At 44.0% G+C, this 57,671-nt stretch carries 56 protein-coding genes, 1 tRNA gene and 1 other RNA gene (1 of these 58 running past the window's edge); 26 read left to right on the top strand and 32 right to left on the bottom strand.

Going from position 1 to position 57,671, the window contains the following annotated elements:
• The 5 genes from GDA45_01095 to zapB all read right to left on the bottom strand — a co-directional run.
• Positions 1-962, bottom strand: partial view of a transporter gene (locus tag GDA45_01095; GenBank protein MBC6413522.1) — the 5' portion only. 100 nt of this gene lie to the left of the window's left edge; the window shows 962 of its 1,062 coding nt (coding positions 1-962); it begins with the start codon at positions 960-962; its stop codon lies beyond the left edge, outside the window.
• Between the two features lie 156 nt (positions 963-1,118).
• A complete protein-coding gene (locus GDA45_01090; protein ID MBC6413521.1) occupies positions 1,119-1,580 on the bottom strand; it encodes a histone in 462 nt (153 codons plus the stop codon).
• A gap of 104 nt (positions 1,581-1,684) precedes the next feature.
• Positions 1,685-1,868: non-coding RNA, 6S RNA (ssrS, locus tag GDA45_01085), on the bottom strand.
• The gene (locus GDA45_01080) at positions 1,857-2,210 is read right to left on the bottom strand and encodes a cell division protein ZapA (GenBank protein ID MBC6413520.1); all 354 of its coding nucleotides are present in this window, start codon (positions 2,208-2,210) and stop codon (positions 1,857-1,859) included. Before GDA45_01080 ends, ssrS begins: the two co-directional genes overlap by 12 nt.
• Positions 2,203-2,445, bottom strand: a complete 243-nt coding sequence (gene zapB, locus GDA45_01075) for a cell division protein ZapB (GenBank protein ID MBC6413519.1) — start codon at positions 2,443-2,445, stop codon at positions 2,203-2,205. The genes GDA45_01080 and zapB overlap by 8 nt, the downstream gene beginning before the upstream one ends.
• Positions 2,446-2,759: 314 nt before the next feature.
• Here zapB and GDA45_01070 point away from each other — a divergent pair, with 314 nt between their 5' ends.
• The 3 genes from GDA45_01070 to GDA45_01060 are packed head-to-tail and all read left to right on the top strand — an operon-like array spanning position 2,760 to position 6,484.
• Complete coding sequence (locus GDA45_01070) at positions 2,760-4,097, top strand: aminopeptidase P N-terminal domain-containing protein (GenBank protein ID MBC6413518.1); 1,338 nt, start codon at positions 2,760-2,762, stop codon at positions 4,095-4,097.
• Between the two features lie 16 nt (positions 4,098-4,113).
• Positions 4,114-5,337, top strand: coding sequence for an FAD-dependent monooxygenase (locus GDA45_01065; GenBank protein ID MBC6413517.1), 1,224 nt, complete (start codon positions 4,114-4,116; stop codon positions 5,335-5,337).
• Positions 5,324-6,484 (top strand): FAD-dependent monooxygenase, encoded by a 1,161-nt coding sequence (locus tag GDA45_01060; GenBank protein ID MBC6413516.1) that lies wholly within the window; start codon positions 5,324-5,326, stop codon positions 6,482-6,484. Before GDA45_01065 ends, GDA45_01060 begins: the two co-directional genes overlap by 14 nt.
• Positions 6,485-6,691: 207 nt before the next feature.
• Here GDA45_01060 and tpx read toward each other — a convergent pair whose 3' ends face one another.
• The 10 genes from tpx to GDA45_01010 form a co-directional block, all read right to left on the bottom strand.
• Complete coding sequence (gene tpx, locus GDA45_01055) at positions 6,692-7,198, bottom strand: thiol peroxidase (protein ID MBC6413515.1); 507 nt, start codon at positions 7,196-7,198, stop codon at positions 6,692-6,694.
• Positions 7,199-7,230: 32 nt separating this feature from the next.
• Positions 7,231-7,815: a rhombosortase gene (gene rrtA / locus GDA45_01050; protein MBC6413514.1), complete on the bottom strand. Its 585-nt coding sequence runs from the start codon at positions 7,813-7,815 to the stop codon at positions 7,231-7,233.
• 59 nt (positions 7,816-7,874) lie between these two features.
• Entirely contained in the window at positions 7,875-12,308 is a 4,434-nt protein-coding gene (locus tag GDA45_01045; protein ID MBC6413513.1) for a hypothetical protein, read from the bottom strand.
• Positions 12,309-12,336: 28 nt separating this feature from the next.
• On the bottom strand, positions 12,337-13,221 hold the full coding sequence (locus GDA45_01040) for a hypothetical protein (GenBank protein ID MBC6413512.1): 885 nt from the start codon (positions 13,219-13,221) through the stop codon (positions 12,337-12,339).
• 342 nt (positions 13,222-13,563) lie between these two features.
• Complete coding sequence (locus GDA45_01035) at positions 13,564-13,965, bottom strand: rhodanese-like domain-containing protein (GenBank protein MBC6413511.1); 402 nt, start codon at positions 13,963-13,965, stop codon at positions 13,564-13,566.
• Between the two features lie 144 nt (positions 13,966-14,109).
• Positions 14,110-15,111, bottom strand: a complete 1,002-nt coding sequence (locus GDA45_01030) for a hypothetical protein (protein ID MBC6413510.1) — start codon at positions 15,109-15,111, stop codon at positions 14,110-14,112.
• Positions 15,112-15,175: 64 nt separating this feature from the next.
• Positions 15,176-16,036 (bottom strand): hypothetical protein, encoded by an 861-nt coding sequence (locus GDA45_01025; protein ID MBC6413509.1) that lies wholly within the window; start codon positions 16,034-16,036, stop codon positions 15,176-15,178.
• 240 nt (positions 16,037-16,276) lie between these two features.
• Positions 16,277-17,647: a Do family serine endopeptidase gene (locus GDA45_01020; protein ID MBC6413508.1), complete on the bottom strand. Its 1,371-nt coding sequence runs from the start codon at positions 17,645-17,647 to the stop codon at positions 16,277-16,279.
• A 78-nt stretch (positions 17,648-17,725) separates the two neighbouring features.
• The gene (locus GDA45_01015; protein MBC6413507.1) at positions 17,726-18,160 is read right to left on the bottom strand and encodes an Hsp20/alpha crystallin family protein; all 435 of its coding nucleotides are present in this window, start codon (positions 18,158-18,160) and stop codon (positions 17,726-17,728) included.
• An 82-nt stretch (positions 18,161-18,242) separates the two neighbouring features.
• A complete protein-coding gene (locus GDA45_01010) occupies positions 18,243-18,725 on the bottom strand; it encodes an asparaginase (GenBank protein ID MBC6413506.1) in 483 nt (160 codons plus the stop codon).
• 71 nt (positions 18,726-18,796) lie between these two features.
• On the opposite strand from GDA45_01010, the gene GDA45_01005 reads away from it, so the two are divergent.
• Both GDA45_01005 and coq7 read left to right on the top strand, forming a co-directional pair.
• A complete protein-coding gene (locus tag GDA45_01005) occupies positions 18,797-20,011 on the top strand; it encodes a (Fe-S)-binding protein (GenBank protein MBC6413505.1) in 1,215 nt (404 codons plus the stop codon).
• Between the two features lie 5 nt (positions 20,012-20,016).
• A complete protein-coding gene (coq7, locus tag GDA45_01000; protein ID MBC6413504.1) occupies positions 20,017-20,655 on the top strand; it encodes a 2-polyprenyl-3-methyl-6-methoxy-1,4-benzoquinone monooxygenase in 639 nt (212 codons plus the stop codon).
• Between the two features lie 96 nt (positions 20,656-20,751).
• On the opposite strand, the gene GDA45_00995 is transcribed toward coq7, so the two are convergent.
• Complete coding sequence (locus GDA45_00995) at positions 20,752-21,315, bottom strand: dCTP deaminase (GenBank protein MBC6413503.1); 564 nt, start codon at positions 21,313-21,315, stop codon at positions 20,752-20,754.
• A gap of 16 nt (positions 21,316-21,331) precedes the next feature.
• On the bottom strand, positions 21,332-22,429 hold the full coding sequence (apbC, locus tag GDA45_00990; protein ID MBC6413502.1) for an iron-sulfur cluster carrier protein ApbC: 1,098 nt from the start codon (positions 22,427-22,429) through the stop codon (positions 21,332-21,334).
• An 81-nt stretch (positions 22,430-22,510) separates the two neighbouring features.
• On the opposite strand from apbC, the gene metG reads away from it, so the two are divergent.
• Genes metG through GDA45_00945 form a run of 9 tightly spaced genes read left to right on the top strand, consistent with a single transcriptional unit; the run spans position 22,511 to position 30,937 of the window.
• Complete coding sequence (gene metG, locus GDA45_00985) at positions 22,511-24,547, top strand: methionine--tRNA ligase (GenBank protein MBC6413501.1); 2,037 nt, start codon at positions 22,511-22,513, stop codon at positions 24,545-24,547.
• A gap of 5 nt (positions 24,548-24,552) precedes the next feature.
• Positions 24,553-25,134 carry an electron transport complex subunit RsxA gene (gene rsxA / locus GDA45_00980; GenBank protein ID MBC6413500.1) on the top strand — a complete coding sequence of 194 codons (582 nt, stop codon included), beginning with the start codon at positions 24,553-24,555 and terminating at the stop codon, positions 25,132-25,134.
• A 5-nt stretch (positions 25,135-25,139) separates the two neighbouring features.
• On the top strand, positions 25,140-26,030 hold the full coding sequence (gene rsxB, locus GDA45_00975) for an electron transport complex subunit RsxB (GenBank protein ID MBC6413499.1): 891 nt from the start codon (positions 25,140-25,142) through the stop codon (positions 26,028-26,030).
• On the top strand, positions 26,024-26,992 hold the full coding sequence (locus GDA45_00970) for an RnfABCDGE type electron transport complex subunit D (GenBank protein MBC6413498.1): 969 nt from the start codon (positions 26,024-26,026) through the stop codon (positions 26,990-26,992). Before rsxB ends, GDA45_00970 begins: the two co-directional genes overlap by 7 nt.
• Positions 26,982-27,575: an RnfABCDGE type electron transport complex subunit G gene (locus tag GDA45_00965; protein ID MBC6413497.1), complete on the top strand. Its 594-nt coding sequence runs from the start codon at positions 26,982-26,984 to the stop codon at positions 27,573-27,575. The genes GDA45_00970 and GDA45_00965 overlap by 11 nt, the downstream gene beginning before the upstream one ends.
• Positions 27,572-28,192, top strand: coding sequence for an electron transport complex subunit RsxE (rsxE, locus tag GDA45_00960; GenBank protein MBC6413496.1), 621 nt, complete (start codon positions 27,572-27,574; stop codon positions 28,190-28,192). Before GDA45_00965 ends, rsxE begins: the two co-directional genes overlap by 4 nt.
• Positions 28,189-28,824: an endonuclease III gene (gene nth / locus GDA45_00955; GenBank protein MBC6413495.1), complete on the top strand. Its 636-nt coding sequence runs from the start codon at positions 28,189-28,191 to the stop codon at positions 28,822-28,824. Before rsxE ends, nth begins: the two co-directional genes overlap by 4 nt.
• Positions 28,821-29,834: a hypothetical protein gene (locus GDA45_00950; GenBank protein MBC6413494.1), complete on the top strand. Its 1,014-nt coding sequence runs from the start codon at positions 28,821-28,823 to the stop codon at positions 29,832-29,834. Before nth ends, GDA45_00950 begins: the two co-directional genes overlap by 4 nt.
• On the top strand, positions 29,831-30,937 hold the full coding sequence (locus GDA45_00945) for a hypothetical protein (GenBank protein MBC6413493.1): 1,107 nt from the start codon (positions 29,831-29,833) through the stop codon (positions 30,935-30,937). The genes GDA45_00950 and GDA45_00945 overlap by 4 nt, the downstream gene beginning before the upstream one ends.
• Before the next feature lie 78 nt (positions 30,938-31,015).
• Here the strand turns inward: GDA45_00945 and GDA45_00940 are convergent, their stop codons facing one another.
• The 6 genes from GDA45_00940 to GDA45_00915 form a co-directional block, all read right to left on the bottom strand.
• A complete protein-coding gene (locus tag GDA45_00940) occupies positions 31,016-31,993 on the bottom strand; it encodes a D-glycerate dehydrogenase (protein MBC6413492.1) in 978 nt (325 codons plus the stop codon).
• Between the two features lie 9 nt (positions 31,994-32,002).
• Positions 32,003-32,893 carry a succinate--CoA ligase subunit alpha gene (gene sucD, locus GDA45_00935; protein ID MBC6413491.1) on the bottom strand — a complete coding sequence of 297 codons (891 nt, stop codon included), beginning with the start codon at positions 32,891-32,893 and terminating at the stop codon, positions 32,003-32,005.
• Between the two features lie 12 nt (positions 32,894-32,905).
• Positions 32,906-34,072, bottom strand: coding sequence for a malate--CoA ligase subunit beta (locus tag GDA45_00930; protein MBC6413490.1), 1,167 nt, complete (start codon positions 34,070-34,072; stop codon positions 32,906-32,908).
• A 20-nt stretch (positions 34,073-34,092) separates the two neighbouring features.
• On the bottom strand, positions 34,093-35,046 hold the full coding sequence (locus GDA45_00925) for a CoA ester lyase (protein MBC6413489.1): 954 nt from the start codon (positions 35,044-35,046) through the stop codon (positions 34,093-34,095).
• A gap of 12 nt (positions 35,047-35,058) precedes the next feature.
• Positions 35,059-36,315 (bottom strand): aminotransferase class V-fold PLP-dependent enzyme, encoded by a 1,257-nt coding sequence (locus GDA45_00920; protein ID MBC6413488.1) that lies wholly within the window; start codon positions 36,313-36,315, stop codon positions 35,059-35,061.
• 470 nt (positions 36,316-36,785) lie between these two features.
• On the bottom strand, positions 36,786-37,148 hold the full coding sequence (locus tag GDA45_00915; protein MBC6413487.1) for a group 1 truncated hemoglobin: 363 nt from the start codon (positions 37,146-37,148) through the stop codon (positions 36,786-36,788).
• A 419-nt stretch (positions 37,149-37,567) separates the two neighbouring features.
• Here GDA45_00915 and GDA45_00910 point away from each other — a divergent pair, with 419 nt between their 5' ends.
• The 10 genes from GDA45_00910 (at position 37,568) to GDA45_00865 (ending at position 45,102) form a co-directional block, all read left to right on the top strand.
• The gene (locus GDA45_00910) at positions 37,568-38,656 is read left to right on the top strand and encodes a hypothetical protein (protein MBC6413486.1); all 1,089 of its coding nucleotides are present in this window, start codon (positions 37,568-37,570) and stop codon (positions 38,654-38,656) included.
• Positions 38,657-38,939: 283 nt separating this feature from the next.
• Positions 38,940-39,533, top strand: coding sequence for an imidazoleglycerol-phosphate dehydratase HisB (gene hisB / locus GDA45_00905; protein MBC6413485.1), 594 nt, complete (start codon positions 38,940-38,942; stop codon positions 39,531-39,533).
• A gap of 75 nt (positions 39,534-39,608) precedes the next feature.
• Positions 39,609-40,247 carry an imidazole glycerol phosphate synthase subunit HisH gene (gene hisH / locus GDA45_00900; GenBank protein MBC6413484.1) on the top strand — a complete coding sequence of 213 codons (639 nt, stop codon included), beginning with the start codon at positions 39,609-39,611 and terminating at the stop codon, positions 40,245-40,247.
• 42 nt (positions 40,248-40,289) lie between these two features.
• Positions 40,290-41,054 (top strand): 1-(5-phosphoribosyl)-5-[(5-phosphoribosylamino)methylideneamino]imidazole-4-carboxamide isomerase, encoded by a 765-nt coding sequence (gene hisA, locus GDA45_00895; GenBank protein ID MBC6413483.1) that lies wholly within the window; start codon positions 40,290-40,292, stop codon positions 41,052-41,054.
• Positions 41,041-41,811 (top strand): imidazole glycerol phosphate synthase subunit HisF, encoded by a 771-nt coding sequence (hisF, locus tag GDA45_00890; GenBank protein MBC6413482.1) that lies wholly within the window; start codon positions 41,041-41,043, stop codon positions 41,809-41,811. The genes hisA and hisF overlap by 14 nt, the downstream gene beginning before the upstream one ends.
• Positions 41,812-41,827: 16 nt before the next feature.
• Positions 41,828-42,151, top strand: coding sequence for a phosphoribosyl-ATP diphosphatase (locus tag GDA45_00885; protein ID MBC6413481.1), 324 nt, complete (start codon positions 41,828-41,830; stop codon positions 42,149-42,151).
• Positions 42,152-42,216: 65 nt separating this feature from the next.
• On the top strand, positions 42,217-42,414 hold the full coding sequence (gene tatA, locus GDA45_00880; GenBank protein MBC6413480.1) for a twin-arginine translocase TatA/TatE family subunit: 198 nt from the start codon (positions 42,217-42,219) through the stop codon (positions 42,412-42,414).
• A gap of 6 nt (positions 42,415-42,420) precedes the next feature.
• Positions 42,421-42,801: a twin-arginine translocase subunit TatB gene (gene tatB, locus GDA45_00875; protein ID MBC6413479.1), complete on the top strand. Its 381-nt coding sequence runs from the start codon at positions 42,421-42,423 to the stop codon at positions 42,799-42,801.
• 10 nt (positions 42,802-42,811) lie between these two features.
• Positions 42,812-43,564, top strand: a complete 753-nt coding sequence (tatC, locus tag GDA45_00870; protein MBC6413478.1) for a twin-arginine translocase subunit TatC — start codon at positions 42,812-42,814, stop codon at positions 43,562-43,564.
• A gap of 11 nt (positions 43,565-43,575) precedes the next feature.
• Positions 43,576-45,102 carry a 2,3-bisphosphoglycerate-independent phosphoglycerate mutase gene (locus GDA45_00865; GenBank protein MBC6413477.1) on the top strand — a complete coding sequence of 509 codons (1,527 nt, stop codon included), beginning with the start codon at positions 43,576-43,578 and terminating at the stop codon, positions 45,100-45,102.
• Between the two features lie 7 nt (positions 45,103-45,109).
• On the opposite strand, the gene GDA45_00860 is transcribed toward GDA45_00865, so the two are convergent.
• Together GDA45_00860 and GDA45_00855 are read right to left on the bottom strand one after the other, a co-directional pair.
• Positions 45,110-45,799, bottom strand: a complete 690-nt coding sequence (locus GDA45_00860; GenBank protein MBC6413476.1) for a hypothetical protein — start codon at positions 45,797-45,799, stop codon at positions 45,110-45,112.
• 133 nt (positions 45,800-45,932) lie between these two features.
• Positions 45,933-46,022, bottom strand: a tRNA-Ser gene (locus GDA45_00855).
• 499 nt (positions 46,023-46,521) lie between these two features.
• Here GDA45_00855 and rpmB point away from each other — a divergent pair.
• Positions 46,522-46,746: a 50S ribosomal protein L28 gene (rpmB, locus tag GDA45_00850; protein ID MBC6413475.1), complete on the top strand. Its 225-nt coding sequence runs from the start codon at positions 46,522-46,524 to the stop codon at positions 46,744-46,746.
• A gap of 15 nt (positions 46,747-46,761) precedes the next feature.
• The gene (gene rpmG, locus GDA45_00845; protein MBC6413474.1) at positions 46,762-46,920 is read left to right on the top strand and encodes a 50S ribosomal protein L33; all 159 of its coding nucleotides are present in this window, start codon (positions 46,762-46,764) and stop codon (positions 46,918-46,920) included.
• A gap of 43 nt (positions 46,921-46,963) precedes the next feature.
• Here the strand turns inward: rpmG and GDA45_00840 are convergent, their stop codons facing one another.
• From GDA45_00840 to GDA45_00810, 7 genes are all read right to left on the bottom strand, one after another.
• The gene (locus GDA45_00840; protein MBC6413473.1) at positions 46,964-48,178 is read right to left on the bottom strand and encodes a fatty acid desaturase; all 1,215 of its coding nucleotides are present in this window, start codon (positions 48,176-48,178) and stop codon (positions 46,964-46,966) included.
• 44 nt (positions 48,179-48,222) lie between these two features.
• Positions 48,223-49,623: a cobyrinate a,c-diamide synthase gene (locus GDA45_00835; GenBank protein MBC6413472.1), complete on the bottom strand. Its 1,401-nt coding sequence runs from the start codon at positions 49,621-49,623 to the stop codon at positions 48,223-48,225.
• Complete coding sequence (locus tag GDA45_00830) at positions 49,616-51,352, bottom strand: long-chain fatty acid--CoA ligase (protein ID MBC6413471.1); 1,737 nt, start codon at positions 51,350-51,352, stop codon at positions 49,616-49,618. The genes GDA45_00835 and GDA45_00830 overlap by 8 nt, the downstream gene beginning before the upstream one ends.
• Before the next feature lie 80 nt (positions 51,353-51,432).
• Complete coding sequence (locus GDA45_00825) at positions 51,433-51,675, bottom strand: hypothetical protein (GenBank protein MBC6413470.1); 243 nt, start codon at positions 51,673-51,675, stop codon at positions 51,433-51,435.
• A 68-nt stretch (positions 51,676-51,743) separates the two neighbouring features.
• Positions 51,744-52,790 carry a site-specific DNA-methyltransferase gene (locus GDA45_00820; GenBank protein ID MBC6413469.1) on the bottom strand — a complete coding sequence of 349 codons (1,047 nt, stop codon included), beginning with the start codon at positions 52,788-52,790 and terminating at the stop codon, positions 51,744-51,746.
• Positions 52,791-53,056: 266 nt separating this feature from the next.
• The gene (locus tag GDA45_00815; protein MBC6413468.1) at positions 53,057-53,146 is read right to left on the bottom strand and encodes a hypothetical protein; all 90 of its coding nucleotides are present in this window, start codon (positions 53,144-53,146) and stop codon (positions 53,057-53,059) included.
• Positions 53,147-53,211: 65 nt separating this feature from the next.
• On the bottom strand, positions 53,212-57,671 hold a 4,460-nt coding region (locus GDA45_00810), incomplete at its 5' end, for a cadherin-like beta sandwich domain-containing protein (protein MBC6413467.1).

Genomic DNA, 57,671 nt, shown 5'->3' with positions numbered 1-57,671 from the left:
CGATGGTCTTTGAACATACCGTGTTGCTGTATGAAGTTGACACTAATACCTACATCGGCGCGTTCACCACCACGTAGATTAGGATAAGCTGTCGGCACCGATGGTATTCGGTTGTCTCCCATTCTAATAAACTGACTTATATTTCTATCTCGTCCGGATATGTTGTTCCACGACTTGCCGTCAACGCGCATTGCGACACTTAAAGAATCAGAATATTTGTATGCCGCCCAAGTGGTTGCGTAATATTCATCGCCTAGACGATAACCCTCGTTGTTTTTACCTAGTCGCTGGGTTGTACGGAATTGCATTCCCCACGACCATTGTGGGTAAAAGCTAGCATAAGTCAGCCCTATCATCGGGTCGTAGGTACCCGAACCAAGCTGCATAGGATAAGGTAAACGTATATTCCCTAATGGGGTAGTACCTCTTTTGTTGGTATCTCCAGTAGGCAGGCTTAAACCTAGTCCGATACCCAAACGAGAGGACATATCAGCCGACTTTTTGCTGTATAGTTTGCGCATAACCATTAGCTTAGTATCTCCCAGGCCTTGTGCGCGAGTTCTAAACTTTACATCCGCGCGATTGATTAAATCCATAGACTTATCTATATAAGGTAACATAGCCATTAGAGTGAGATTGTTGCCTAAACCATACATAGCGCCGAACATGTGCATTTCCATTGTCATCTCAATGGGTGCTATCAAAAAATTTTGTTGTACTTCAGCGATAGTTTGGTCTCTGGAACCCGAACGATTGCCGTCCATTTCCATACGCATGTAGCGATAAGAAAACATCCATTCGCCCTTCTTGTGTCCGTGATCACCCATTACGCCAATAGGCGCATGCATATCAGGGCGATGCATGCTGTCTGCATAAGCGACTGACGCCACGCTTATCGAAAGTAGACAAAATATTAAATATACCGGCACCATTATCTGTGCCATATTAATTATCAATTTCATATATAACTTAACTTTTATAATTTATTGGAAACACATCAGTGATGCGCTGAAGTGTATTAGATGCTCGCAAGGCGTGGCTACATACCACCACACCCAGCATTTGAAAATATGGGATAAGCCCCGACTTTAACACCAGGGCTTATCACAGAAAAGATATTATCTTTTCTTTCTAGCCGCCTTCTTCTTAGGCGCTGCTCGCTTCTTCGTAGAAGCACTCTTCTTCTTAGGAGCTGCACGCTTCTTAGTAGAAGTACTCTTCTTCTTAGGAGCCGCACGCTTCTTCGTAGAAGTACTCTTCTTCTTAGGAGCCGCACGCTTCTTCGTAGAAGTACTCTTCTTCTTAGGAGCTGCACGCTTCTTCGTAGAAGTGCTCTTCTTCTTAGGAGCCGCACGCTTCTTCGTAGAAGTGCTCTTCTTCTTAGGAGCTGCACGCTTCTTCGTAGAAGTACTCTTCTTCTTAGGAGCTGCACGCTTCTTCGTAGAAGTACTCTTCTTCTTAGGAGCTGCCTTCTTTTTAAGAGCAGCACTCGCCGCTCTGCGTTTGGCTAGCACCGAACGCTTTTTAGTGCTCGGTTTTTTCTTTACTAGCCTTTTTACAGTTCTACGCTTGGTAGCCATAGTCTACCCCCTTTAATGTTGTGTAGCATGTTAACCGGCTCAGCTGCCTTATAGAATATCTCGTGATATCCGATACTGCTGCAGTCGCCGCCCTTAATGTGCGAGATACCCCCGACAATGCCGTTTTCATCGGCAATCCTAGACCCTCAGATATAGGAATGGTGCCACGCCTAATACCTTTAGGCTTCTCATAATGTTGAGCATGCACACCGGTATCATCGCAACACACCTTAAGCGTTAAATACGGTAAAGGATTATATAGATGATTCGCGTGCATCACAGGGACATCTCAAAACTCTTTTGGGTTGTATAGTCTGATTCCAACTCCAGCTGCGCAAAGCTACTTTTGATTTGCTTAACCAGCTTTTCGGCTGCTAGAGATTTACTGGAAACCATAGTATTCATTTTTATCAGTTCATAACTCAAATTAAGGGCAATAACAGCCAGCAAGCTATCACGGTCATAGGTAGTTCCCACCTTGATACCGTGCATTTTCTGCCTGAGTTCCTCTACTTTTTCGTTCAGAAAATCAACCGCTTCGGCTAGCTTTTCTTGTTCTTGCTGTGGGCAGTTGACTAGGTAATACTTTCCGATAATACTTACTTCAACTTTTTGCTTAACATCATTCATCAGCAGTGTCTCCACTCATGCTTTTCAGACGCTCTAGTAAAGATTCTATTTTATCTCTTACCTGCCTGTTTTTTTCCGACAACACAGAGTTCTCAGATACTAAAGTTTGGTTCTGTTGAGAAAGTATTCTGTTCTCTTCTCTTAGCTTGTCGTGACTATCAAGCAACAAGGATACTTGCTCCTCAAGTTCCGACATAGAATCTATATTAGATTTTTCAGAGGTTAATTGATTCATATTAGGTACTGATGATATAGTTTTTTTTTTATTCGTCAAGTTTTATAGTCATCTTATAAACGGATGTTTTTAGCACTTAAGCATGCAAATAGAGTCTACTATTACGCTTGCTCGATAAAATATATCGTGATACTTTTTATTCGCACTGCTTTATAAAAGAATCCAAACACCTGATAGATTAACGAAATAACTCCTGTTTATCAATAAGTTACACAGCATTTGGGCAAACTGACAAAGTGCTTTAGCAACACATAAACGATAAAAACTCATACTAAAGATTATAATAATATACGCTTGTTATGAAGTAGCTTCACATGGTAAACAAAGTTTTGACGCAAAAAAATATTTTTCAAAAAGAGTTAGCTAATCGCCGAAAACATGTTTTGCAGGCAGCTGGAGTGGATTCCATTGTATGCCTGTTTGCTGCCGAACAGAGAAATTATTCCAATGATGTTGATCATCGATATCGCCAAGATAGTAATTTTTATTATCTCAATGGTAATGCCGAAGATAAAATGATTATGGTACTTGCTGCCGGACATTCTTTAGGTGATTATATTTTATTCTGTACACCAAACGATGAACACACTGCCTTGTGGGAAGGTGCTCGTATAGGTGTTGATCGAGCGAAGCGAGCTTTTGGTGCAGATAAAATTTTTCCAATGGATGCATTCTCTGAAGTTTTTACTCAATTGATAGATGGCAGAAAAAACTTATACTGCGATACGCTTGATGGCAATAGGTTCTCACAACTAGTCGATCTGTGTGGACAAGCATACTGGAACCAACGCGGGCATACAATACCTAATCATTATATTGATATACGCACGCTATTAGGGCGGCTGAGGCTTAAGAAATCAAGGCTGGAAATAGAGGGTATACAACAATCCGTGGATATCTCAGTCGGTGCGCATCGCCGGGCAATGCAGATGTGTCGTCCGCAATTATACGAATACCAAATAGATGCGGAGATTATGCGCGTGTTTAATCAACATAATGCTCGTGCAGCATACCCGTCTATAGTTGCCGGTGGTGCGAACGCCTGCGTGCTGCACTATACCAATAATCAAAGTCGCCTGAAAGCAGGCAGTTTGTTACTCATAGATGCAGGTGCTGAATATCAAATGTATGCGAGTGACATAACCCGCACTATTCCGGTCTCTAAGCGTTTTAAGAGTCACCAAAGAGAACTCTACGAAGTTGTATTAGAAGCACAGCTGCAAGCCATTGCTAAGGTTAAAGTCGGTAATAGCTGGTGCGATGTAAACAATGTTGCAGCGCATAGCTTAAGCCGAGGACTCATTGATATAGGCTTATTAAAAGGACCGCTATCTGCTCTGATTAAGCGCGCAGCTTATCGAGATTTTTATATGCACGGCATCGGTCATTGGCTGGGATTAGATGTTCACGATACAACAGATGCCAACAAGGATAAATCGGGCAAACTCCGCCGTTTTGAAGCAGGCATGGTATTGACCATTGAGCCGGGGCTGTACATAGCTAACCGACTCGATATTGCTAAACATTTCCGCAACACTGGCATCCGTATAGAGGACGATGTTCTAGTAACAAATCAAAAACCTAAAGTACTCAGCCAACATCTGGTTAAGGAGGTGGATGATATTGAAGCTGTTATGGCTGCAAGCGGATAATTAGTCGTACAATTTTATGCCATATGATATCGTCATCGTCGGAGCTGGGCTAACAGGAGCGTCGGCAGCAGCGACTCTGTCTCATTACCACAGTTCTATTGCGATCATAGATAGCCACGATATCAGAGTAGATGGCGCAAATAAGATTCCGCTACGCGGCATCGCATTGTCGGATGGTAGTAGGCGTATACTAAAAAATATCGGTGTTTGGAGTGACATTGAGGATAAGGTATGCCCAGTGCGAGAGATACGAGTGTCGCGTAAAGAAGCGTTCGGGGCCACTCGCATCCGTGCCGAAGACGAAGGTATAGATCTGCTGGGCTGCGTTATTCAGGCATCAGATTTATTAAGTAGTCTGCATAAAACACTGCACAGATTGGATAATCTGACAATATACTCGTCTACCCAAGTGGACACTGCGATAGATCAAGGGAAACATATATCATTGTCGCTAAAACAAAACGGCACTTGCCACACCATTAAAACAAAGTTGCTAATTTTAGCTTCAGGACGCCAAAACGATATTAGCAACATGTTAGGCTTTTCATTTCAATATAAAGACTATAAACAATCGGCAGTCGTCACCCGCATATATAGCAAATCGTTGGAACAATACACCGCCTACGAACGTTTTACTAGCGATGGTTTAATCGCCGTGTTGCCATATCGGCGCGGAGAATATATTATCGGCAGAGTTTATGTAGGGACAGCAGGCACTACGGCTATGAATATATCCGATGGCGAATTTATCGACCAATTGCAACAAGACCTAGGAAATCGTATAGACAAAATATACAAAATAGGGAAACGGACTGCCTATCCTCTAACTTTATGTTATGCCAAACATGTCGCTATAGGCAGAGCGGTATTGCTTGGTGACAGCGCTCAAACTATACATCCTGTCGGTGGTCAAGGATTAAATCTGTCACTGCGTGATATTGCATTTTTAGCCGAACACATATATGGTGCGCCCGACCCAGGTGCAATGGGTTTACTAGATAACTACTGCCAACAACGGCGAGGCGATGTACGTAAAGTCATATACTTCACTCATGCGATGGCAAAATTATGTATTGGACTTAAGCCACCGTTCGCACCTTTACTAGGTAGCGGCTTAAGCATTCTCGACATGGTGCCACCTATACGGCGTGTTTTAGTTCGCAAAACACTAGGGCTATCGCCACCTTGGCCGCGGCTTGCAAGCGGTACAAGCATAAAATCACGCCATGCAACAATCTAATCAGACAGTTGCAGTAGTCGGTGGCGGCGTGATCGGTTTAAGCTGCGCTATTTGCTTAGCACAACTCAATATCAGTGTGCAACTATTTGCTAGGCGACCTGATGCCGATATCGATACGGTATCTTACGATGCCCGCACCTATGCACTGAGCCAAGCGTCGGTTGATCTATTAAAAGCTGCTGGAGTAACACCTTTACTGTCTCGCTATTCAGACTTTGAAGCCTTAGAGGTATGGGATGCCAATAGCAGCGGGCGTATACACTTTGATGCAAGCGATATGGGTGCGCAACGCTTGGGTATTATCCTTGAGCATAAATGTTTGATAGATGCATTGTGGCAGCGTATCAATCAACTCGGTTCTATACACTGTAGTGATACACAAATAATATCAGCAAATGTATCAAAAGGCGGTATCGTCGAGGCAGAATTACAAAGCGGAGAGCAACGGCAGTTTTCGTTGGTCATCGGAGCTGACGGCATACATTCCAGAGTGCGTAGGTTAATGGGTGTAAAGTGGTTTGTAAAAGACTATCAACAAACTGCATTTGCTTATATAGTGCAAACAGCAAAGGATCATAAGATGACCGGATGGCAACGATTCTCTGCTAACGGAGTATTGGCATTCCTGCCACTAGCAGATCGGGTCTGTGCGGTTGTATGGTCGTATCCTAATTCATCAGCGCTGAGGATTGCCGAACTAAACAACGAGGACTTAATTAAAATAACCGAGCAAGAAATAGAAGGATGTCTCGGAGAATTATCACTGCTAAGTTCAGTCGCTTCTGTTGAACTACGCGGTGGCTATGTTGACCGATATGTAATACCGGGAATGATGCTAATAGGAGATGCAGCTCACAATATACATCCGCTTGCTGGGCAAGGTGCGAATTTAGGCTATGCAGATTTAGCTGTGCTACTTCGCTTATTAGATGAACGCAATGGACGATTGAGTTATCCGTTATTGCGCCGTTATGAGCGTACCGTTAAAGGTTATAATCAATGTATGAAAGTCGGATTAGAATACTTACTGTGGCTGTTTTTCAACCAATCGCCGATGTGGATATACGCACGAACCGGTGGATTACACTTAGTCAACAGGATGCCTACCCTAAAGAATTTTTTCATCCGACAAGCTGGCGGAGGATAGTGTTCTATGCCGTTTGTGATTTCCTTTGCTAGGGCTTAGTATAGAGAAATCTACAATTCAAAAAGTAAACAAGAATTTTAGTCAATTCTGACCACTATATATCTACGCTACGCTTAACACAGCATATACTAAGTTTTGAAAGGTGCCTGCAGACGACCCTATAGAGAGGTGTCCCTACAGTCTGGGGTTATTACAGCGGGTCTCATTTTAGGCGTTTTTGAGAGCTTCCAGTGCTTTCTCATAATTAGGTTCGTTGCTAATTTCACTGACTAATTCGGAATATTTAACGATATCCGTTTTATCCAATACAACAATGGCTCTTGCGGTAATACCGGCGAGAGGACCATCTTCTATTAATACACCATAATCTTGGGCAAATTCCCTAGAACGCATCATTGACAGAGGGATAATATGCTTCTGTGACTCGGTATCGCAGAAGCGTGACATTGCAAAAGGTAAATCTGCAGATACGACGATGCATACGCTATCCGCTAATTTTCCTATCGCTTCGTCAAACTTTTTAGCAGATGTAGCACAAACCGGCGTATCCAAACTCGGAACTATAGAGATTAGCTTTTTCTTGCCTTTATACTCGGTAAGAGAAATATTCTCTAAATCCTTATTCACTAGTATGAAGTTGGGTGCCTGTGTACCGACAGCAGGTATTTTGCCTTTGGTGTGCACTTCGTTACCTTGTAATGATATGCTGGCCATTGTTAAATCCTCCTTAATAACCTATAGGTGTATTATAACTGTTTTGCCTTAAAAAGGCTTATTTTGGGAATCAGCAAAGCAGTAAAAATGCCGACAAATGTGCCTATTATATGGACTTCTGAGATAACTCGGATGTCTAAGTATTCGCCAGTAGACACACCATTTGAAAAGTTTTCAATTAAAACTTTCATCAGTAATAAAAACAAAATTAACCAAGCTAATTTTTGTTTGCGCTTAATCCATTCCACCAGAATATAGGCGAAATAGCCGTGCAAGACGCCAGATAGCCCACCGTAAAATATAACTGTGGGTACATAATAATATAAGCACAAGGAAATTGATAATGTCAAAACGAATAATAATGCTAAACATCTTTTAATGGATAAATAATTGAATCCTAATATAAAGATGATACTCCAAGCGAGTAGGTTTGAGAGTAAATGCTTGTTGTTTAGGTGAGAGAAATGTCCGCTAAATAGTCGCCAAATCTGATGTTCTTCGAATAAGGTCCTCTGATATAGGAATAGTTCTTTATGATAGGTGCAGAATATAGCCAGCAGTACGACTAATATGGCGTAGTAGCAACTATAGCATCTGGCAAACTCATTCTTATGCATAAAGAAAAAGGCAGGAGCTTAACCCAGCCTTTTTCATTTATACATTCTAATCAGTAGTACTAATTTGATGGTGATTGCTTGCGCTGCCTTCTTGCTGTAGCTATCAGCATCAGCAGTGCAGTTATCAGTAGCAATGTATCGGCAATACCAATAGCACCACCACCGCCACCGCCACGCCGAGCAGTACCACTGAATGAACCTGCAGTCAGGAGTTCTACGCTCGTGGCTGTGGGATCAATGACCCTACCGTTGACTGTGCCATCGCTGTCATAAGGACCACCATCAGTTACAGCTACTAGAATACAATTCCAGCCACCTTTCCCCACCGTAAAACCTAAGTCATCCGTGCCATCGGCTTGATGCTCATTGGTATATTGCTCTATATCAGTCGGACATTCAGCATCTGGTGCTCCTCTATCTATAGCATACCATGTGTCATCATAGTCTATGCCATTATCCCTTATATCACCTCTTTCAAAACGCTCCCATCTGTCAGATTCGGTGTTATATTTACTCAAATATCTTACTTCACCATCGCCTTCAGTTTGCATTGGGAATACTATATAAGCAATACCACCTGCTGGGTTGCCGTTATCGTCAATAGAAGAATAGTCTATATCTCTTACTCCAAATGTTGCCAGTTTTTCTATTGCTGCTTGAGTAATTAAAAATGGGAGATTAAGATCATCTTCTTCGTCGACAGCAGGAGATACTGTGTCGTAGTTAATATTTGCTGACGCAAATTGCGTGTTGCTAAGAATCGCCATATTGCGTCCAGCATCGGACATAAACAATGGCTTATCACCCATTGGTGCCGATTGTAATACATTTCCATTCATTCCAGTGTCAGCACCATTAATACCAGCAAAAGATTGCAACAATGTATTATCAGTTGGGGCTTCATCTGGACTATTCGGAATATTATCCAAGTCTGTATCCATAATGGTTCCCATGCCACTTGGAAATGCTAGATAAGTTGCTGTCACATCCTCTACATTACCAATGCTATCCCAGCCTACTACAATCGTCGTCGTCGTTTGAATATCACCAACCATGAAATAGATGGCATCAATATTTGTGCCTGTTATTTCATCATTATCAGTTATTATATTAGTTTGAGTAGTAGAAAGCATCCTTCCGGCATCTGCTGTATAACCTTCCGGAAGCATCATTGTTACTACAGCCGCCGCCGTTGTTTGCGCAGTGTAATCTGCTACTATAAAGTAGTCATTGCCTGCAACTACACGATTGGCTAACTCTAGATTATTGTCGTCATTTACATTGTATAGAAGTATCTGCTCGATCCGAATGAGTTGATCCTCTGGGCTTTCTGGTGCCGGTGCCTCTGCCACCTGAACTTCAACATTATTATTCGCACCTACCGCATAGCTAAGCTCTCCAAGAGCATTATCACCACTACTATCTCGCCCACCTGCTACCGCACTCGTATTCAGGTTTGTAGGAGACCATATACCTAAACCAGACAGCCAATAAGTAGCACTTTCTCCAGCAGCTAGTAGTTTAGCATCACTATCTGCGTTATTTCCTATATCATAGGTTCCCATAGCGGATACTGCATCACTTTCCCGCATCAGCGATACTGATACACTGCCTGTCGCAGTAGTACCACCACTGTCACTAGTGAAAATAGTTACATTAGCGTCAATATCGCCTACACTACTATCACCAGCATAAGCCGATATGTTAACTGTTCGTGTGCGAGGATTTGTGAGCAGCAAATAGGAAGGTTGACCGCTGAAGTTTATTTCGGGCAACACATTAACTCCATTAGAAGCACGATCAGAAACACCATCAGAATTTATATAAAGCGGTTGGCTGTTCAGTCTGCCATCACCATCAAGTAATACCCAAACATAAAATTGCGTTCCTGGAAGTTCGGAACCAAATTGATCAGTTATATTCGCACCACAATGTTCAACCATATTTACCCCTGATATGTTCCGGGCAACTGCTGCCTCTAAAATAGTACGGCAACCTGAACCAGAAACAGCATCTAGATTAAACGCTCTGGCATCGCTCCCTTCTATACCAAAGTATTCTACAGAAGTTATCTCTGGCGTGACTGATTGAACTTCACGACCATCAAAATAACTAAGATCTTCATCTCTCACTAAGCTACGTACAAGATAGCTACGGCTATAGTATTCGCCTGTGTTTGCATCTACAAGAGTAACCATATCATCGCTTAGCCCACCACCAATAATCATTGCATTGTCGGGATTAAATGGCTCTTCATCGACTATATCTATTGCATCGTCTCCGTCAGCGTTATTTGTACTGTTTGGCTCCATTAAATCACTACGCCTACACATTGCAGTCTCTTCCTCTGCAGCACCACCGCCTGTGGTGGGGGTGTAGCTAACCTCTATAGCTTGGACCGGATCCCCTTCAGAATTCATTCCGATTTCAGGACGGGTTATGCTGACTATATATATCGTTTCACCATCCTCTACCCTTGAAGAAACTTGTATATCGTCAGAGGGAACCTCAACCTCCATTCCCATATCGTCCGTATATTTAAAGCCGTCAGGATCAGGATTCCCAACATTTCTAACTTGTAGCCATAGTTGAGTTTGGTTTATAAAGGGATAAAATGTCGCACAAGTCAGTACTTGCGTTAGTCCTGCCACCGCATCATCATTATTGGGATCTAGCTCTCCATTTGTCCCAACCATAGGCATATTGCCACTTCTATCAACTAATACATCTTCCGAAGATCTTGCCAATGCGAAGCCATTTGTTTCACTCAACGCAGCTTGAGCAGCATCAGCATCGTCACCAGTAAATGTGTAAGTATATGTCAGCGTTGCTTGACGGTCGTTGCCTGAGATGTTCTGAGTATCAGGTATAATTTCCTCAGCATTACCTGTTCTAGGTATGCGCAACAATGTATAAGAATTCGAACGATTCAGTGTTGGGACAGATTCATTAGCTGTTACAGTGAATGTAATCGTATACATCAACTCATTATTATCGGCAGCAGTCGCCTCAGCTTGGGTGACCGTAATTACTGGTGGTTGAGTATCCGCTATATCAATAATACCTCGTAATGCCGTTTGATAATCTTCAACTACTCTATAGTCGGCACCCAGCATGGCATTGCGCCTAAACTCTAGTGATCTTCCGCTACTCGCTGTACTACCATCTCCTTCATTGATTAGCACTCTTATCGTTGAGGTCGTGACCGTGTCTTCAGAACCACCATAAATGTTAGCAACAGCAGGGAGAGTACCTTCAGTCACACATGAACCACGCTCAGTCTCAGTAACACATATGTCAGAGTTATCTATAGTGGCAACACTAATTGGTGAACTAAAAGTTATCTCTCTTACTGAATAATTATTGCCGCTGTCTTGGTCTACTATTTCTTGCTCTTCTGCGTTGAAAGTTGTGATACGGGCAGATACGTCATCAGAGGAATCAACGCGTGGTGCGTCTGCATCATATCCTAGCGAAGCAAGGAAATTGCCATCTGCCAATGCGGTACCATCAGCATCCATAACAGCACTATCCGATGGAGAAACGAGCCTTAGTATACCCCCACTTACCGGATCACTCAGCACAACATTAGCGTAAGATTCGCCAGCCGTATGTTCAACTTCTGATACGGTTGCGGTAGAACCCTCAATCATAAAATTCACAGAGGTTAATGTCGTTTGTATACCTTTTGAAAACTCAAGCCGCACTCCTGCGCCATCGCTATAGCGAGCATAATCCTGTGCCCAAGTCTTGCCATCTAGCCTAAAGCCACGTAAATCGTTATCAGCTAATTGTGACGCTGTCCTCTGAATAACATCAGCAAAAGCATTAGAAGTCGGGTCTGTATATAACCGAAATGAACTCCCAGTAAAACCAACAGAGGCATTAAATGCAAAGCCCGCTTCTTGGTTATTATTTTGAATATCACATGTTAGGGTATAAGTATCCTGAAATGTCGCACCAACAGATACTATTTGATCTCTATCAACGAAAGGCCCTCGAAACAGATTAAAGGTGTCGGCGGCAGTCATAGTGATATTGATTGCTGATTCAACACCACCAAAGTTTGCATTCGCTATAACCCTATTATATGTAGCATTTAGTCGCCCCCCCTCACTCGTTGCCCGAAAATCTGGTGAGAATTCTACTTCACATGAATCTGTTAAGTCAGTAAAAGCATCTATATTAGAAGAAATCGGCATATTAAGCGCCTCTACTCGCTGGTTTGAAGCAATAGTAGAAACTGTACGAGAAAATCTATTTTGAATAGTAATTTGCAATTTAGCCGGTTCGCTTTCTGTGGCATCTATTATGCGAATTGAATCTAAATCAAAATGCCAATGTAGTATACCATCGTCAGTATCACACGTAGAGCAAGTAGGGCTGATATCATATTGGAAACGGCTCGGAACAAATGTAAATTGGCCATAAGCACTGCTTTGAACCAGTAATACCAGCAGTATCAATCCAATGAAATGATTTATTATTTTCATCTTTAGTTTCTCCTTCGTTTCATTAACTCTAATTATCTGATATAAGGGGCGCAACCGTCCCCACCCTACCAAAATTCGGCGAGAATAGTGCTGTAAAATCACTTATATCTACATTACCATTCATATCATAATCCCCGCTAAAATATCCTCCTGTAGACCTACCGAATTGGGTTGAAAAGCCACGTTCGCTATCAGTGAAATCACTTATGTCTACATTACGGTTATTATCTACATCACCTGCAATCATCTGAGGTGTACTCGGCAGTGTCTGTGACCCAGTAAATCCTCGCGTCCTAGATATAGTCTCTTCCGTAAAATCGTACTCATAATGGCCATTAGTGGCCTCCGTCACAGCACTACTTGATATTACATCCAAATGATGTCTATGGCGTAATACAATATATAAATCATTCCCTTCGTCTATATTGGTATCATCAAATATAACAGAGGGACAGTTTTCTTCATTTGGTTCCACACCATTGCAGGACTGTATTTGAGTTCTTGTCCTAGGATTGTCAGTAAACTCCTCTGCATCTACTACCCGTCCATTGTTTAAAAGCAATGCTGGCTTACGGGCGATAACGGTTCCGGCATTTGCTTCACTCAAATTAGACGTACCATCTTGTTCTTGTGGGATTGCATGTAACTCTACTAAAACCCAATCCACCACAACATCAGCTTCGCTTTGACCATCTTGTCTTGGTATAGTTAAGGGACCTATAAGAGGACAATCCGGTGGTGCAGCACCTCCTACTCTACCCAAATTCGGATATCCATCAGCGGTACAATAGGGATCAGAGTCTGGTAGCATCAGGTTAGTTCTCATCGTCTGGGCACCAGCAACACCTGCCGTAGTACTCATTATTAAAACCAACCACCAGCTTAGTGGGCGAAGTAATTTAAGCGTGTTCATAATCTCACTCCCTTTTAATTATTATATTGTACACCGCGTGCAAGTAGTTTTTTGCAAGCTGGCACTTTCCGTTATTGGCAAACTATTACTATTTTTAGTCAACATATTTTCATTATACCCCATAATATTATAAATATTAAAAAATCAATACATAGAGAAAACCATTATAAATATATTCAAGGCACAAAGCAATGCTATTGATTCTCTTTATCTATGATTGAGTATCATACACTAATAAAGATAATAGTCAATATATAGTGCCTAAATAAAGATAAATGCCTTGCTATCTACATCTTGCAAGAATGGTACAGCAATATTTTGTCTCCCAAAGTGCCACTTTCCCTATTCTTCATAAACGGTTTCGCCGTCGGCATCGAGCCAGGCATTAAAACCACCGCCGAGATAGCAAACTTTTTCAAAACCCATTTGTTTTAGACTCCAAGCTGCTAATGCCGAGCGAGGTCCCTTGGCACAGTATAGGATCAGCTGCTTGTTATGGCTAAAGGCCGGGTTGTGGTACGGGCTATCGGGGTCAGCCATAAACTCAAGCATGCCTCTAGATGCACCAATTGCATTTTTTATCATCCCGTTGGTCGCCCATTCGTTCGGGTCACGAACATCTACAAATTGTACATGATCGCTGGCAACTAATTTTTTAGCTTCGTCTATTTCTAAAGCGGCAACATTGTTCATTGCTTCCGCTAATAAATCTTTGATGCTTTTAGTAAGTTCAGACACTATCATCTCTCCTGTCACAGCATTTACTGTTGTAGAACTATAACATCTTTATAAAATATTGCGAATAATTTGTTGGCGTGCTTGCGCCCGACAACAGCAGGTTGTGAGGGCGGCGAGTGTCTTCAGGATCTATCTTCCCATCGCTGGCGGCTAAAAAGGTTTGGGTGTGAATCCTGCTTCGTTGGTTATGCGCGCACTATCACGAGTGGCCTTGATGACAAATAAACCCTGTCGTTGTGCGTATACATCTACGCCATTAGGAGCGCGTATATACGCTACCGCTCCGTATAAATTTTTATCCCTCACCACATCGCTATGCGAAAGCTTAAATAGTTTCATCTTCTCTAAAAAGTCATTCACACTTTTTTTCTGCAACTTCGGCTTCACTTCAGTGACCACAACATCCGTACTGGTGAAAGCAACAACATCAAACACATATTGCTGACCTTTCCAGGTACCTCTATCATCTTGGTAGACTCTATTTATATCCATGTTCCGTTGTTTCAGTAACCGGACTATATCACCGGCGACTAAAGAATCCACTAGCCTACTCCATGGGCTACTCCATTCATTCTCAAGTTTTCTCATTTGTCTATCAGTCTTCAAACTACTTTTCCTAAGCACTCGTTTGAGTTTCTTAAAGCGTTTGTCGGCTTCTTCAGCGCGTCTGTCTGCTTCTTTAGATCGTTTGTCGGCTTCTAGTGACATTTCTCTCAGCTCCTGCCTGGTCTCCTCAAAACTTTTGTCCATTGCTTTAGATCGTTTGTCTGCTTCTAGTGACACTTCCTGAAAGCTTTTGTCCGCTTCTTCAGCGCGTCTGTCTGCTTCTTTAGACCACTCGGCGGCTTCGGCTTTGCGGCGTTCAGACATTTCCTTAAAACGTTTGTCCGCTTCTTCAGCGCGTCTGGCTGCTTCTTTAGACCGCTCGGCGGCTTCGGCTTTGCGGCGTTCGGACATTTCCTTAAAACGTTTGTCCGATTCTGCAGCGCGTCTGTCCGCTTCTAATGACATCTCCCTCCGTTTCTGCCTAGTTTCCTCAAAACGTTTGTCGGTCTCTAGAAAAGTTTTCTCAAGCAACCTAGCGGTTGCTTTCTGCTGCTCTGTATGCTCCTTAATAGAGGCAATTAATTTATCAAAATCAATCTCGGACATGGTTAAACTCCTCTGTTCCGATTATACCTGTAGCGGTGCAGTGCCAAATATGCATCGCTGGCGACTAAAAAGATTTGGGTGTGAATCCTGCTTGGTTGGTTATGCTCGCACTACCACCAGTAGCTCTGATGACAAATAAACCTTGTCGTTGTGCGTATACATCTACACCATTATCAACATGCAGATACGCAACCGCTCCGTATAAATTCTTATCCCTCACTTCATTGCTATGCGAAAGCTTAAATAGTTTCATCCTCTCTAAAAAGTAATCTACACTTTTTATATTCAACATTGACTTCACCTCAGTGACTACAATATCCGTACCGTTGCAAGCAACAATATCAAACTCGTATTGCTGTCCTTGCCATATGCCTTTATCATTTCCGTAGACTCTATCTATATCAATGTTACGTGCTTTCAACAGTTTTACTAAGTCACCAGAGACTAAAGACTCCACCAACCTACCCCAGCGACTAGTAAATTCGCCTCTAAGCTCTCTTATTTGCTTGTCAGTCTTCAAATCACTTTCTTTAATTACTCGTTCAGTTTCCTTAAAGCGTTTTTCTGCTTCTAGGGACATTTCCGCAAAACGTTTGTCCGCTTCTAATGACATTTCCTTCCGTTCCTGTCTGGTTTCCTCAAAACGTTTGTCTATTGCTTTAGATCGTTTGTCTGCTTCTAGTGACATTTCCTTAAAGCGTTTGTCTGCCTCTTCAGCACGTTTGTCGGCTTCTTTAGCGCGTCTGTCTGCTTGTAATGAAATTTCTCTCAGCTCCTGCCTGGTCTCCTCAAAACGTTTGTCTGCCTGTAATGAAATTTCCCTCAGCTCTTGCCTGGTTTTCTCAAACAACCTGTCGGTTGCTTGCTGCCGCTCTTCAAGCGCCTTAATAAAGGCATTTAATTCATCAACATCAATCTCTTGCATGGTTAAACTCCTATATCCCAATTATACCTAAGAAGCAGTGTGCGACCAAATACGCATCGCTTGCATAGATTGCTTAAAATATAATTTATCTGTTAGCGGATGGGGATTTCTCCGACCAATGGTAGTAAAACAAGTGCTGAATGGCGCACCCAGACAGGGGCACTGGTACCTGCTTAGCTTGGTTATGGACAACCAAATCGCCGCCACGGTTTCAGTGGTAGGGGTAGCGATACTAAGGTACTAACGTAAAACAAGAAACATGGCATTGTTGCCACGTAGTATTTTCAATAGTAGCGGTTTGTCCTTGTCAATGAGAGATCTGAAGTCATCAAAATCTTTTATCGTGCGACGATTAACGGCGACGATAAGATCACCTTTTTGCAAGCCGTAGCGGTTTGCGATGCTGCCGCTACGCACTTCGTTTATTTCTACGCCGGGCTTCTCAGGGTTATCACTTTCGGATAAAACAGCACCTGAGAGACGGCTGTCAAAGCGATCGCCATTGGTAGCAGTCATTTTTCTAGCTGTAATGTAAGCGGCTATCTCAAGTTCGTCATCGTCCCTGAGGACTTCCAAAACCACCTTAGATCCCAAGCGTAGCAGTCCGATATAGTTTCTTATGTCGGCACTGTTTTCGATCGCTTTGCCGTTGACCGACAAGATAATGTCGCCCGGTTCAATGCCTGCTTTCTCAGCCGCGGAACCGGGTTGCACTTCAGTAATCACCACACCTTTTTTTTGCTCCAGACCAAATGCGTCAGCTAAATCCTGAGTCAGCGTTTGAACGATTACACCCAATCGACCTCGCTTCACTTCACCATGTTCAATTAGTTGCTCAGTGATATTCATTGCCATATTGACTGGTATGGCAAAACCAATGCCGATGTTTCTGTTTGCACCCAAAATTGCGGTGTTGATGCCTATCAGGCGACCTTCTAAATCAACCAGTGCCCCACCAGAGTTACCAGGGTTTATAGAGGCGTCGGTCTGTATAAAATCCTCATACGACTCGATCCCTAATCCGCTGCGTCCAAGGGCACTAATAATTCCTAAAGTTACTGTGTGTTCGAGTTGAAAAGGATTACCAATGGCAACGGCAAAATCTCCTACCCTAATAGCCTCGGAATCGCCTATAGGTATTTCTACTAGATCTTGTGCGTCTATTGCGATGACTGCAATATCGGCTTCCTCGTCGATACCGACTATCTTGGCGGTATAACGGTTGTCGTTATCCAGAGTTACATAAATATTATCAGCAGCTTTGACTACATGAGCGTTGGTAATAATGTAGCCTTGATCGGCATCAATGATAACACCAGAACCTACACCGCTACGGCGGCGTTCTTCTTTTCTACCTTGCTCAAATTCTGGGAAGTCAAAGAACCGCCTAAAAAAAGGGTCGTTAGAAAAAGGATGGGGGCGGCGATAAATCTCGATAACTTCCTCAGTTGCGATATTAACGACTGCCGGCATCGCCTTTTCAAGCATAGGCGCCAAGCTCGGCATAGCTGCAGCAGATGTTGATGCATAAACCAATGTTGCACCAAACACTGATACCGTGATGGACAGAAATAGGGTATATATTTTTTTTATAAAAAAAGCTTTAGACATTGTGTACCAAACATACATCTCAAACAATAATACGAGAGCGTGCCACAGCACGCTCTCGATTTTATGTTGACACTATACTTAATTGACTGCCACTGATATTTTTTTAGGTTGCACAGATTCTTTTTTCGCTACCAAAATCTTCAGCAAACCATTCTCGTGATGAGCGGAAATACTCTCTGTATCAGCAGTCGGAGGCAAAGCAAAGCGTCTCTGGTAACTACCTACACGACGCTCAGTATGTATATATTGCTCTCCATTTCTACTCACTTCAGATGAGTGCTTTGCCGATATCACAAGACTATCGTCTTCCACATGTACATCTATGTCGTTTGCTTTGATTCCGGGCAAGTCAGCGTAAAAAAGCCAACCCGTATCACTTTCCTTGACATCTACTGCCGGGGTGAACAAATGATTAGAGTCTTCGGCTTCACCTTTACCGCCAGACCAAGCTAACATCCTATCAAACGGATCAAACAGTCTATTGAAGTTAGACAATATTATAGGGTTATACATTTTCTTTCCTCCATATCATTGTTAATCGGACATTTATAATATGGAGATGCAACCGCATTTTTCAAGACAAAGGAGTGAAAACTTAAATGGTTTCAAAGTAACCTTGGTCTCTATTTTTTCGTACTTTGTCGGCAGCAAAAACTCTCCCGTTCATTGCGATATAAACACCTGATTCTAGCAGTTGAACCGCAGCCACCGCAAACCCGACATTGAATTCAGCATCGCTATCCTTAAAGCGAGCTGGCTGCATCGCACCAGTTAGAACAATCGTTTTGTCATTGATGCCTTGCAAAGAGCAAGCAGTTTCGGGCATGGTGTCGGTGCCATGGATAACGACAAAATGCGTATTGGTATCACTTTTTATGCGCGAACGCAAAGCAGCACGGTCGGCGTCATTAATGTCTAAGCTGTCTTTGCCTATGATAGTGTCTACTTGATAATCGACTGATACAGCAGCTTGCCTCAATATCCCCGGCACTTGCGGATCGCCGATTTGATAATCGCTCAGCGCATCGTAATATAGCTTGTCAAAAGTTCCGCCGGTGGCGAGAAAAATAATCTTCATTTTAATACCCTTTAATATTGTCATCCACCCTAATGGGCAAACAGCAATTTGTTTTGATATGATTATATAAGATGTACGATGGCAAGCAAAAATTACGAGATAAAATACTAGCAGACAGTGAACGTTGTGTGATGTGCGGCTTATGCTTGCCGCATTGCCCAACATTTAGTATCAAACACAACGAAGCCGACTCGCCTAGGGGGCGAGTTTTACTGGCCAAAGCATTGGCGAAAGGACAACTACAGGCTGATGATCATGTGCGCTTGCATATTGAATCGTGCTTGCATTGCCTGCACTGCGAGCGTGTTTGTCCGGCGCAAGTGTTGTTCGGAACATTAATAGATAATACCGAATATTATTTAGCCGAACAAAAGCAAGCGACGCCGTTACCGTTATGGCTGAAATTGCTAATAGCCTCTCGCAAACTTCGTCTTGTTATTGCCCTACTTATAAGACTATACCAACGGTCGGGAGCACAGTCGTGGCTGAGAAGTCGCTCCCTATTCAAGCGACTCGACATTGCTGCTTGGGATGCGATGCTACCTAAACGGTTGAGCTTGCCTATCAAAAGAACAACTATAGGGGCTGACTCGACAGATAAAACCGTAGCTTTATTTAGCGGTTGTGTCGCTTCAATATGCGATCAAAATACTTTGGCGGCAGCGGAAAAACTACTTATGGCAGTTGGTTTTAAGGTGCAGTTCAACAACAAACAATACTGTTGCGGTGCGATACATCAACATACCGGTGATTTGAAAGCTGCGCATAGTTTGATGCTGAGAAATACTAATGCATTCAATCCTAGTATCCCGGTTATATCGTGTGCTAGCGGCTGCGGCGCGAGATTACAACAATATAATAATGAACTATCGGCACATCATTACGACATTCATAGTTTTTTACTCAAACATGCTGAATATCTAAATTTTAACAAGCTGTCCAAGACCGTCGCACTACACACACCGTGTTCAATGCAAAATGTATTAGCGCAACAACAAGCACCAATGAAGTTGTTAAGTATGATTCCGGACTTGCGCATCGTATCGCTAACACCACAAACTGGTTGTTGCGGGGCAGCAGGCTTACAGATAGTGAAACATCAATCGCAGGGTAATACACTGGCCGATGTTACAATAGACGCTATGAAGCACAGCGATAGCGAGATTCTTCTCACTTCGAACATCGGATGCGCCATGCATTTAAGGCGTAGGATTTGGTTGCGTGGATTGAATTACAAAGTGATGCATCCGGTCGTATTGCTCTATCAGCAATTACAAACACCCTAAGACCAATGCCCAAATACTCCTTGGTTGACCGATTGATTATCAAAACCGACCTCTTACTGCGCACGGTCAGCGGCATATCACCGAAAGGGCGGCGAGCATATCCGGCAGCGACAATAGCGGAAGGTGATTTAACTATCAAGGAAACAGAAATGGCTGCGCGTTTGATGCGTGTCAACCACGCCGGGGAAATAGCGGCACAAGGACTTTATCACGGGCAGGCGTTATTCGCCCGCAAAACAGCAACTCGCGAACATCTGTTAGACAGTGCACACCAAGAAGCAGACCATTTATATTGGTGTAAACGACGCATAGAGCAGTTGGGTGGGCACACCAGCGCATTGGCACCACTATGGTATGCAGGCTCAGTTGCTATCGGAGCAGCGGCAGCTATCGCCGGGGACCGCTGGAGTTTGGCATTCATAGAAGAAACCGAAGAACAAGTTGTCGAGCACTTGAAATCTCACCTCAATCTTCTGTCACCCAAAGATTTAGCAACCCGCACAATTATCCTACAGGTTATTGCCGATGAGGCCGAGCATGCTCAGGCGGCGCACCTGATTAGCGGTTATAAACTGCCGAATGTAATTCGTATCCTGATGAGACTCACCGCTAAAATAATGACCAAAGGCGCATATCGTATATAAGCACGCGCTATGAGTGGATACAAAGTACCATAATACCGTAGAGACGATCCTATGGTTTTGTAAAATATTTTTAGATTAAAACTCCCTAGACACAATTTATGCCTTGGGCAAGGTAACACCAGTTTGTTTTTGATACTTACCTGAACGATCTTTATAAGACACCGCACATTGAGTATCAGATTCAAAAAACAATAGTTGTGCAACCCCTTCGCCAGCGTAAATTTTAGCCGGCAGCGGTGAAGTATTGGAAAACTCAAGTGTGATATGTCCCTCCCATTCTGGTTCCAGTGGAGTCACATTAACGATGATGCCACAACGAGCATAAGTTGATTTGCCAACGCAAATAGCTAGTACCGAACGAGGAATATGCAGATACTCTATGGTGCTTGCCAATGCAAAAGAGTTAGGGGGGATAATGCAGACATCTGAGTGTACATCGAGAAAGCTTTTCTCGCTGAACGCTTTAGGATCAACAATCGTTGAGTTGATGTTGGTGAATATTTTGAAGTGCTCACTACAACGAATATCATAACCATAACTAGAAGTGCCGTACGAAATTACTTTTTGATTATTCACAGTGCTGATTTGATCGGACTCAAACGGCGTAATCATACCTTTTAACGCCATCTCGCGTATCCATTTGTCAGGTTTTATGGACATTAAACTAATAGTTAAACTAGTCGGTTTGGATAACGATTTTAGGAAACTTGGCCGAATAGTCTTTACCTTGTATGGCAAGCTTAGCTGCTGCTTTGCGAGCAACCTCTTTGTAGATCTGCGTGGGGCGCCCCTCAGCATCAGCCAATACGGTGGGTACTCCGCTATCAGTCTGTTCGCGTATATTAACATCGAGTGGCAAAGACCCTAGCAATTCTACATTGTAGTCTTTGGACATCGCCTGCCCACCACCACGACCGAAAATGTGTTCCTCGTGACCACATTGACTACAGATATGCACACTCATGTTTTCAATAATACCTAGTATAGGCACATCAACTTTTTGAAACATTTTGACGCCTTTGCGAGCGTCTAGCAAGGCAATGTCCTGTGGTGTAGTTACTATAATTGCACCGCTTACAGGTATTTTTTGAGCCAAGGTCAACTGCACATCACCTGTGCCAGGTGGTAAATCTACAATCAAGTAATCTAAATCAGTCCAATTCGTATTGTTCAATAATTGCTCTAGAGCTTGGGTGACCATAGGGCCTCGCCAAATCATCGGCGTGTCCTCTTCTATCAAAAAGCCGATAGACATCGCCTGCAAGTTATGTTTTTCCATCGGCTCAAGAGTTTTACCGTCTTTGGAGTCGGGCTGTCCTTTAAGGCCTAGCATAGTAGGCTGACTAGGTCCGTAGATATCGGCATCTAATATACCGACTTTTGCCCCTTCGGCGGAAAGTGCTAAAGCTAAATTGACAGCAGTGGTCGACTTGCCAACACCACCCTTGCCGGAAGCCACGGCGATTACATTTTTGATCTGTCGCATAGGCTTGAGATTTTTCTGCACTGAGTGGGAGATAATATCCCAATCAACCTTTACAGAAACCTCTAGGGCACCCTCTAAAGCATTGATTTTGTGCTTTATCTCCTCACTCAAAGAAGCGGCAAAAGATTGTGCAGGATAACCCAACTGGATACGCACAACAACCTTATTGCCGTCGACATCAATCTGCTTAACTTCCTTAGATGCGATTAAATCTTTAGCAGTATTGGGGTCTATAATGTCGCCGAGAATGCATTCTATCGTTTCTTTATTAGCCATTGTATTACTCATTATTAAAGTAGCCATTATATACTATGTAGCGATAGATATATGAAATCGTCTTTACAAGGAATACTACCTGAACGATACCCGATGACTAATAAAAGAGAAATACTAGTAACCAGTGCTTTGCCATATGCAAACGGCCCTATTCATATCGGACATTTGCTGGAATACATACAAACCGATATTTGGGCACGCTTCCAAAGATTGATCGGCAACGATTGCTACTATGTATGTGCTGACGATGCGCACGGCACACCGGTTATGCTCAAAGCGCAGGCTGCAGGCATAGAACCTGAGCAGTTAATTACCGAAATGCACGCAGCACACCTGAGAGACTTTAAGGCTTTTCACATAGAGTTTGACAACTATCATTCAACGCACTCGGAGGAAAATCGCCAAATAAGTAATCAGATCTATCAGTGCGCAAAAGAAAAAGGTTATATAGAAAAACGTAAGATACAACAAGCCTACGATAAAACTGCTAAGATGTTTTTACCTGACCGCTATATACGCGGTGAATGTCCTCGTTGTGGCGCAACTGATCAATACGGGGATTGTTGCGAGGTTTGCGGGTCTACCTACAACGCATCGGAATTGATAAATCCTATCTCAGTGATCTCTGGCGACAAACCGGTGTTGCGCGAATCAGAGCATTACTTCTTCAAATTGCATATGTTGGAAGAACATTTGAAATCGTGGCTATCGTCGGGGTGCGTACCGCCGGGCATTAGGAATAAGTTGGACGAATGGTTTGCGTCTGGTTTGCAAGATTGGGACATTTCACGCGATGCGCCTTACTTCGGCTTTGAAATACCTGACCATCCGGACAAATATTTCTATGTATGGCTGGATGCCCCTATAGGTTATATCGCTAGCTTTAAGAATTATTGCGATAGCAAAAGACTTGATTACAAATATTTTTTGCACGCTGACAGCGATACCGAATTACATCATTTTATTGGCAAAGATATCGCCTATTTTCATACTTTGTTTTGGCCGGCACTGTTGCACAGTGCTGATCTAAGGCTACCGACCCGCGTCTATAGCCACGGCTTCCTAACTGTGAACGGAGCAAAGATGTCTAAATCTAGAGGTACTTTCATCAAAGCCGAGACTTATACCAAACACCTAAATCCAGAATACCTACGCTATTATTTTGCTGCTAAATTAGGTAGCGGCTTAGACGATATAGATCTCAATATAGAAGACTTCGTGCAACGGGTGAATAGCGATTTAGTCGGTAAAGTAGTGAATATTGCTGGACGGTGTGCTAGCTTTATCTCCAAACATTTTGCTAACCGCATAATCTGTTCGCAACAATTATTCAAACATCCGTGCTACCAACAATTTAAGGAAGCAGAGACAGAAATACGCGACAGTTATGAAAAAACAGAATATGCTACAGCGATGCGTTTGATTATGTCACTCGCTGATGAAGCAAACCGCTTGATTGACCGTCACAAACCTTGGGCTATAGCCAAGCACGACGGCGCTAGTGCCGAATTGCACGAGATATGCAGTTTAGGCATACTGCTGTTTAGTCGTTTGTGCTTGTATCTGAAACCAGTGCTACCAATAATGACCGAAGCCGCCGAGAAGTTTTTAAATATCTCAGTATCGCACTGGGATGATAACTCTTTTGCAGGCAAAGACCGTCATACCATAGCGACCTTCAAGCCGTTGATGTCGCGCGTTGAACTAAAGAAGGTGAAAGCGATGATTGCAGATGAGGCAATAGCCCAGCAACGCGAGAAAGCATCCACCTCGAAAACCGAAACTGCGCCTTTATCCGTAGCACAAACGATTAGCCTGTCAGCGTTCCAAAAGGTAGACTTGCGAACTGCGCGTATCATATCTGCCAAGGAAATTGACGGTGCTGATAAATTACTTGAGCTTTCAGTAGATTTAGGAGAGAACACTACGCGCACTATCATTGCCGGAATTAAAAATGCTTATAACAGTAGCGAACTGGTCGGAAAGTTGGTCGTCGTAGTCGCCAATCTAGAACCGAAAAAGATGCGTTTCGGCACTTCGCATGGTATGGTTTTAGCAGCGGGTGACGGTGCGCGTTTGTTCTTGTTATCACCCGACGACGGTGCTGAAGCCGGGCTGAAAATAAAATAGCAACGATGCAAGAATATATATTGATTATTATCAATGTTGCGTTAATTAATAATTTTATACTCGCCAAATTTTTAGGGCTGTGTCCTTTGCTAGGCACTTCGCGCCGTATAGATAGTGCGATCGGCATGTCTCTCGCTACTTTATTCGTATTAACACTTGCATCAGCACTGAGTTATACGCTACAACACTATGTGCTGATACCGTATAACTTGGAATATCTGAATGCCTTGATATTTATATTGTTAATAGCAATCATAGTGCAACTAACGGAAATAACAATCCATAAGATTAATCCACTGATACATAATATGCTTGGCATCTATCTGCCTTTAATTACAACAAATTGTGCAGTGCTCGCGGTCACCCTAATCAACAGCCGTACGACACAAAGTTTTATTGAAGCGTTGCTCACCGGCTTTGGTGCGGCGGTAGGCTTCGCAGTGGTGCTGATTATCTTTGCAAGCCTGAGAGAAAAATTAGAGTACGCCGATATACCGAAACCCTTTAGAGGAGCCGGCATTGCAATGATTACCGCCGGCATCATGTCTATCGCTTTCATGGGTTTTAGCGGATTAGACAGCAGCTGAGTTATATGTTGGTATTGATCTTCGGTGCCAGTGCATTATTAATCGGCTATGCAATAGAGTATGTAGCCAGGCGCTTAGCCGCTACCGACGATGCCTTGGTATCGGAAGTGGATGCGTTGTTGCCGCAAACACAATGTGCGCAATGCGGTTATCCGGGTTGCAAGCCTTATGCGCGAGCTATCGTGAAAGATGATGCGCCCATTGACCGCTGCCCACCGGGCGGACAAACAACCGTTGTTGCGTTGAGTCGTCTATTGGGAAGAGAGCTTTCAAATAAGCAACTTGTCGCCGATAAAATACCCGGCGTCGCTCAAATCCGTGAACAAGACTGTATCGGATGTACCCTGTGCATCAATGCCTGCCCAGTAGACGCCATTGTCGGAGCACACGAATGTATGCACAGTGTTATCGAGCAGTATTGTACCGGCTGTGAACTATGTATTGCTCCGTGCCCGATGGATTGCATAGAGATGATAGAAATAGAACACCGTAAACCCGACACCGAAACAACAAAAACTGAGATAGCGTGCATCCATTGTGATCGTTGCAATGATGTGTGTCCGGTCGATTTAGCCGCCCACAGCCTCTACCGATTAATCCATACGGCCGATATAGATGCAGCGATAGACAAAGGATTGTCCGATTGTATATTGTGTGGCTCGTGCGATGCCGTCTGCCCTAGCCACATTCCGCTTAGCCGAATATATAGAAGTGCTAAATACCACTATAAAAATATTTCCGAGCAACGCAAGCAGGCAACACAAGCACAAGCTCGCTATGAAACGCGCACTACACGAATGACACAGCGAGAGTTAAAAGCACAAAGAAACCAACAAGCACAGCAACAACAACTGAAGGAGCAAATCAGAAAAAAATCGGCCACACACCGATGTTGAGTATTAGCCGTGAACGAGTCCCGCTAGGCATTTTTGTGGTAATGCCCAATCGGGCGATGGGTGAATTACTCGTCTCATTGATGCCCGGCATCATCGCTTTGTGTTATGTGTGGGGATGGGGAGTTATCATCAATATCGTCGTTGCAGTTATCTCTGCGATAGCATCGGAGGCGTTAATTTTAAGAATTAGAAATATCCCGCCGCTACCAGTATTGCAAGACTATAGTGCGGTCGTCGCTGCAGTGTTATTGGCGGTTGCATTTCCTCCTTATTTGCCGTGGTGGATTGTAAGCATTGCCTCGGCCTGTGCGATTGTAATAGCAAAGCAGTTATATGGCGGTCTCGGCAATAATTTATTCAATCCAGCAATGGTCGGCTATGCAATAGCAATCGTTGCCTACCCACTGCATCTGACGGTGTGGCCATCCGATTTATTAATGACAATGCGCTTTGATTGGCAGCAAGCGATAGATTATGCAATCCATGGTGCTAATGAAAGTTATATTGCCACACTCACTGGAGCAACCCCCTTAGACTCATGGCGCACTGATAACGCCTGGCAACCGCACGCAGAAACCCCGTTAATTCATAGCAACATCATCAATATCGCCTTCGCTACAGGTGGCTTGTGGCTATTGCTACGCCGCCTTATTCAATGGTATGCCCCAGTTGCTATGTTATGCGCGCTGACTACCGCAGCTGCGGTATTCCCTGGTCATTTGCCACCTCTGTCATCTATGTGGCTACATTTAGGCTGCGGTGCAACAATGCTGGGTGCTTTTTATATCGCTACCGACCCGGTCACATCGCCACGCCATCCTTACATGAAGTTGCTGTTCGGTGCAGGTGTCGGTATATTAGTATTCATTATCAGACAAGGCGGTAGTTATGCCGATGGCTTGGCATTCGCGATATTATTAATGAACCTTTTCGTCCCTTTGATGGATCGTTATGCGAAATAACTCCTCTGCAGGCATCTACCTACTTGCTATAGCTGTCATGGTGGCAGTCGCTAGTTTAACCATCACCGAACTTTTTACTCGCGACGCTCGCACCCGTGCTGAGCAAGAAAAAATAATACAAAACCTTAACGCAGTAGCGCCACTTGCTAGCTATGATAATAATCCATCGCTAGAAGCACAACGCCACCGACACAACGGCAAAAGCTATATAGTCTATCCGTTCATAAAAGATAGTCGTGCGGCAGGATATGTGATACAGAATGAAACGCAAGCAGCTTACAATGGGTTGTTGCGCCTACTCGTCGGGGTACGCAACGACCGAACTTGTAGCGGGGTGCGCGTCATACAGCACCGTGAAACACCCGGCTTGGGAGATCGCATAGAAGCAGACCGTAGCACTTGGATATTGACACTCAACGACTTGCCCATAGACAGGACTGCTTGGCAACTACAAAAAGACGGCGGCACAGTTGCTAATCTGACTGGTGCGACAATTAGCGCACGGGCAACATTGAACACTGCATACGAGGCTTTGCTATACTTTGCACAAGATTTAGAATATTCAAACTCACCTGACAAATGAATAGAGAACAATTTCAGCAAATCGCAATAAAGGGACTTTGGCAGCAAAATCCCGGCATCGTCCAGCTATTGGGACTATGTCCATTGCTTGCGGTTACGACTACCCTGCAAAACGGTCTTATCCTAGGCATTGCTAGCTTAGCCACCGTAACCGTAACTTGCCTGTTGGTCTCACTACTGCGCGGCTATATCTCCAGGCCGTTGCGCCTGCCTATCTGCATCGTAATTATCGCAATGATCGTCAGTCATATAGATCTATGGATGGCGGCGATGCTCTACGAGCAACACCAAGTATTGGGGTTATTCGTGCCATTGATTATTAGCAACTGTGCGATTTTAGCACGCGCAGAGGCGTTTGCTCTGCATCATCCTCCTCTGCAAGCAACCGTAGACGGGTTAGCAACGGGTCTAGGTTTTACTGCGGTTTTATCTATCATCGGAGCATTTAGAGAGATATTAGCCTACGGTAGCTTGACAACCCTACCGGAAACGCCGATATTTTTATTGGCAGTCACACCGGCCGGCGCGTTCTTTAGCCTAGCGATATTAATCGCCCTCAGCAAACTGCTAAAGTCGGATCATTCGATAAACGAACAAGCGAGCCTGGCGACAAAGTGACAAAAAATAAAATTATTAAACTCTTCGCACGACTAAAGGCGCAAAATCCAAAACCGCGCAGCGAACTTAAATATCGTTCTCATTTTGAACTGTTAATTGCTGTTATGCTATCAGCACAAGCAACTGATATTAGCGTTAACAAAGCGACCCGCAAACTATTCAAAGATGCGCATACCGCAAAGCAAATGCTAGCGCTTGGAGCTGATCGATTGAAAAGCCATATTAAAACCATAGGCTTATTTAATACTAAAGCCGATAATATCCTAAAAACCTGCAAGATTTTAATAGACGAACACAGTGGACGGGTGCCACGCGACCGAGAAGCCTTAACTCAATTGCCAGGCGTAGGCCGCAAAACTGCAAATGTGATACTCAACACAGCATTCGGTGAAAATACCATTGCCGTTGATACACATATCTTTAGGGTTGCCAATCGTACCGGGCTTGCAACGGCTAAAACACCGCTTGCCGTTGAGCAAAAGCTACTGAAGGTTGTCCCCAATGAGTACAAACTTCATGCCCATCATTGGCTAATCCTCCATGGTCGTTATACCTGCTCTGCACGTAAGCCGGCATGCGGTAGTTGCTTAATTGCTGATTTATGCGAGTATAAGGATAAAACGAATCAATGAAAATACTATCAAAAATTTATCGCTTCGTGCGCACAAGCGTTAAAGAAAATAGGCAACGAAGCAAAGTGTTGCAACCGCCACAACAAAAACAACAACTCCCACCCAAGCCGCCGATTAAACGCATCTTAATCACTTACGGGATATTCTCTTTACTGTTCATAATCCTTGCCACTGCAGCATGGTTTTTCAAACGAACGGAATGGTTGCCTGAATATACAACACCCCAAACAAATACATCGCAACCATCGTCCGATGTCAATACTACACCAAACTATATAAAAGATGCCCTGAAAAAAGAAGACTCAATAAACAAACCGGCTAGTGCCACTATGGATACTCAATTGGTGGATAGTATGGAGCATAAGGTCAAACAACTCAAAGACGAAATACGGCAAATGGATGCCGAATTAGACATTATGAGAATACAACATTATCTGGCTAATGCCGACTATTTAATAGATACGGGCATCTCTCCTGAGCGCGCACTGCCTATATTGCAATCGTTGCGCGCTGATATAGAAAGCAACCCTGGTATTTTGAAAACTGGCATAAATGTCTCATTGCAAGATATAGACGATAAAATAACCGCTTTGAAAAAATATATAAAACACTCACCCAAGAAAGCGCTAGTGCTTTTGGCACCTTTAATAGCCGATATAGAAACGCAACTGGGAGCTATGTCTGAATCGCCGACCAATGCAAACACCAATCTCTATCAAGGAAATGATAGTCGAATAAAAGAATGGCCTGAAAAAGTATACGATGTGGGGAAGAGTTTGCTTAGAATAGAGCGCACTGATAATCATTATAAAAATAACCAATTATTGCTCAAGCTGTTGATTAGCACCCGTAGCGCAGTGTTGCTAAACGAACAAGAACAATTCTATATTTCATTAAAAGATACACTTAAAATAATAGATACAATGCCGCAACCGTCGATCAGGCGAGAGCAAGTAGAAGATTTGCTGTCGCTGAAAATTATCTGGCAATTACCGAAAATACAACCATGAAAAAAAGACTCGTATTGATATTCGCATCCGTGGTACTAATAACCATATTAGTGCTTTCGCTGATTTACCCAGGCGAGATTGTGCTTAAACTCGACGGTTATCCAAACCTCGCGATTAACCTCTACCTTTTTATCGTACTACTCACCGTGTTAATTTTAATAGCCAACAGTGTAACTAAACTGATTACTGGGTTATTCAAACTACCTGCCTACCTAAGTCACACATACCATCGTCGCCAAACCGAAAAAGAGCAACAGCTATTCCACGAAGGACTACAACTATACCTGCAGGGCGATTATGCTCAAGCCAACCAACTGCTTATGGAGGCCGCACAATCACCGCACTTGCAATTAATTGCCAGTCTGTTTGCAACCGATGCGGCTTTATTGAATAACAATACTAAAGCCGCTCGTAAAGCGATTATGCTGAGTGGTGTATCTCACGGCAAAAACGATGCCGCCGATATAATCACCGCCGATATTGCTATTGGTGACGAAACTCCGGCAAATGCTGCTTTCCGCATCAACGATATCATTGACAAAAAAACAAACAACTTACGCGCTGTCAGAATGTTGATAAAACTATGCGATAAAACACAAACCTGGCACTTCGCAGAACGGGCGTTGCAAAACTTGGACAAGGCTTTATACGACACACCCCACAGACAACAGCAAATTAGAATGCAAATCATAACTGCATTATTGAAGCAATACGCTGAACAAAAAGACCGGCAACGATTTCATCGAGTATGGCAACTAGCAAGTAAAGAAATAAAAGAAAAATTACTGGTGCCGTATACCTCCTCATTGGTGCAACTAGGTGACATAAAAGAAGCAGAGCGTTATCTAGAGAAAATGATTGAGAAAGACTGCAGTAGCAGTGCAATAGAACAATACGGGTTGCTATCCGATATCGGCGTAGAGCACAGAATTCAGCGTGCTGAGCGATGGCTTACACGGCAACCCGACCATCCCGAACTGTTACTTTGCCTTGCTAGACTGCATAACAGCAATGACCAACTAGACATAGCAAAAGAGTACTTCGAGAAGAGTCTTGCTGTCAAACCGGACTATCGGGCATGGAGTGCACTCAATAAACTGTGAGTCCCCACAAGCAAATAAAGGAAGGTATAACGACTATGAGTCTTAGCTTAACTTATGCACCCGCCACTAGCGGGCAAATCAGACCACCCTATCAGGCAACGGTTGTCCTGCTAGATAAGCTTTAAGGTTCTGTAATACGCGCTGTCCCATTGCAGTGCGCGTCTCTTGGGAGGCACTGCCGAGATGCGGCAGCAAAACAACATTTTCCAGATTTAAAAATCCGCGGTCTAGTTCTGGTTCGCCTTCATAAACATCCAATCCAGCACCAGCAATAATTCGCTGCTTCAGTGCATCTATCAGAGCTTGATTATCTATCACATCACCTCGTGCAGTATTGATAATAAAGGCAGACGATTTCATCAACGCTAGGCGCTCAGCATTGACTAGATGATAGGTAGCTTTGCCACCTGGGCAGTGTAAAGAAATAAAATCGGCACTGCTCATCAGTTCCTCAACCGAATGGCACGGGGTTGCCGATACTGCGTCAATCGCTTCCTGCGGAATACGATCCAGTGCGGGGTCGCTAAACAATATATTCATACCAAAGCCGTGATGCGCCTTTTTAGCCATCGCTTGCGCGATGCGGCCAAAGCCAACTAAACCTAAGGTCTTACCAGTCACTTTAGTCCCCATCATATGGGTAGGACGCCAACCACTCCATTCTCCAGCACGCAGATGACGCTCACCTTCACCAGTACGGCGAGCAACCATCAGCATCAAAACCATTGCAATATCAGCAGTACAATCGGTTAATACTTCAGGCGTGTTGCTAACTGCGATGCCAGCCTGCTTAGCTGCATCTAAATCTATATGGTTAAAACCCACCCCGAAATTACCAAGGAAACGGCATTGCATATTATCTATACCAAGCACTTCGGCATCAATGGGATCAGTAACAGTGGGCAAGACACATTCAGCACTGGCCAATGCTTCTTTGAGTTCATCTTTGGACATGGGATGATCGTTTTCGTTTAGACGAACATCGTCGCACATTGTTTTAAGTTCTTGCTCTACAGCTTCCGGCCAACGTCGAGTGACGATTATAGTTTTGCTCATAGTCTGCCTTTAATTAATAGTCTTCATAACTGCTAACATCGTCGAGCCAAGTTCGGATGGATTGGGAGCAATCGTCACCCCAGCCGCTTTTAGAATTTCAACTTTCTCGGCAGCACTCTCTCCTTTGCCCGATACTATAGCACCGGCGTGCCCCATACGCCGTCCTTTGGGCGCAGTCATGCCGGCAATATAGGCAACCACTGGTTTGGTCATTTTAGATTTGATAAACTCGGCAGCCTCCGCTTCCTGCGGCCCGCCGATTTCTCCGATCATCATGACCGCCTTCGTTGCCGGATCTGCCTCAAACATTTCGAGTATGTCACGATGCGAACTACCATTTATCGGATCGCCACCTATGCCGACACTAGTTGTTATACCAATGCCTTCAGCCTTCATCTGTGAAGCGGCTTCGTAGCCAAGCGTGCCAGAACGGGCAACCACACCGACATCACCTGCAGTATAAATATGACCAGGCATAATACCCATCATTGCTTTGCCCGGACTGATCGTGCCCGCACAATTCGGCCCGGTCAGTATCATTTTGCTACGCTCCTTATAACGGCGCATGAAGCGCTTAACGCGCATCATATCCAGTGCCGGAATACCGTCAGTAATTGCGACCGCATATTTAATGCCACCATCAGCCGCTTCCATTAACGAGTCGGCAGCAGCAGCGGCAGGAACGAATAAAACGCTGGCTTCAGCAGCAGTTTGCTCGACTGCTTGCTTAACGGTGTCAAAAACCGGCAAGTCTAAGTGTTGGGTGCCACCCTTACCGGGTGTAACGCCACCTACTACATTGGTTCCGTATGCAATCATCTCTTTTGCATGAAAACTACCTATACGGCCGGTGATTCCCTGCACTATTACTTTAGTAGTTTCGTCTATTAATATTGCCATGTTACTTGTTGCTTAAGTTTGGGCAGCAGCAACCGCTTTCTCCGCAGCTTCTCCCAAAGTGTGAGTGGAAGTAATAGGCAAACCGCTTTCCTTCAACATTTTTTGTCCCTGTTCTACATTAGTGCCAGATAAGCGTGCTATCAGAGGCACGCGGAGTTCTATAGATTGTATCGCTTTAATCAAACCTTCTGCAATCCAATCGCAACGATTGATGCCAGCATAGATATTAACCAGCATAGATTTGACATTTTTGTCTTCCAAGACCAATTCAAAAGCCTTAGCCACGCGTTCGGGAGAAGCACCACCACCTATGTCTAAAAAGTTTGCCGGTTCGCCACCGGCGTGTTTAATCATATCCATCGTTGCCATTGCAAGTCCTGCCCCGTTAATCATACAACCGATATTGCCATCCAAACCGACATAACTCAAATCGTGTTCCGACGCATTAGTTTCACGATGATCTTCTTGCGACTTATCGCGCATTTGAGCAATCTCCGGATGCTTGAACAACGCATTATCGTCAATCGCAAGCTTTGCATCTAAGGGGACTAATTTATCCTCGGATTTAGTGATAACCAGAGGATTGATCTCGAGTAAATTCGCATCGCTCTGCTCAAATGTTTGATAGCATTTAATTATCAGATAAACGGCATCTTTAAGAAGTGTCTTCGGGATATCTAGTGCGAATGCCAATTCGCGTGCTTGAAAAGGCTGCATACCTACCGCTGGGTCTATCGGCAGACGAATAATCGCCTGCGGTTGACTTTCTGCAAGCTCTTCTATATCCATGCCGCCGACCGCCGATGCAATCGCAACAATACGCTCAGTTGCACGGTCTAACACAAAGGCCAGATAGAGTTCGCGCCCAATGTCGGTGCCTTCTTCTATATAGATTTTCTCAACAATCTTTCCTTGCGAACCAGTCTGATGGGTAACTAAAGAAGTGCCTAAAATGCTATTAGAGTATTTGCGTATTTCTTCCTCGCTGGAACATATCTTAATGCCGCCCGCTTTACCTCGCGCGCCAGAGTGAACTTGAGCCTTAACCGCACAAGTAGGTGTGCCTATTTCTCTATAGCAACTGACTGCTTGATCAGGGCTGTAGGCGAGCTTCGCATTAGCAATTTTAATTCCGCTCTTATGTAAAATCTCTTTAGCTTGATATTCGTGAAGGTTCATCGTAATTCCTTTTATGCGTTTTAGGTTTTACTCTCTTTAGCAGAAATAGCCTCGGCAATACCAACGATGTTCTCTGCCATGCGCGCCGAAGCTGCATCTATCATCTTACCATCCAAAGATGCTGCACCGCGCCCCTCTTTTGCAGCTTTATCTAATTCTTCCAGTATACGACGGGCCTTATCCACTTCTACTTCTAATGGTGAAAAAACCTGATTTGCCAGCTCTATCTGCGAGGGATGTATTGCCCACTTACCTTCAATACCCAACGCTGCGGCTCGTTTAGCCGCCATTACATAACTATCGGCATCCTTGAAATCCCCGAAAGGTCCGTCTATAGCACGCAACCCGTAGGCTCTACAAGCAACCGTCATACGAGTAATCGCAGCGTGCCACTGGTCGCCCGGATAGTTTGGATTCAAACCGCCAATGTTCACCGTGCGTGCCCGGTTGCTAGCAGCATAATCGGCAACCCCGAAATGCATAGCTTCAAGACGGCCACCAGAAGAAGCTGCGATTTGCTCAACGCACGCCATTCCCAGTGCCGTTTCAATCAAAGCCTCCAAACCTATACGATGACTGATACGCTTAGCTTTTTCGATTTGTGTCAACATAACATCTACCGTATAAAGGTCAGCCGGCACGCCAACTTTTGGCACCAATAGGGTGTCTAATTTAGAACCAGCCTGCTCTATCACATCCACTACATCACGATACATATAATGGGTATCCAGTCCGTTAATGCGCACTGAGACAGTCTTGCCAGCACCTTGCCAGTCAAGATCGTTGAGTGCTGCTATAACATTTTGGCGCGCTTGTACTTTATCGCTTGGAGCAACCGCATCCTCCAAGTCCAAGAACACATAGTCGGCATCACAGTTCAATGCTTTTTCTATCATTTTAGGATTAGAACCCGGCACTGCGAGCTCACTGCGTTGAACTCGTCTGCGAACCGGCTCAAAATGTGTATGACTCATAACGACTCCGACCTAACGACGAACGATGCCTGCACTACGACCTTTCTTTTTCTTAGCAGGACTCTTTTTGAGTTTCGCTGTTGTTAGTGTAACTTTCAATGGCGGTGCAGTTCGGCGGAAGTATTCGCTCGCCGCTGCCACCCCTTTACCTGCGGTAATAGGCACACCAGCGTCGCGCAGTGCCATCTCGACACCGGCAATCACACCCAAAATAGAGGTTTCGTTGTGATCTCCTAAGTGTCCAATGCGAAAAGCCTTGCCTGCCAGTACTGACAAACCAGCACCTAAAGAGATGTTGTAGCGGTAATAAGCGATTTCTATTACATCTCGAGCATCGTAGCGCGGCGGTGTATAAATAGCCGTGACCGTATCCGAATACCATTTCGGTGATTTGGCAACTAACTTTAAGCCCCACGCTTTAACTGCAGCTCGCACGCCTTCGGCAAGGCGATGATGCCGCTTAATAATTTGGTTCAAACCTTCCTCAGAGATTAATCGCAGGGATTCACGCAACCCGTACAACATAGGCACCGAAGGCGTATATGGAAAAAATCCATCGCCGTTGGAATTGATATGATCTTGTATATCTAAAAAGCAACGTGAACATTTTGCGGTCAACCTTGCGCGCAGTGCTTTTCTGCTAAAACAAACCAGAGCCATGCCGGCCGGTAGCATAAATCCTTTTTGAGAACCGCTGACTGCAACATCAACACCCCACTCATCCATACGGAAATCTATGCTGGCAATAGAACTCACACCATCAACAAACAACATCGCAGGATGCTTAATTTGATTCATTGCCTTTCGTAGCGCAGCGATATCTGAGGTAACTCCAGTTGCTGTCTCATTATGGCAGGTCAGCACCGCTTTAATTTCATGCTTGGTATCTTTCTCTAAACGATTCTTAAACTTTTCTACCGGAACCCCTTCACCCCACGGCACATCTATGGTTTCCACATCTAGACCAATTCGCACAGCAAGATCCCACCAAAGATGACTAAATTGTCCGAAACGAGAGGTCAGCACCTTATCACCCGGTGACAGCGTGTTACTCAATGCAACTTCCCAACCTGCCGTGCCAGTCGCAGGAAAGATAAAAGAACGACCGGTCTTGGTCCTAAACACCTCGTTCAATCCCTTAAACAGAGGCTTTGTTAATTTTGCAAAATCGGGTCGCCGATGATCTTGCTGTGCGATATTCATCGCATTTTGTATGGATTGCGGGATGTTTGTGGGACCCGGCACAAAAAGAAAATTACGTCCTGGCATATTTAAAATCCTTATAAAATTGTTTTAATTAAACACGGTGAGGTACCGCTAAAATCGCTATTATGCCCTAAATAAATAATTACGCAAGTGCTTAATTAAGAATGTAAGTGCAGGTACATTTAGATTCGACTTATTTACTGTAAGCTAAATGCTTGGACATATGCAATGCCTAGCAAGCCAGAGGTAACACACCAATGTAAACACTGAACTAAAAGTTCAATACTATGATTTGACATGAATACCTTATGTAATACATACGACTGTCCGTTGCTAGTAAACTCCAACTTATTTGTATCACCTTGATTTAGTCTATTAGAAAATCCTACAGCAACTGCCAAAAGCTAAGGATATCGTGGGCCTGCCCTTCCTTATCTTTGCCTAAACACCCTAGCTGCCCTTTATAGGTAGTCGGTATGGTTTTTAACTATACGACAAAACAATATTTTAGGTGAGGGCATCCTAAGTAGATTTTAGCCACCGACAATATCGGACTTCATAGAGTACAAAATGCATAACACTTCGTCTTTCTCTTTCTGCCCGACATTATGCTTGTCCAGTGCAGCCAGCACATCGTCGCAGACTTCGACAAACTCACTGGTAGCTATATTCATACCACGGTGTGCTGCAACCATATCCTGACCGCTATATGTCTGCGGACCGCCGATGCCGGAACAAAAAAATTCCCAGACTTTTTGAATAACTTCGTCACGATTACTATCGACAAAGCGACTCATAATTTTCGGATTGCTTGCGTGATTGTCATATATATCTGTGCAAATTTCGCGAATCTTGTCTGGGCCTCCCAAACGCTCGTATAAACTTGCTTCACTCATCGTGTCATCCTCCTTATATACTAAATAGTGAAAAATAATGGATAAATATAACAGCTAAACGGATAGTATTCAATGATAATCTCGTTATTGTAAGTTCAGGTATATTTAGATTCGGCTTATTTACTGTAAGCTAAACGCTTGGGCATATGCAATGCCTGGGAAGCCAGAGGTGACACACTGATGTTAAACCTGAACTAAAAATTTGCTCGTCTAGAGGTGAAAAACCAATCTAGTTATGTAAAATAGATGATAATTTCCTATCTTAACGATTGCCATAAATGAATAAGCTACTCAAGAATAAACTTGACTTTTGCCATATACTAAAAGCCAGAGCCATAGTCGCCTATGCTCTTTTGAGTGTATTTCCTCATTGTAGCGGTATTACTAAGGCTCAACTTATCAGAGCACTAGCCGGCAGTATGTTGATTTTAATTCCTAATCGCCTCGTCCGTCTAAGTCAAAGAATGACAAACCTGAAGGAGTGCAGTCGTCAGGTTTATAAACGTCTCAAAATCACATATTATGTTTTGTATGCAGATTTCTTTAATCAATATAAAAAACACCGCAAGACACACTTAGCCAATTATGCTTATGTAGAAATAGATCCTCCCGCGCTAGGGAGCTATTTTCCTAGAATAATTGGTGTAGCATGGCTTTGTGAAAAGCTAAATCTTAATATTAAGTTTACTTTTCCTGATACTTATATTGCCGGCAACATTAACTTTTTTGAAAATTCTATCCTAGCTTATTCTAACGAGTGTCAAAACGAGAAATTTATGCAGCTGGAAAAGCCTTTGGTAGGTTTACGCTACTATAAATTCGGCAGATTGCCGAGATTATGGGAAGCCTTTGCAAAAGCAAGAATATCGAGCGAATACGGATATAATGTTCTTACCCAGCTTTCTATCAAGGAAGATCTACGGTTGCAAGCCGAGCAATGGTGGCATGCAAATGCAAAACAACAGAAATACATCGGAGTTCACTATCGCCTATCCGATGTTCTTATAGAAAAGAGAGTGGTAAAAATAGAGGATTATATTGAGTATTTGAAAAAGGTACTAGATAGTAGTTATGGTATCTTTGCTTGCTCGGATAATATAGAATTCATCAAAGTTATCCACCATGAATTTCCCGGCCGAGTCATTAGTAGGGACATAACACGGTCCGACTCTTTTAGATCTTTGCATAGACATGCACCTTATGCTGGAGACCAACAAAAACGAGATGCCATCATAGATGTATTAACATTAGCAAAAACTGAGATGATTTATACTATAGGTTCGTTCTTTATAGACATCGTAAGGTTTTTCAATCCGTCTATCAAAATTTTTAGTACAGATGAAAGAAGTGCAAGGTTCTCTAAAAGTATTACTAATTATCCTCCTTCGCCTCAAGTTGAACTAATGAGAGAGTACAGGAGGCAGAGTGCTTGGAAAAAAGCAATTTTGGGAAAAGAAGAAGTACCACCTCATATTGAAATAAGGCATAAGGAAAGAACTATCCTATAATGTAAAAACACAAAAGAATATGACCTGTATAGGCTGGGTGCTTAAGGCGATGGTGGAAAGTATCGACTCGGAGTTGTTTTCTTATGTTTGTGAACACGCGAAACTATAACATCAATAGTAAGATCTAGACATTAAAGTTAGTGGAATTAGCATGAAAACTCTCTTTGAAAATGGACCTAAAAAAGGGGAAGGTCAAAAAAAGGAATAATTCGGATCTAACTATACCTGTTCTGACACTATACAATATATAATAGTTCCTATTAAACGATTATATGATAATGGTATGAGTAAACGAGTTGCCCGCATTTCTAGGGAAACCGCAGAGACCACAATAGAAATAATATTGAATATTGATGGTGCTGGGGGAGGTACCAGCGATATAGATATCCCATTTTTAGCGCACATGCTTGATCAGCTGAGAAAGCACGGTTGTTTTGATTTAGACATTAAGGCGCGTGGTGACCTTGAAGTGGATTTCCATCACACGGTTGAGGATATCGGCATTACGCTAGGGCAATGTTTTAATCAGGCGTTGGGTGATAAAAAAGGCATCTATCGCTACGGTTCGGCATATGTGCCGCTAGACGAAGCATTGTCGCGGGTGGTGATAGATTTTTCAGGTCGTCCTGGGCTTAGCTATCGGGTAAATTATCCACGGGCGCGTATCGGCGAGTTTGATGTCGATTTAATACACGAGTTTTTCCAGGGCTTCGTCAATCATGCACAGGCTACTATGCATTTAGATAATATCAGTGGTTCCAATGCCCATCATATTGCTGAGACCTTATTTAAGGCTTTTGCTAGAGCTTGCCGAACTGCAGTGGCAATGGATGCGCGGATGGCAGAGAAACTCCCCTCCACTAAAGGAAAGCTATAGATAGAAACGATTTATAGGCATACGGATCGGCTTCGGTTGCCCGATGCTTATTACTGTAGTAATGCGGATATAGATATGTTAATCGCTATTGTAGATTGTGGTATAGGAAATCTATACTCAGTTGAGCAAGCACTCGCACACGCAGTTGACGGTACCCCTCGTATTGCTATCACTGACGATGCAGCGGTTATCGGAGACGCCGACAAGGTGGTTTTTCCCGGTCAGGGTGCTGCCAAGGATTGTATGGCAGCAATTACACGCAAAGGTTTGGCTGAGCCGCTAATGACGGCGGCAATGCAAAAACCGTTTTTAGGTATTTGCCTGGGTTTACAGGTCTTGTTCGACTATAGCGAAGAGAACGGCGGCACCGCCTGCTTGGGCTTGATACAAGGGCAAGTGCAGCATCTAAACACCACCGTAGCAGTGAAAAACGGACACAAAACTCCACACATGGGTTGGAATAATGTAAAACAAACAGCAACCCATCCATTGTGGCATCGTATTAACGATGACGAATACTTTTATTTCGTGCATAGCTACTATGGCGTACCTGCCAACCGCCGATGGCAGGCCGGATGTACTGATTACGGAATTACTTTTAGCTGTGCGGTGGCATCGGGATATATTTTTGCCGTACAGTTCCATCCTGAGAAAAGTGCTGCGTGCGGCTTGCAACTATTGCAGAACTTCGGCTGTTGGAACGGAACCGTTTAATGGTTATAATAGCCACGGACATGCATATAATTAGATAATAATATGTTACTCATCCCAGCAATAGACATTAAAGGCGGTAAATGTGTCCGGCTACGTCAAGGTATTAAGGAGAAAGAGACTATTTTCTCTGATAACCCTCTCACAGTCGCGCAGCGTTGGATTTCCCAAAAAGCAGAACGGCTGCATATTATTGATTTAGACGGTGCGTTTGACGGCAAACCACACAATATGAAAGTGGTAGAACAAATTGCCACAGCTTTTCCTGATGTAACGATACAAGTCGGTGGCGGTATACGCAACGAAGATACCGTTCAGGAGTATTTGAATTGTGGCGTAGAGTATGTAATCATCGGCACCCGTGCCGCAAGCCAACCGCATATCATCAAAGACCTCTGTTTAGAGTTTCCAGGTCATATAATCGTCGGCTTGGACATCAAGGACGGCAAAGTCGCAACCAACGGTTGGTCTAAAGTATCGCATCACGACCCCATAGATTTGGCACAGCATTTTGAAAACGACGGTGTGGTCGCAATCGTGCACACTGATACTAGCCGCGATGGTATGATGCAAGGACCCAATATAGAAAGTTCAGTGAAATTAGCCGCATCTACGCACATACCGATTATTGCCGCTGGTGGCTTTACTGCACTTGCCGACATTGAGCACGCCTGCAGCGCTGACGAGGAAGGCATGCAAGGCATCATACTAGGTCGCTCGCTGTATGAAGGTAAGATAGACTTAACGGAAGCGTATCGCCTAGTGGAACATTTTGCCACTGATAAATCGCGAAAAGGTGGCTCTGACTAAACGGATTATTCCGTGTTTGGATGTCGCCGCAGGTCGCGTAGTCAAAGGAGTACGCTTCGTAGACATCAAAGACGCTGGCGATCCGGCCGAGGTTGCCCGATGCTACAACGAAGAGGGTGCTGACGAAATTACCTTTTTAGATATAATGGCAAGCTCCGACCGCCGCGATATTATGATTGATTTAGTCTCCAAAGTAGCTGCTGAAGTTTTTATTCCGATGACGGTAGGCGGCGGTGTGCGCACCGTTGACGATATACGCAACCTACATCGCGCTGGTGCTGACAAAATTGCTATTAATACGACGGCGATAGAAAACCCTGAATTCGTCACCCAAGCAGTATCTAAAGTAGGGTCGCAGTGCGTTGTTGTCGCAATAGATGCGAAACGCTGCGATGATGAGATGCGCTGGGAAGTATACACCCACGGCGGGCGTAAATCGACTGGCGTAGATGCGGTGAAATGGGCACAACAAATGGCACACGCTGGTGCCGGAGAAATCCTGCTCACCAGTATGGATAGAGACGGAACCAAGCTCGGTTTTGATTTAGAACTCACGCGGTGTATTAGCGAGTGCGTTGATATTCCGGTTGTTGCGTCTGGCGGTGTGGGTGAACTAAAACACTTAGTGGAAGGCGTGCAAGAAGGCAAAGCCGATGCAGTTCTGGCAGCGAGTATTTTTCATTTCAGAGAATACTCTATTGCCCAAGCCAAGCATTATCTACAAGCACACGGAGTAGCAGTACGCATCACTGCGTGATCCTAAGTCTATCATCATGGCTAGCAAAGATATTCTGAGAAATCTAGACCAAGTACTGCAAGAGCGCAAATCGGCAACCCCTGCCGATTCGTATGTCGCCAATTTGTATGCTGGCGGAAACCGCCGCATAGCTGATAAAATTTTAGAAGAAGCTGAGGAACTGATTGCCGCTGCTGATGGCAAGGACCGTGATCACATCATCCACGAAACAGCCGATTTGTGGTTTCATTGCTTGGTGCTGTTGGCGTCTAAAAACATAGCCTCACAGGCGATATTAGAAGAGTTAGCAAAACGTTTTGGGGTTTCGGGACATCAAGAAAAAAGGCAACGTGGTAAATAAATTTATCGATAAACTACGCTTAGCAGTGTAATATATGTTTTTATGTTTTAACTGAGGATAATATTATGTCGTGGGGACCCTTACAAATATTGTTAATATTAATTATTGTGATTTTACTGTTCGGCACTAAAAAGCTACGCAGTTTAGGTTCGGATCTGGGAGATGCTATTAAGAGCTTTAAGAAATCGGTCAAGGAAGAAGAGCCTGCTAAGTCGACGATGACCGACAAACCATCGCCCACCCCTAAAAAAGAAGACCACTAAGTAAAGATGTCCGATTTCGGCTTCTGGGAGTTAGCGCTTATTATGCTGATCGCACTGTTGGTGGTCGGACCCGAACGATTGCCGCAATTGCTTGCTACTATCGGTCGTTGGATGAGTCGCATTAAAAGGCTGACGACGCAGCTGAAGACTGAGTTTGCCGAGCAGGCGAGTGCCAATGAAGTTAAGAAAATTTTATCGGACGCACAAGACACGATAAACCAAGCGGGCAGTGATATTAAGCGAGAGTTCATGAGTACCGATTCTTTGACTAAAGCCGTAGAAAAGCAGATTGACGAAGGCCGTTTCGTAGCCCACGACACTGACGATGATAACACGACCGACCCTCATTCTAAGCGAACTACCGAAGCAACCAAAAAGGAAAAGTAGCAAAGCAAGCATGACCGATAAAGAGCGACCACTGTTATCGCATCTGGTGGAGCTAAGAAGCAGGCTATTAAAGATGATTGCCTGCATAGTGCTTGTTTTTATCGCCCTGTTTCCTTTTGCGAACCCACTCTACAATTTTCTCTCTGCACCCTTGGTAGCACAGCTACCGCAAGGTGGGACGATGATTGCGATTGAAGTTGCTTCGCCTTTCTTAGCGCCGTTCAAACTGGTTTTACTACTCGCTGTCACCATTTCCATACCGGTGTTGATTTACCAATTCTGGGCTTTTGTCTCGCCGGGGCTATACCGTCAAGAGAAGCGTCTAGCACTGCCGGTATTATTATCTAGCACATTACTTTTCTATGCCGGTATGATTTTTGCTTATTATGTCGTGTTCCCACTGATGTTTGGATTTTTTAGTAGCGTAGTTCCTGAAGGCATCTCAGTGATGACCGACATTAATCGTTATTTAGATTTTGTAATAAAGATTTTTATCGCTTTCGGTGCAGCATTTGAGGTGCCGATTGTTACATTGATGCTGGTTAAAACCGGTGTCACAACCACCGAAAATTTAATACGCAAACGTCCTTATGTTATCGTCGGAGCTTTCGTGGTTGGAATGATGCTCACACCACCTGATGTGATCTCCCAAGTGTTATTGGCAATACCAGTGTGGCTACTGTTTGAGCTTGGTGTTTTCATATCCAAATTTATTCCCAAAGAAAGTGAGCAGGAAGCGGATTCCATTAAAGAACCACTGTGAAGGAATAAGCTATGCAATCCAAAATAAATAAAACCCTATTAGTAATTTTAGACGGCTACGGCATCAGCAGCGACACTAACAATAATGCCGTGTGGGTTGCTAAAACACCACATTTAGATAGATTATTCGCTGAATATCCGCACACTCTGCTGGAGGCGTCGGGGCCTGCAGTCGGGCTTCCGCCAGGACAAATAGGTAACTCCGAAGTAGGGCATACAACAATGGGCTGCGGCTGCGTAATCCCACAAGATTTAGTGCGCATAGATAATGCTATCAAAGACCGTAGCTTCTTTAAGAATAACACTTTATTATCTGCAATGCAGCGCGCTAAGGAAAATAATCGCCCGATACATCTCTTGGGCCTAGTATCGGACGGCGGGGTACATTCTCATATTCGTCACTTATTAGCGCTAATAGAACTTGCTGCTAAAACAGGTTGCATACCAATAGTGCATGTAATTACTGATGGGCGCGACACCGCGCCACAATGCGCACATAAATTCATCCAACAACTACAAGCTCCGCTTGAACAAGCTGGTGGTGCGATCGCAACCATTATCGGCCGCTATTACGCAATGGATCGAGACGCGCGCTGGGATAGAACCGCGGCAGCTTGGCAGGTCATTGCAAAAGCACAGGGTAGACAGGTGAGAAATGTAGACGATGCTATTGATAGTGCCTATGCCACGGGTCATAGCGATGAATTCATCGAGCCATTCTACTCAGATAGCCATAAGGCCTTAGACGAAAAGGATCATCTTATACTTTTTAATTTTAGAAATGACCGGCCACGACAATTGATTAAAGCACTGGCGTGCAAGCATTTTGATAGCTTTGATAGAGACGATTACCAAGCCATTAATATTACAACAATGACTGAAATAGACCACAAGCTACCTTGTGCCGTTGCGTATAACCCAATACGCCCTAAAGTAACTTTAGCTAAAGTGTTGAGCGATCTGCAATTAAAACAATTTCACTGTGCTGAGACCGAAAAATACCCACATATTACTTTTTTCTTCAACGGCGGCATAGAAGAGCCGCTACCTGGTGAAAAGCATTATCTGGTGCCGTCGCCTAAAGTGAGCACCTACGATTTGATGCCGGAAATGAGTGCGGCAGCGGTTGCCGATGCGGTGTCATCAGCGCTTGCTATGCCTGAGTATTCATTCGTCGTGGTTAATTTTGCCAACATGGATATGGTCGGTCACACCGCAGTTCCTGATCCTATTATAAAAGCGGTTGAAACTGTAGACCAGCAACTGGGTGAAATTGTAAATGTTGCACTGAAGCACGGCTGGCAAGTGCTGATCACAGCAGATCATGGCAACTGCGATGAAATGTTAGACCTTGCAACCGGCCAACCTAATACCATGCATACTACGAATCCAGTGCCTTGTCTGATTGTCAATGCTACTAAATCACCGAAGCTAGCAAGCGGTTATAGTATCAGTAGCATTGCGCCCACAGTGTTAGATATGATGGGCGTTGACATTCCGCCGGAGATGGAAGCTCCGTCGGTTATCGTGCGATATTGAAGCAAGGCTACTCCTCTGCGCGCAACGCATAGGATCTCAACACTTGTTGCACTTTATTAATTGGGTAATCCTTGCGTATAGGAATAAAAGTGCCGCCTTTACGGACATTCGCCTTATAGGCATCTAACAGCTCCATCCTAATACCAGGAGGATAACCTCGCAAGTCATTCAAAAGTTTGCGCTTGATAGTGCCCTCCACTTCAAGCTCACGCTTGCCGAATATCACATATTTACGTTGATATTCTTTAACCTGCAAGCCCTTGAAATAAATTCTATATAGCACTAAAGGACACACTCTAACTCTTGCTTCTACATCAGGGTTATTACCCGCAGCAATACAAAAGGGACTCTTAAAGTCCAGCCAATCGGCAGTTATTTTGACATCTTCACCAGCGATGGCAGTTTTCAGTAGCAAAATATCATCTTCCTCTTTTTGCAATTTACGCTCAATGCGCAGACGCGCTTCCAGTTGTTTGTTATATGCCTCGTAATCTTCTTGGTTCTGGGGTGTAGATTCGCCGAATCGTTGCGGTTTCGCTACCTCGCAAATAGCCGTAACTTGCTCTCGGCTAAATCCTTTTTTGAGGAAATACTCAACATCGTTGCGATTACATTCGGCAGTTGCAGAAGGTACAAAAAATAAAAGCCCTGATATTCCGAGCGCTAGTGTTACGAAAAAATAAAGCCGATTAATCACGATCAATACCGCAGTAAAAAAGTTAAACAGATTATAACCGATAGGAAAACATTGTTGCTATACTGGACTAATATATTTCAATTCATGATTGTGTGTATTGCTGAGCAATTCTCTCAAAATCTAAGATTGTCAATGGAGAGGGTGGGATTCGAACCCACGTGCCGACTTTCGCCGACCATCTGATTTCGAGTCAGTGCCGTTATAACCACTTCGGTACCTCTCCAAGGTTGTATAGCATAAACCAATAATAAGATCCGCAACTAATTTTCACACCTGAATAATGTGCAAGTACATATCAAACTACGCAGAATAGAATTTTCCTGCCCAAAAGAGGTATCCCTAGCAGCAGGGAAATCTATTCTAAGTAATAGATAGCCAGTATGCATTATACATATCGACATACTGGCTAACACACCAAAAGTTTTTATAAAATAGCGACTTTATCTAAAAAATAAGACTATTATGACAACTCAAGCAAAAAAGCTTGACCGATTAGCATTTTGTTTGCAACAAACACGGTATCAATGCAAGCCAAGATGTGTTTAAGCTAAGCCACACTATTTTATGGCGAAGGTTTAGGTTCTCATCTCCCAGTATAACGCTTCGCTACTTCATTCCATGATTTGTCCTGTATAGATCTAAATATACCTGTCGTGGCATCGTACAATTTCATATGAAAAATCTTTATTTATGCTATGATACGCCCTTTGCGGAGAACTTTGATGTCAAGGATTTGTCAAATAACAGGTAAAAAACCTATGAGTGGAAATAATGTGTCTCATGCGCACAATAAAACGCGGCGACATTTTCGACCCAATTTACATACCCATCGTTTTTGGGTTGAGAGTCGTAAGTGCTGGATACGCCTGCGGGTTTCGTCTAAGGGCTTACGCCTGATTGATAAAAAAGGAATAGATGCGGTGCTCGCCGAGATAGAAAAGCGATAAGACGGAGTTTTAACAATGAGAGAGAAAATCAGACTCGTATCCAGTGCTGGTAGCGGTCATTTTTATACTGCGACAAAAAATAAGAAAACCGCCGGTACTAAAAAACTTGAACTAAAGAAATTCGATCCAACTATCCGCAAACATGTAATCTATAAAGAGGCAAAGATTAAGTAGCATCCTGTAGATTAACCACCCCAGAAATGGTTACAAGCGGGGGTTATAAGCGGATTTGCGCAACGGAGGGTTTTAGAGCATAGCCTTGCATCATACTGGCAAATTCTCTGAGCGTTTCGACACCACTTTGCTCGGCTTGCCGGCACCATTCTATTAACTCTTCTTTCAGGCTGTGAAAATCCTTGTACTTCATCACATACAGCATATCGTGCAAGCGATTCTTAAAGTCGCAAACCAGTTGTAAATTTTCGTTTTTTAATAAAACTTCTTTCATCATTGCGTGCTCTTTATCGCTTACTTGATTTCCGGGTTTAGGTAAAATGAGTTTGACATGCGTCAGTAGTTGATGATAAGCATCGTCAGCTTTGCTAAGTTCGCTATGCAACACTGGCTTTAATACTCTGTTGACATATTCGTAGGTTACATGCAGGCGGCTTTCAAAAATAGCTTTAGCAGTATCTATATCTAAGTTCTTATCGGCTTTGTGATTACGAGAAGGCACTGGTGCCAAACGCAACACCGTAGCAAGTTTAAGGCAATGCAATATACGTATGTATAGCCAGCCTACATCAAACTCCCACCACTTTGCCGATAATTTCGCCGAACTAGGATAGGCGTGATGGTTATTGTGTAACTCTTCTCCACCTATCAGAATACCCAGATTAGAGAAATTAGTAGAACAGTCATCAGTCGGATAGTTTCTATAACCCTTGAAGTGTCCAATACCGTTGACAACACCGGCCGCGAAAAACGGTATCCATAGCATTTGTACTGCCCATATTGCGATGCCATAAAAACCAAATAGCACGAAGTGTATTAAAAATAATGATACGACACCAGTGTTAGGGAAGCGACTGTATAAATTGCGCTCTATAGCATCGTCGGGTGTACCTCGCCCGTATATCTTTAATGTGTCGGTATGGGTGGCTTCTTCAGAGTAGAGCTCAGTGCCTTGCCACAGTACCGAATGTATTCCTTTCACAATCGGGCTGTGTGGGTCTTCTTTGGCTTCGCATTTGGCGTGGTGCTTACGGTGCACCGCAACCCATTCCTTGGCCTTCATACCAGTCGTCAGCCATAACCAAAACCGCATAACATGGTTTACTGCGGGATGAAAATCGACCGCACGATGTGCCTGTGAGCGATGTAAATAAAGCGTGACGCAGATAATCGTAAGGTGGGTGAGTGCTAATGCTATAGCTACATATTGCCACCAATCCAACTGCCACCAACCATAGCCAGTTAATATATCAAACATAGTGTCGTAGTATACTACAAATTACCCATCAACTTGTTTATAAATTATACGAAAGCAGTTGCGGGCGTTTTTTTATGTTGCCGAACTAAATCGCTGAAAATTCGTGCCCAATCTCCGCAAACATTGCGCTGATGAGCATACATAGCCAGCAGATTTTTGTAGATGATGCCATCCCGTCCGTTTCCCAACCCCACCCCTCTGTTAACCTTATATGCGGTTTGATAGTCGCTTTTTATATCAATGAGACGAGAATAATGGAACTCGTGTGCATAAATAGTAGCAGGCTGATCATTGTCGCCCAGTTGGCGTCGGCTGATTGTATTATCTGCTATCAATTCAACATAACCTCGGCCTTGTGGTACTTTGTCTACATAAGTGTCAGCGTCGATTACGCCACACATCTCAAAACGACGGCCCTGCCAATGAATACCACGGGTTAAATACATTAAACCACCGCATTCGGCATAGACGGGTATTCCGCCTTCTATCGCTTCGGCAACCGCAGTCCGCAAAGGTCGGTTAGCTTCAAGCACATCGGCTTGTGTTTCCGGAAATCCACCCCCTATGAATAAACCGTCGGTAGCTGGTAGCCGAGCATCGCTTAGACTATCAATAAAGAGCAATTCGGCTCCCAACTGTTCAAGTGCTTCAAGGTCGTCTGGATAATAAAAGCCGAATGCCGCATCTTTGAACACACCAATGCGGATGTCAGCCGTCGGTTTGCGATGTCCACGCTGCCGGCTGGCGATTTTCGGTAAAGGTGCTGTTAGTGCAGCAAGCTCTATAATTTTTTCTATATCCAGCTGGGCAACAATGCGCTCGGCAATAGCTTCTATAAATCGCATTTTATCGGAGGCCTCGTTAGCTGGAATAAGTCCTAAATGTCGCTCAGGCAATAACAGCGTCTTGTCTTTCATCACGGTACCCATAACTGGTATATCGGTATATTGCTCGACTGCGGCGATAAGTTTTGATTGATGCCGTGTTCCACCTACGCGGTTTAGTATCACGCCACCTATGGTTAGTTCTGGATCAAAGTCGCTATAACCCAATAGTAATGGGGCGATACCTCGGGTCATGCCGTCACAGTCGACAACCAGTAAAACCGGACAACGAAGCAGTTTGGTAAGTGCCGCATTGCTGTTGCTACCGTCTACAGAGACGCCGTCATACAGACCTTTGTTGGCCTCTATCAAGGTGAATGAGCCAGTTGGCGATTTGTCAGCAACCATTGCGACTATTTCATCTTTTGATTGAACATTGAAATCAAGGTTGTAACACGGACATCCCGCTGCAGCAGATAACCACTGCGGGTCTATGTAGTCGGGGCCCTTTTTATAAGGCCGAGGATTGAGTCGACGGGCTTTGAGTATTGCTGCTAATGCTGTACTGATTATTGTTTTGCCTGACGATTTATGGGTGGCACTAATAAGCAGTCTACCCATACGCTTGATTTATTTGCTCTTGATAAAGTTCAACAACGCGAGCGCGTTTTAGTTTGAGAGTCGGGGTGAGCAAACCGTTCTCAACCGTCCATGGTTCAAGCAAACATACAACACGACGGATTTTAGCATACGCCGGAAAGTCATCCATCAACTGATGTACATGCTTGCTCAGTGCTACCCGCAACTGTGTCGATGAAAGTTTGGTGTCGGGATTTAATGTAGGATGTTTTTGCAGATAAGAATCTAAAGCTTCCTTATCAAGCACTAACAATGCAATTAAGAAAGCATGTCCTTCGCCGTAAACCATCGCTTGCTGAAATAATGGGTCGTGTACCAACACCTGCTCTATGTCGGCCGGTGCGATTTTCTCACCGTTGCTCAATACGATAATCTCTTTAATTCTGCCGGTGATATATAAATTCCCTGCTTTATCCAAACGCGCTTGATCGCCAGTATGTAACCAACCGTCGGCATCTATTACTTCAGCAGTTTTCTCAGCAAGACGCCAGTATCCCTGCATCACATTGCTACCGCGCACCAGCAGCTCATCATTTTGGGCAATTTTAACTTCTACGCCGGGTATCGGCTGGCCAACGCTGCCAACGACCAGATCTGGGAAGTTCACTGACACCACCGGAGAGGATTCGGTCAACCCATAGCCTTGATAGATCGTTACACCTAATGCTGCGAACAGTCGTGACAACGCAACGGGTAGTGGTGCTCCGCCACTAATCGTAAATCGCATGCGACCACCGAAAGCTTGCTTTAGCTTGCTAGCAAAAAGTACCTCAAAAACTGGCCATAGCGGTGCAGTAATCAACTTTGCGAAAGCAGATGACCTACGATACCAACCGATTGAGACCGCTAATTGAAATAATTTTTGTACCCATGCAGGGCGTTGCATCAAAGATGCTTGCAAGCGATCGTATATTGTCTCATAGAGGCGCGGCACCGAAATCAATACTGTCGGCTTTATATCTTGTAAATCTGCTCTGATCTGCTGTAGTGATCTAGAAAAAGCAACTTTTGCGCCTACTAGCATTGTCATATAGTAGCCGGCAGTACGTTCGAAAGAGTGGGATAGCGGCAGAAAAGATAACAGTAAATCGTCTTCGCCTATATCTGCAACAGACGCTGCAGCAACGGCATTTTGCAAAATATTAGTATGGGATAACATGACGCCTTTAGGAGGACCTGTTGTCCCTGAGGTATAAATGATCGAGGCAAGCGCACCATCGTCTATCTGGTCGGGAAGCAAGGTATTGTTGTCGCTTTGCCAATCCGATAAACATACACATCTGCGGTCGGTATCCACCGATTTATCTACCGAAACTATACGCTGCAACTCAGGCAAGTCATCTAGTATCAGATTTTCAATACGCACTTTATCGCTAAACAAGAGCTTAGCCGCCGAGTCTTTTAAGATATGTGCAACATTGCCTGCGTTATCATGGTTATAGAGCGGGATGGTAATTAACCCACAACCCAAAGCTGCTTGATCAAAGACGATCCAATCCACGCCATTTGCCAACATAATCGCAACGCGATCCCCAGGCACCAGACCCTCCGACTTAAAGCTGTGTTGCAATCGCCCCACGCGCACCGCAATATCTCGCCAGGTATACTCCCGCCAAGCATCGTGCTTTGTGTGCCATTGCAAATAAGCACAGCGATTCTCCGATAAGCTCAGCCGTTCTAAAAATAAAGCGTATAGATTTTGCGGTTGCATATCATAAGTATACTTCTATGGATAAACTAATAATAGCATAAGCTTAAGATAAGAAAGTAGGGAATAAACGGGATGTGTTTCTATAAATACCTAAACAGGGTTATATATTTTCCCACTGCTGATGGTATTTGTTCTCCTCTAGTACACGACTCGTATTCAATTAATTTATATTTCGACACAAACTTATTCTTCATCATAAATTTATCTCCCCCATGTTTTTCAACATGGGCTTTTTGATCGACCTTTTTAATTTCTTTTCTTAGCCAGGGTAAAATCTCAAGCTCTGCAATAGCTTTCCGTTTCATATCTTTACGATATTCCAAATAAGTCCTAGATTTAATGTCGCTAGACTGAGCATATACTAACTTTGAATCCGACTCCATTTTGTTATTTATGCGAATAGCCTATTTTGATAATTTTTTAAGCTATTTATAGCTACTGTTGCAATCTCTGGGGCAATTTCATATCCTATGCTATTTCTTTTTAAGTCCGCCGAGGATTTAGTTGTTGTACCACTACCCACAAATGGATCTAGAACGGTTTCGCCTACATATGTAAAAGCTTTTATAATCCTGTAAGGCAACTCATAAGGAAACGGAGCAACATGGGTTCGATTATCTCCGCTTTTTTCTGGCTTCATTTCCCAAACATCAGTGTTTTTAATGCTTAACCAAAAATCCTTGTCCAGTTTTGAGCTCTCTTTTTGTTGTGTCGTTAAATGACCATATTTACTAAGACCCTTTTTTTCGGGCTTATTGAACTCTAGGATAAATTCGTGCATGTTATTAATTAAAATTCCTCCTGGATAAGGATAAGTTCCGAAATGAGCCTTCACGCCATTAGTCTTATGCCATACAATATCTCGCTTAAAGATAAAGCCGATGTCCTCCATCACTTCTATCGTTTGCCCTACTAAATTTAAAGTCCTAAACCCGTTTTCTACTCTTATGGGTAAGTTCATAATATTAATAAATGCCTTCCTACCATGTTGTAGCACTCTAAAAACTTCTCTCCAAACCAAGCTGATTTTTTCAAACCATTCACTCAGATCATGGATATTTCCCAAATCCTCTTCGGTGGATTTTCTCATATACATCTTGGCATTAAAATAAGGAGGAGAAGTCACCATCAAGTGTATGGAATCATCATCCAACTCAGTCATATCCATTGAACTTTTAATGTAAATTTTATGTGTGGTGTCGTTAATAATTAATGAGGTTTCTTTTGCTATTTGTTCTTGTGGAGTTTTTTTCTCTTTTAGGGTTACCCTTTTATAATTTTGTAAGTCTTGTAGTCTGAAACGTTTCTGCCCACTAGAGGCAACGATATTTTTGATTTTTTTTTGCTTTACTAAATTATGCAAAGCACGAACTGTAATACCAATATATTTTGCCGCCTCTATTGAGGATAAATATTTCCGCTCTTTATAATCATTCATAGCAGTTCCGTTAAGCTGTGTGGTTTTTTATTGAAAGCGATAGCATACTAATGATGGATGGTTAGCTAAACTACATGATGCCATTATAATATAATCTATTTACTGAGTAGTGACCTTGACCTTTCCTCTTTTTTAGGTCCGCCTTCAAAGAAAGTTTTCATGCTAATTTCTCTGCAAATACAGGTGTGTTTAGATTCACTAGGTGGTTGTGAGCCTAGTAAGGCTATATGGCCTGATTCTTATAATCTAATCAATACACCAAGTTTTCAATAATAGTCTTGACATCTTTCAATGAACAAAACAATACTGAGGAGACAGCTATCTCGGAACTTGCCATTGAAGCTTTCCGTATACACATTCTGCGAGGGTGTAATAGGTCTGATCTTTTGATTAAAACTCCCTAGCTCTAGTCGCTACAGATTTAACGTAGCGGGCCTTCTAGGAAGACCTTAACTCGGACACGGATAGCATCACGACTATCTCGGCTCACTGCTATTGTATAGGGATTTCTCGTGCCGTCTGGGGCGGTCACTACGATTGTAATCGTAGTAACTTCACCTTCAGCTAATTCAATGGGTTGACTTGCATTGCCACTAGCCACTGTCTCTACCTCTGTCTCATCAACAATCACCGTGATAGTTGCTCTTGGATCAGTCGCTGTCGGCGTCACAGTTAGCTCCTCAATGTTACTAGTAACCGATACCGTATAGTTCTGTGTCGTGCTCATAAAGGGCTCGCTTAATTCTCCTTCCGACACCGCCAAGTTAGCTAAGGTTGCATCACTGCTCGCCGCTCGGCTCACTGCTATCGTATAGGTATTGGTCGTGGTGTCTTGGGCGGTCACTACTATCGTTATTGTGGTGACTTCACCTTCGGTTAAGTCAGTGGCAGTATAAGCATCACCACTATCTACTGGCACATTATTCACTGTGATAGTTGCATTCTCATTAGTTGCTGTCGGTGTCACCGTTATCGTGTCTATCGTATTGGCAACCATCACTGTGTAGGTTAGTGTGCTGCTATCAAAATTCGGCATTAATGTACCTTCCGACACCGTCAATGTCTTTAAGGTTGCATCACTACTCGCCGCTCGGCTCACTGTCACCACATAGCTATTTGTCGTCATTCTATCTTGCGCAGTCACTTCTATCGTAATTATAGTGTCGCCACCTTCAACTAAATCAATAGGCTGCCTTGGATCACCAACACTTACATTATTAACATTGACTGTGATTGTTGCATTGCGATTAGTCACCGTCGGCGTCACCGCTATCGTTGCCGTCGCATTCACAACCTCAACTGTGTAGCCTCGTGTATCGCTCACAAAGGCTGGCATTAATGTGCCTGCCGACACCGCCAAATCAGTCAAGCTCGCATCACTACTCGCAGTTCGGCTCACTGCTATCGTGTAAGTATTTTCGGTGCTGTCTTGGGCAGTCACTACTACCGTAATCGTGGTGACTTCACCTTCGGCTAATTCAATGGCGCTACTTGCATTACCACTAGCTACTGCCACATCATTCACTGTGATTGTTGCTTGCGGATGATTCGCCGTCGGCGTCACCGTTATCGTTCCCGTTGCATTGGCTACCAACACTCTGTAGTCTGGTGTATCGCTCATAAAGGGTGGTACTAATGTGCCTGCAGACATCTCTAAATTACTTAAGCTCGCATCACTACTCGGCGCACGAGTCACTGCTATCGTGTAAGTATTTTCGGTGCCATCTTGAGCGGTCACTACGACCGTAATCGTGGTGACAGCACCTTCGGTTAATGTAATGGCACTAATCGTGCTGCCACGCTCTACTCCCTCATCATCTACCATGATAGTTGCATTATCATCAGTCGCCGTTGCCGTCACCGTTAGCTCCTCAATATCATTTCCAACCGATACTGTATAGTTCAGTGTTGTGCTACCAAAGGTCTCGCTTAGTGTGCCTGGCGATACCGCTAAATTACTTAAGGTTGCATCGTTGCTCAATGCTCGGCTCACAGTCACCGTATAACTCGCCGTCGTGCTACCATCGGCTGCGGTTACTGTAACAACTATATCGGTAGATTGGCCAACATCTCCAAGCAGCACCTCTGTTGAATCACCGCTACTGACACTAGTGTTATTGACTACAATCGTTGCACTACTATTGCGAGCCGTCGGGGTCACTGCTAAATTACCTACTGTATGGGCTACGCCTGCGCTGTAGCTAGTTCTCGTTGACGCAAAAGCAGGAGACAATTCAATCCTAGTGCCGTCAGTGTCCGTTAGCATTAGTGCTAAATCAAACAGGGTCGCATCATTTGCATCTGGCCGCTCAGCACGATTCACGGTTATCGTGTAGGTTCTAGTCGTCATCCCATCCTGCGCAGTCACTTCTATTTCTATATCCGTAGCAGAACCTGGATCACCCAATGCTACATCAAAGCTCATGCCACTTTCAACCTCATCACTACCCACTCTAATCTCTGCATTCTCATTAGCCGCCGATACTGTCACTGTAACCGTCGACACTGTATCCAGCACTGCTGCATTGTAGTCAAATGTTCCTGCGTCAAAAGGTTCTGGAGCTACTCTAACCGGAGTATCACCTACACTATCTGTTAGCATCAGGCTACTCAAAGTTGCATCTGCACTCGGCGCACGTGTCACTGCTATCGTGTATTCCCTCATCGTGCCGTCTTGGGCGGTCACTATGATCGTAATCGTGGTGACTTCACCTTCGGCTAATTCAATAAGCTGGCTTGGATCACCACTGTCCACATCTGTGCCATCCACCGTGATAGTTGCATTGGCATTAGTCGCCGTTGCCGTCACCATTAGCTCCTCAATGCTATTAGCAACCAATACTGTATAGTTCAGTGTTGTGCTACTAAATTCCGGATCTAATTCGCCTGCCGATACCTCCAGACTACTCAAGCTCGCATCACTACTCGGAGCACGAGTCACTGCTATCGTGTAACTATTTTCGGTGCCGTCTTGAGCGGTCACTACGACCGTAATCGTGGTGACTTCACCTTCGGCTAGTGCAATGGCATTACTTGTAGTGCCACTATCTACTGGCCGCTCATTGACCATGATAGTTGCATTATCATTAGTCGCTGTTGGCGTCACCGTTAGCCTCTCAATATCATTTTCTACCGATACTGTATAGTTCAGTGTTGTGCTAGCAAAGGTCTCGCTTAATTCTCCTGGTGATACCTCCAGGCCACTCAAGCTCGCATCACTACTCGCAGCCCGGCTCACTGCTACCGTATAAGTATTCATCATGCTGCCGTCTTGAGCGGTCACTACGACCGTAATCGTGGTGACTTCACCTTCAGCTAATGGAATGGCATTACTTGCATCACCACTCTCTATAGACTGGCTTACATCACCACTATTTACCCTGATAGCTGCATTCCCATTAGTCGCCGTCGGTATCACGGTTAGCTCCTCAATATCATTCCCAACTGATACTGTATGGTTCAGTGTTGTGCTATCAAAGCCAAAATCTACCGCATCGCCATTTGCCACCAGTGCTAAATTAAACAGGGTCGCATCATTTGCATCCGGCCGCTCAGCACGATTCACGGTTATCGTGTAGGTTCTAGTCGTCATTCTATCCTGCGCAGTCACTTCTATCTCTATAGGCGTAGCAGAATCTGGACCACCCAATGCCACATCAAAGATCATGCCACTTTCAACCTCATCACTACCCACTCTAATCTCTGCATTCTCATTAGTCGACGATACTATCACTGTAACCGTCGATACTGTATCCAGCACTGCTGCATTGTAGTCAAATGTTCTCGCGTCAAAAGGTTCTGGAGCTACTATGACCGGAGTATCACCTACACTATCTGTTAGTATCAGGCTACTCAAAGTTGCATCATCGCTCAATGCTCGGTTCACTGCTATCGTGTAAGTATTTATGTTGCCAGCTTGGGCAGTCACTTCTATCGTAATCGTGGTGACTTCACCTTCGGCTAATGCAATAGGCTGGCTTGAATCACCACTGTTCACACCTGTACCATCCACTATGATAGTTGCATTGGTATTAGTCGCCGTTGGCGTCACCGTTAGCTCCTCAATATCATTTTCTACCGATACTGTATAGTTCAGTGTTGTGCTCATAAAGGGTTCGCTTAATTCTCCTGACGACACCGCTAAATCAGACAAGCTCGCATCGCTACTCGCCGCACGGGTCGCTGCTATCGTGTAAGTATTCATAGTGTCGTCTTGGGCGGTCACCACCACCGTAATCGTGGTGACACCACCTTCGATTAAGTTAATGGACTGACTTGCACTACTACTAACCACCTCTATACTATCCACTGTGATAGTTGCATTGCGATTAGTCGCCGTCGGGGTCACAGTTATCGTTGCCGTCGTATTGGCTACCGACACGCTGTAGGTCGCCTGATTGCTCGCAAAAGGTGGAGTTAATGTTCCTGCCGATAACTCCAAACCACTCAAGCTCGCATCGCTACTCGGCGCACGGTTCACGGCTATCGTGTAGGTGTTTATCGTGTTGTCTTGGGCGGTCACTACAATCGTAATCTCAGTGACATCGCCTTCGGTTAAGGCAATGGACTGACTTGCACTACTACTAGCCACCTCTATGCTATCCACTGTGATAGTTGCATTGGCATTATTTGCCGTCGGGGTCACCGTTATCGTTGCCGTCGTATTGGCTACCGACACGCTATAGGTCGCCTGATTGCTCGCAAAGGGTGGAGTTAATATTCCTGCCGATAACTCTAAACCGCTCAAGCTAGCATCGCTACTCGCTGCTCGGTTCACTGCTATCGTGTAGGTGTTTATCGTGCTGTCTTGGGCGGTCACCACCACCGTAATCGTGGTGACACCACCTTCGATTAAGTTAATGGACTGACTTGCACTACTAC

The organism is Chromatiales bacterium, from assembly GCA_014323925.1.
GTDB lineage: Bacteria > Pseudomonadota > Gammaproteobacteria > Poriferisulfidales > Oxydemutatoraceae > SP5GCR1.
This window is presented reverse-complemented; position numbering and strand designations above follow the sequence as displayed.

Bases quoted from the DNA above. Each gene is read 5' to 3' on its own strand.
- rsxE (MBC6413496.1), top strand. From the start codon at position 27,572: ATGAATAGAGAACAATTTCAGCAAATCGCAATAAAGGGACTTTGGCAG.
- GDA45_00925 (MBC6413489.1), bottom strand. From the start codon at position 35,046: ATGAGTCATACACATTTTGAGCCGGTTCGCAGACGAGTTCAACGCAGT.
- GDA45_01045 (MBC6413513.1), bottom strand. From the start codon at position 12,308: ATGAAAATAATAAATCATTTCATTGGATTGATACTGCTGGTATTACTG.
- rrtA (MBC6413514.1), bottom strand. From the start codon at position 7,815: ATGCATAAGAATGAGTTTGCCAGATGCTATAGTTGCTACTACGCCATA.
- GDA45_00915 (MBC6413487.1), bottom strand. From the start codon at position 37,148: ATGAGTGAAGCAAGTTTATACGAGCGTTTGGGAGGCCCAGACAAGATT.
- metG (MBC6413501.1), top strand. From the start codon at position 22,511: ATGACTAATAAAAGAGAAATACTAGTAACCAGTGCTTTGCCATATGCA.
- GDA45_00910 (MBC6413486.1), top strand. From the start codon at position 37,568: ATGTTGATTTTAATTCCTAATCGCCTCGTCCGTCTAAGTCAAAGAATG.
- apbC (MBC6413502.1), bottom strand. From the start codon at position 22,429: ATGAGTAATACAATGGCTAATAAAGAAACGATAGAATGCATTCTCGGC.
- GDA45_01065 (MBC6413517.1), top strand. From the start codon at position 4,114: ATGCCATATGATATCGTCATCGTCGGAGCTGGGCTAACAGGAGCGTCG.
- coq7 (MBC6413504.1), top strand. From the start codon at position 20,017: ATGCCCAAATACTCCTTGGTTGACCGATTGATTATCAAAACCGACCTC.
- hisA (MBC6413483.1), top strand. From the start codon at position 40,290: ATGTTACTCATCCCAGCAATAGACATTAAAGGCGGTAAATGTGTCCGG.
- GDA45_00840 (MBC6413473.1), bottom strand. From the start codon at position 48,178: ATGTTTGATATATTAACTGGCTATGGTTGGTGGCAGTTGGATTGGTGG.
- GDA45_00940 (MBC6413492.1), bottom strand. From the start codon at position 31,993: ATGAGCAAAACTATAATCGTCACTCGACGTTGGCCGGAAGCTGTAGAG.
- GDA45_00835 (MBC6413472.1), bottom strand. From the start codon at position 49,623: ATGGGTAGACTGCTTATTAGTGCCACCCATAAATCGTCAGGCAAAACA.
- GDA45_01060 (MBC6413516.1), top strand. From the start codon at position 5,324: ATGCAACAATCTAATCAGACAGTTGCAGTAGTCGGTGGCGGCGTGATC.
- GDA45_00920 (MBC6413488.1), bottom strand. From the start codon at position 36,315: ATGCCAGGACGTAATTTTCTTTTTGTGCCGGGTCCCACAAACATCCCG.
- rpmB (MBC6413475.1), top strand. From the start codon at position 46,522: ATGTCAAGGATTTGTCAAATAACAGGTAAAAAACCTATGAGTGGAAAT.
- GDA45_00965 (MBC6413497.1), top strand. From the start codon at position 26,982: ATGCGAAATAACTCCTCTGCAGGCATCTACCTACTTGCTATAGCTGTC.
- GDA45_01035 (MBC6413511.1), bottom strand. From the start codon at position 13,965: ATGATAGTGTCTGAACTTACTAAAAGCATCAAAGATTTATTAGCGGAA.
- zapB (MBC6413519.1), bottom strand. From the start codon at position 2,445: ATGAATCAATTAACCTCTGAAAAATCTAATATAGATTCTATGTCGGAA.
- hisB (MBC6413485.1), top strand. From the start codon at position 38,940: ATGAGTAAACGAGTTGCCCGCATTTCTAGGGAAACCGCAGAGACCACA.
- GDA45_01030 (MBC6413510.1), bottom strand. From the start codon at position 15,111: ATGTCCGAGATTGATTTTGATAAATTAATTGCCTCTATTAAGGAGCAT.
- GDA45_00950 (MBC6413494.1), top strand. From the start codon at position 28,821: ATGAAAATACTATCAAAAATTTATCGCTTCGTGCGCACAAGCGTTAAA.
- GDA45_01070 (MBC6413518.1), top strand. From the start codon at position 2,760: ATGGTAAACAAAGTTTTGACGCAAAAAAATATTTTTCAAAAAGAGTTA.
- GDA45_00970 (MBC6413498.1), top strand. From the start codon at position 26,024: ATGTTGAGTATTAGCCGTGAACGAGTCCCGCTAGGCATTTTTGTGGTA.
- tatC (MBC6413478.1), top strand. From the start codon at position 42,812: ATGACCGATAAAGAGCGACCACTGTTATCGCATCTGGTGGAGCTAAGA.
- GDA45_00885 (MBC6413481.1), top strand. From the start codon at position 41,828: ATGGCTAGCAAAGATATTCTGAGAAATCTAGACCAAGTACTGCAAGAG.
- tatA (MBC6413480.1), top strand. From the start codon at position 42,217: ATGTCGTGGGGACCCTTACAAATATTGTTAATATTAATTATTGTGATT.
- GDA45_00830 (MBC6413471.1), bottom strand. From the start codon at position 51,352: ATGCAACCGCAAAATCTATACGCTTTATTTTTAGAACGGCTGAGCTTA.
- tatB (MBC6413479.1), top strand. From the start codon at position 42,421: ATGTCCGATTTCGGCTTCTGGGAGTTAGCGCTTATTATGCTGATCGCA.
- GDA45_01080 (MBC6413520.1), bottom strand. From the start codon at position 2,210: ATGAATGATGTTAAGCAAAAAGTTGAAGTAAGTATTATCGGAAAGTAT.
- rsxA (MBC6413500.1), top strand. From the start codon at position 24,553: ATGCAAGAATATATATTGATTATTATCAATGTTGCGTTAATTAATAAT.
- GDA45_00930 (MBC6413490.1), bottom strand. From the start codon at position 34,072: ATGAACCTTCACGAATATCAAGCTAAAGAGATTTTACATAAGAGCGGA.
- sucD (MBC6413491.1), bottom strand. From the start codon at position 32,893: ATGGCAATATTAATAGACGAAACTACTAAAGTAATAGTGCAGGGAATC.
- tpx (MBC6413515.1), bottom strand. From the start codon at position 7,198: ATGGCCAGCATATCATTACAAGGTAACGAAGTGCACACCAAAGGCAAA.
- GDA45_00945 (MBC6413493.1), top strand. From the start codon at position 29,831: ATGAAAAAAAGACTCGTATTGATATTCGCATCCGTGGTACTAATAACC.
- rsxB (MBC6413499.1), top strand. From the start codon at position 25,140: ATGTTGGTATTGATCTTCGGTGCCAGTGCATTATTAATCGGCTATGCA.
- GDA45_01005 (MBC6413505.1), top strand. From the start codon at position 18,797: ATGTACGATGGCAAGCAAAAATTACGAGATAAAATACTAGCAGACAGT.
- hisH (MBC6413484.1), top strand. From the start codon at position 39,609: ATGTTAATCGCTATTGTAGATTGTGGTATAGGAAATCTATACTCAGTT.
- GDA45_00995 (MBC6413503.1), bottom strand. From the start codon at position 21,315: ATGTCCATAAAACCTGACAAATGGATACGCGAGATGGCGTTAAAAGGT.
- GDA45_01010 (MBC6413506.1), bottom strand. From the start codon at position 18,725: ATGAAGATTATTTTTCTCGCCACCGGCGGAACTTTTGACAAGCTATAT.
- GDA45_01040 (MBC6413512.1), bottom strand. From the start codon at position 13,221: ATGAACACGCTTAAATTACTTCGCCCACTAAGCTGGTGGTTGGTTTTA.
- GDA45_01015 (MBC6413507.1), bottom strand. From the start codon at position 18,160: ATGTATAACCCTATAATATTGTCTAACTTCAATAGACTGTTTGATCCG.
- GDA45_00865 (MBC6413477.1), top strand. From the start codon at position 43,576: ATGCAATCCAAAATAAATAAAACCCTATTAGTAATTTTAGACGGCTAC.
- GDA45_01090 (MBC6413521.1), bottom strand. From the start codon at position 1,580: ATGGCTACCAAGCGTAGAACTGTAAAAAGGCTAGTAAAGAAAAAACCG.
- GDA45_00820 (MBC6413469.1), bottom strand. From the start codon at position 52,790: ATGAATGATTATAAAGAGCGGAAATATTTATCCTCAATAGAGGCGGCA.
- rpmG (MBC6413474.1), top strand. From the start codon at position 46,762: ATGAGAGAGAAAATCAGACTCGTATCCAGTGCTGGTAGCGGTCATTTT.
- GDA45_01020 (MBC6413508.1), bottom strand. From the start codon at position 17,647: ATGTCTAAAGCTTTTTTTATAAAAAAAATATATACCCTATTTCTGTCC.
- GDA45_01025 (MBC6413509.1), bottom strand. From the start codon at position 16,036: ATGCAAGAGATTGATGTTGATGAATTAAATGCCTTTATTAAGGCGCTT.